Below are 57671 nucleotides of genomic sequence, written 5' to 3'. Positions count from 1 at the left end.
GATCAGCGTGACGGGCAATGGCCGGCCCGCGAGCGCGTCGAACATCTTCTTTTCGAGCGCGTTGTTCTCGGCCTCCTGCTGCCAGAAGGCCGCCTCGATGGAAATGAAGTACGAGAACACGAGGTTGTCGGGCGCCTCCAGGAACAACGCCGTGGCCGCAAGGTTGCCGCTGGTCGACAGGCCCGTGAGCATGCGTTTCTTCGGGTCCGCGCGGTACTTCGATTCGATGAACGGCACCAGGTCCTTCGTGAGGAAGGTGTGGTACGCGTTGGCGCCCGGAAAGTTGTAGTCCTCCTGCCGGCGCGCGGTGTAGCCGATGCCCACGAGGATGGCCTTGGTGCCGCGCTTGAGCAGCACGTTCTTGAGGTTGGTGAAGCGCGTGTCGGGCAGGCCGTTGGTCGCGTCGCCGTCGAAGGCGTAGATGATCGGCACGGCATCGCTGCTGCTGTCGTAGGCGGCCGGGATGAACACCTCGATCGGGTAGCGCACGCCATTGACGCTCGACGTCACGGTGTCCGACACCACCCGGCCATTGGCCGAAGGCGCCGGCTGCACGGGCGCCGTGCCCGTCGGCGGCAGGATCAGCGGCACACCGCCCCCGCCACCTCCTCCGCCCCCACCGCCGCCGCAGGCGGACAGGGCCGCAACCAGCACAAAGCCGCCCATCACCGCGCACGCGCGGCGAAGCCATTCCTGTCTCATTTTTTGGTTCCTCGTTCCCCGGTGCCAATCGCACCGCTCGGGATACTCGGGGTTGGGCACGAGGGCGTCAACGCCGCGATGCGCGTTCAGCCGCGGCGATTAATTCCTTTGTCTACGTGGCCGACAAATTAAAAAACTCAGAGGCGCATCCCGAGCCAGATGACGGACTCGGTCGACAGCGCGACCACGGGACTCAGGACCCGCGTCCAGAGGTGATTGGCCTGCACGTGCGATGCGGACTGGTCGTGGTGCAGCTGTTCTTCTTCCACGATCTGCGAGATGGTGCGCACGGCCGCCTCGTCCTTCCCCGCGAGTTCGCGCAACTGGGCCTTCAGATGCCCAAGCACTACGCGCTCGACAGCGACGGTGGTGGCCGAAATCGCATGACGACCGAGCAACCCGGTGATCAGGCCGAGCACCCAGCCACCCATGCCGCACAACCAGTAGCTGCGGCAGCGACGAACGCCCCGGCGCTTCAGTTCGGCCGCGAACAACGCCCGGTGCCCTTCTTCGTGGGACTTGAACTCCCGCAGTTCAGGCACCAGCGAAGGCGCGGTCCATCGCGCCATGAAGATTTGCGCCCTGTAGATGTTCACCGCTCCCTGCTCTCCGGCGTGGTCGACCTTCAGGATTCGCCCGCCCAGCGCAGAACCTTGGTCACTCGCTTCCTCTGTCTTCATTGCATGGCTCCCTTTTCTGTCCGCATTTTGACGAACAGCGCGAGCGCGCTCTTTGGGACGCCCCGTGACGAAGGACATTCAACTGTCCGTCAGTTCGCAGCAGCGACAGTCAACGCGCCACGCATCGCATGAACCGTCTTGTCGACGGCCTCGATGCGGCGGCTCAACTCGTCATTGACCAGGCGCAGCAACGCGCTGAGTTCACTGCGAGTCGGGTTGAGCTGCTCCGTGTCGCTCACTTCAAGCGGCACGATGAGTTTTTCGAGACACGCGTAGGCACAGAGCACTTCGCGCAGGCTGTCGGTGTCGTCGCACGCCTGAAGAGCGAAAGCTTCGGCAACGCCGAAGTCAGGGGATGCGGGAGATGGCGTGAGTGAGCAGGCAGAACCAGCCATGAATGGCCTCCGTTGAAAACGCAGAGGTGATTCGGGACGCCAATCCCGTGCACGCCTTTTTTGACGTGCGGCCGGGAGTGTATCGCCTGGGGAAACGCCGAACCTGCGCCCACCCGACCCCGACCGATTCGACTCGGGATAAACCCTCAAAACACCCTCTCTTCTGGCCCAGTATTTGCATTCACGCTCGGAAATGACAGAAAATTTTCATAACTGACATATATTTGTAAACCGATTTACATCACTCGCACCCTTCCCGGTGCGTCGCCCGCCCCATGAGCACCAACGTCGACACCCCAGGCACCACCGTGGCCCAGCGCATTGCGCAGGCGCTGCCGCGGCTGACGCGTTCGCACCGGCAGGTGGCCGACTTCGTGCTCGGGCATCCGCTGCAGGTCGCGACGCTGCCCATCGACGAGCTCGCCGCCGCGGCCGGCGTGTCGGTGGCCACGGCCAACCGCTTTGCGCGCGCGCTGGACTTCGACGGCTACGCCGCTTTCCGCGCCGAGCTCGTGCGCGGCTTCGAACCGCTGGTGGCGCCGGTCGAGCGGCTGCGCGGCAACCTGGAGCACCCGACCACGGTGGCCGAGGTGTTCGCCACCGCACTCGACGAGAGCCGCCGCAACATCGAAGCCACGCGCCAGTCGCTGGACTACGCCGCCTGCGAGGCCGCGGTGCAGCGCATCCTGAAGGCCCGCTCGATCTACATCGGCGGCTTCGGCGCCAGCGCCTGGCTCGCGGGGCTGCTGCAGCACGGGCTCGACGGTTCCTGCAGCGACGTGCGCATGCTCTCCAGCGTGAGCGGCGTCACGCATTCGGCGCGCACGCTGATGCACGCGGGGCCGCAGGACCTGTTCATCGGCCTGACCTTTCCGCGCTACCTCACCGACACAGTGGCGCTGGCGCAGATCGCGCGCGGCCAGGGCTGTGCGGTGCTCGCGCTGACCGACCGCCCCAGCTCGCCCATCGCGCCGCTGGCCGACGTGGTGCTCTATGGCCAGACCGAAACCAGCTACCGCCCCAACTGCGAGACCAGCGTGCTCGCGCTGATCGAGGCACTGACCAGCGCGGTCGCCCTGCGCGCGCCCGGCGCGGCGCAGTCGGCCGGCCGCATCCTGCAGGCGGTGCGCCCGTGGCTGCACGGCGGGCTGGGCCAGGGCCATGCACGCGGCGAAGTCTCCATGCCCTCCCTCCCCGCCGCCGTCGCTTCCGACGCCGGCAAGAAAAAGAAGAAAGCTTCCCGATGAAGAACGTCACGCCCGTCATCGCCATCCACGGCGGCGCCGGCACCATCAGCGCCTCGACGACCAACCCCGAGCAGGCGCAGGCCTACCACGACGCGCTGCAGGCCATCGTGCGCGCCGCGCAGGCCGCGCTGCGCAAAGGCATGTCCGCGCTCGACGCCACCTGCCTGGCGGTCGAGATGCTCGAAGACTGCCCCCTCTTCAACGCCGGCTACGGCGCGGTGTTCACGCACGAGGAAACGCACGAGCTCGACGCGGCCGTGATGGACGGCGCCACGCTCGCGGCCGGCGCCATTGCCGGCGTGAGCCACGTGCGCCGCCCGGTGCGCGCCGCGCGCGCCGTGCTCGAGGACGGCGCCCACGTGCTGCTGGCCGGCGCAGGAGCCGAAGCCTTCGCGCGCGACCGCGGCTTGGAGATGGTCGAGCCCTTCTTCTTCTCGACCGACGCGCGCCGCCAGCAGCTGTACCGCGTGCGCGACACGGGCCGCGTGGTCACCGACCACGAAGGCGCCGCCATGACCAAGCCGCCGCTGGACGAAGACAAGAAGTTCGGCACCGTCGGCGCCGTGGCGCTCGACATCCACGGCCACCTGGCCGCCGCCACCTCGACCGGCGGCATGACCAACAAGCGCGTGGGCCGCGTCGGCGACACACCGCTCATCGGCTCCGGCACCTACGCCGACGACCGCACCGCTGCCATCTCGTGCACCGGCAGCGGCGAAATGTTCATCCGCGTCGCAGCCGCCTACGACATCTGCGCGCGCATGGCCTACGGCGGCGCCACGCTCGAAGCGGCCACGCACGCCGTGGTGCACGAGTCGCTGCCCGCCATCGGCGGCACCGGCGGCCTGATCGCCGTCGACCGCCACGGCAACCTGAGCCTGGCCTTCAACACCGAAGGCATGTACCGCGGCCACGCGCGCGGCGACGAAACGCCAGTGACGGCCATCTTCGCCTGACGCACACGCCCTACTTTTCTCCCGCATCCGCCATGTCCTCCCCTGCCCTGAACCTGCCCGACGGCCGCGTGCTCGCCGTCGACGACCTCACCGTGCGTTTCTCGACCTCCGAGCGCACGGTCGATGCCGTCAAGAAGCTGTCCTTCCACGTCGACCACGGCGAAACGCTCGCGGTGGTGGGTGAATCGGGGTCGGGCAAGTCGGTCACCTCGCTCGCGCTGATGCGGCTGGTGGAGCACGGCGGTGGCCGCATTCTCGGCGGCAGCATGGCCTTCCGCCGGCGCAACGGCGAGGTGCTCGACCTGGCGCAGGCGCGCGACAGCACGATGCGTGGCATCCGCGGCGCCGACATCGCGATGATCTTCCAGGAGCCGATGACCTCGCTGAACCCGGTGTTCACCGCCGGCGACCAGATCGCCGAGGCCATCCGCATCCACCAGGGCAAGAGCAATGCGGCGGCGCGCGCCGAGGCGCTGCGCATGCTCGAACTCGTGCGCATTCCCGAAGCGCGCAACGTGCTCGACCGCTTTCCGCACCAGCTGTCGGGCGGCATGCGCCAGCGCGTGATGATCGCGATGGCGCTGTCGTGCAAGCCGCAGCTGCTGATTGCCGACGAGCCCACCACCGCGCTCGACGTGACGATCCAGGCGCAGATTCTTCAGCTCATCCGAGAGCTGCAGAAAGAGATGCGCATGGGCGTGCTCTTCATCACGCACGACATGGGCGTGGTGGCCGAAATTGCCGACCGCGTGCTCGTGATGTACCGCGGCGACAAGGTCGAAGCCGGCAGCTCCGACACCGTGTTCGCCTCGCCGCAGCATCCCTACACCCGGGCGCTGCTGTCGGCCGTGCCCAAGCTGGGCGCCATGCAGGGCACCGACCTGCCGGCCAAGTTCGAACTGCTGCGCACCGAAGACAGCACCGAGACCGTGCCCTGCACCGACACCACGCCGCAGACCACCGTGCGCGAAGACGCTGGCCCGATCCTGCGCGTGCGCGACCTCGTGACGCGCTTCGACGTGCGCAGCGGCATCTTCGGACGCGTGAAGCGCCGCGTGCATGCGGTGGAAAAGATCAGCTTCGACCTCTACCCCGGCGAGACGCTGGCGCTGGTCGGCGAATCGGGCTGCGGCAAGTCGACCACGGGCCGCTCGCTGCTGCGCCTGGTCGAGAGCCAGAGCGGCGCGATCGAGTTCGGCGGCAAGAACATCCGCGAGCTGCCCACGCGCGAGTTGCAGGCGCTTCGCCGCAACATCCAGTTCATCTTCCAGGACCCCTTCGCCTCGCTCGACCCGCGCGTGACGGTGGGCTTCTCGATCATGGAGCCGCTGCTCATCCACGGCATCGCCAAGGGCGCCGAGGCGCAGCAGCGCGTCGACTGGCTGCTGCAGAAGGTGGGCCTGCCGCCCGAGGTGGCACAGCGCTATCCGCACGAGTTCTCGGGTGGCCAGCGCCAGCGCATCGCGATTGCACGCGCGCTCGCGCTGAACCCGAAGGTGGTGGTGGCCGACGAGTCGGTGTCGGCGCTCGACGTGTCCATTCAGGCGCAGATCGTCAACCTCATGCTCGACCTGCAGCGCGAGCTGGGCGTGGCGTTCCTGTTCATCTCGCACGACATGGCCGTGGTCGAACGCATCAGCCACCGCGTGGCCGTGATGTACCTGGGCCAGATCGTCGAGATCGGCCCGCGCCGCGCGGTGTTCGAGGCGCCGCAGCACCCCTACACCCGCAAGCTGATGGCCGCGGTGCCGGTGGCCGATCCGTCGCGCCGCCACAAGCCGCGCGCGCTGCTCGAAGGCGAGATTCCCAGCCCGATCCGCGCCGTGGGCGACGAGCCCGAGGTGCCGCCGCTGGTGCAAGTGGCCCCGGGCCATTTCGTCGCACGGCATGCCATCGGCGGCGCCTTCTGATTCCGAACCGTTTTTTCACCCGCAGGCCCCCTGCATTTTTTCCACGAACCGACTGGAGTTCTTCCATGAAGCAATCTTCTTCCTCCCTGCGCTGGGCATCCGCATTGCTGGGCCTGGCCGCGCTCGCCGCCTCGGGCTCGGCACTGGCTGCCAAAGACGTGGTGCTGGCCATCGGCTACCAGCCGGAAACGCTGGACCCGTACAACACCAACACGACCATCACCACGGCCGTGACCAAGACCTTCTATGAAGGCCTGTTCCAGTTCGACAAGGACCTGAAGGTGCAGAACGTGCTCGCCGAGAGCTACGACGTGTCCAAGGACGGCCTGGTCTACACCATCAAGCTGCGCAGCGGCGTCAAGTTCCACGACGGCACGGACTTCAACGCCGAAGCCGTGAAGGTCACGCTCGACCGCGTGCTGAACCAGGACAACAAGCTGCTGCGCTACAACCAGTTCAACCGCGTGGGCAAGGTCGAGGCGGTGAACCCGACCACCGTGCGCATCACGCTGAAGGAGCCCTTCGGCCCCTTCATCAACTCGCTGGCCCACGCCTCGGCCGCCATGATCTCGCCCACCGCGCTGAAGAAGTGGGGCAACAAGGACATCGCCTTCCACCCCGTGGGCACCGGCCCCTTCGAGTTCGTCGAGTGGAAGCAGACCGACGCCGTGAAGGCCAAGAAGTTCGACGGCTACTGGAAGAAGGGCTTCCCGAAGGTCGACAACCTGCAATGGAAGCCGGTGCTCGAGAACAACACGCGCGCCGCAATGCTGCAGACTGGCGAAGCCGACTTTGCCTTCCCCATTCCCTACGAGCAGGCCGAGCTGCTGAAGAAGAGCGACAAGCTCGAAGTGGTGGCATCGCCCTCGATCATCACGCGCTTCCTGGCCTTCAACATGCTGCAAAAGCCGTATGACAACCCGAAGGTGCGCGAAGCCATCGGCTACGCCATCAACAAGGAAGCGCTGTCGAAGGTCGCCTTCGGCGGCTACGCCTTCCCCGCACAGGGCGTGATGCCCCAGGGCGTGAAGTTCGCCGAGAAGATGGCGCCCATTCCCTACGACGTGAAGAAGGCCAAGGCCCTGCTGGCCGAGGCCGGCTACCCGAACGGCTTCGAGTCGGTGCTGTGGAGCGCCTACAACAACACGACCAGCCAGAAGACGATCCAGTTCGTGCAGCAGCAGCTCGCACAGGTGGGCATCAAGCTGCAGGTGCAGGCGCTCGAAGTGGGCCAGCGCACCGAGCAGGTCGATGCCTGGCCCGATCCGAAGACGGCCAAGGTCCGCATGTACTACACGGGCTGGTCGTCGTCGACCGGTGAAGCCGACTGGGGCCTGCGTCCGCTGTTCGCTTCCGAGTCGTGGGCGCCCAAGCTCAACAACATGTCGTTCTACAAGAGCGACGTGGTCGACGCCGCGATCGCCAAGGCGCTCGTGACGGTGGACGACAAGGAAAAGGCCGCGCTGTACAAGACCGCGCAGGAAGAGATCCGCAAGGACCTGCCGCGCGTGCCGCTGGTCACCGAGCAGAACCTGTCGGCGCACGCCAAGCGCCTGTCGGGTGTGTTCGTGATGCCCGACGCGAACATCAACATCGATGCCATGTCGGTATCGAACTGATCGCGGCTCCTTCGTTTTCCTGACTGACTGTCCGGCGGGCGGTGGCACCGTGCCATCGCCCGTTCGCGACAACCGTATCCCATGCTGAATTACTTCCTCAAACGACTGTTGGGCCTGATCCCGACACTGCTCATCGTGGCAGTGCTGGTGTTCCTGTTCGTCCACATGCTCCCCGGCGACCCGGCGCGCCTTGCCGCCGGCCAGGATGCCGATGAGCAGACCGTGGCCATGGTGCGCGCGGAGCTCGGGCTGGACAAGCCGCTGCCGCAGCAGTTCGTGAGCTTCTTCACCCACATGGTGCAAGGCGACTTCGGTACCTCGATCCGCACGCGGCGGCCGGTGTCGACGGAGATTGCCGAGCGCTTCTTCCCGACGGTGATGCTGACCATCACCAGCATGGTGTGGGCGGTGATCTTCGGCATGGGGATCGGCATCGTGTCGGCGGTGTACCGCAACAAATGGCCCGACCGCATCGGCATGACGCTGGCGGTGTCGGGCATCTCGTTCCCCGCATTTGCATTGGGCATGCTGCTGATGCAGATCTTCTCGGTCCAGCTCGGCTGGCTGCCCACGGTGGGCGCCGCGACCTGGCAGCACTACATCCTGCCCTCGATCACGCTGGGCGCGGCCGTCGCGGCCGTGATGGCGCGCTTCACGCGCGCCTCGTTCGTCGAGGTGATCCAGGAAGACTTCGTGCGCACCGCGCGTGCCAAGGGCGTGCATGAAACCAGCGTGGTGTTCAAGCACACGCTGCGCAACGCGCTGATTCCGGTGGTCACGATGATGGGCCTGCAGTTCGGCTTCCTGCTGGGCGGCTCCATCCTTGTGGAGGCGGTGTTCAACTGGCCCGGCCTGGGCCGCCTGCTGGTCGATGCCGTGCAGATGCGCGACTACCCCGTGATCCAGACGCTGGTGCTGCTGTTCTCGCTCGAATTCATCCTGATCAACCTCGTGGTCGATGTGCTGTACGGCTACATCAACCCGACCATCCGCTACAAGTGAGCACGCAGCCATGACGCAAGCTACCGGCGTGTCTGCCGAATCCATCGTTCCCCTGTCCCCCGTTGCCGTTGCGCTGACCGCCGGCAAGGTCCGCACGCCCTGGGGCGAATGCTGGCGCCGTTTCAAGAAGCAGCCCGTGGGCATCGTCGCGGCGGTGTTCGTGCTGCTGCTGGTGGTGATCGCGGTGTTCGCACCGTGGATCGTGCCCTTCGATCCTGAGAACTTCTTCGACTACGACATGCTGAACAGCGGGCCCTCGGCCACGCACTGGTTCGGCGTCGATCCGCTGGGTCGCGACATCTTCAGCCGCATCCTGGCGGGCACGCGCATCTCGCTGGCGGCCGGCTTTTTGTCGGTGCTGGTGGGCGGCATCATCGGCACGGCCTTCGGCCTGCTGGCCGGCTACTACGAAGGTTGGTGGGACCGCATCGTGATGCGCATCTCGGACGTGCTGTTCGCCTTCCCCGGCATCCTGCTGGCGCTGGGCGTGGTAGCCATCCTGGGCAGCAGCATGACCAACGTGGTGGTGGCGGTGTCGGTGTTCAGCGTGCCGGCCTTTGCGCGCCTGGTGCGCGGCAACACGCTGGTGCTCAAGCAGCAGACCTACATCGAGGCCGAGCGCAGCATCGGCGCGTCCGACTGGACCATCATCGTGCGGCACATCCTGCCGGGCACGATCTCGTCGATCGTCGTGTACTTCTCGATGCGCGTGGGCACCTCGATCATCACGGCGGCCAGCCTGTCGTTCCTGGGCATGGGCGCGCAACCGCCGACGCCCGAGTGGGGCGCGATGCTCAACGAAGCCCGCGCCGACATGGTCACGTCGCCGCACGTGGCGCTGTTCCCCAGCCTGGCCATCTTCTTCACCGTGCTGGCCTTCAACCTGCTGGGCGATGCGCTGCGCGACGCGCTCGATCCGAAGATCGACCGCCAGTAAGTTCTTCTTTTTCTCTTCATGGCCTCGACGACTTCCCTGCCCTTCATCGGCACGCTGCCTGCGGGCCCGCGCGACGCCATCACCGACGTCGCGGGCGTCACGGTCGGCCACCGCACGCTGGCCGACGGCCCGGTGCAGACCGGCGTGACCGTGATCCGCCCGCACGCCGGCGACCCGTTCCGCGACAAGGTGCCGGCCGCGGCCGTGGTGCTCAACGGCTTCGGCAAGAGCGTGGGGCTGGTGCAACTGGCCGAGCTCGGCGTGCTGGAAACGCCGATCGCGCTGACCAACACCTTCTCGGTCGGCACCGTGGCCACGGCGCAGATCCGCCACTGCGCGGCGGCCAACCCCGAGACCGGCCGCGCGCTGCCCACGGTGAACCCGCTGGTCTTCGAGTGCAACGACGGTTTTCTCAACGACATCCAGCGGCTGGCCGTGACCGAGGCCGATTACCTGCAGGCGCTCGACGCCGCCGGGACCGATTTCGAACAGGGCTCGGTCGGCGCGGGACGCGGCATGTCGAGCTTCCAGCTCAAGGGCGGCATCGGCAGCGCGTCGCGCCGCGTGGCGATGGCCGACGGCACGACCCACACGGTGGGCACGCTGGTGCTGGCGAACTATGGCCGCCAGCCGCAGCTGGTACTGGCCGGGCACGCGGTGGGCGAACGGCTCGCGGCGCTGCAAGCAGCGAAGGAGGCGTCGGAGCCCGAGAAGGGCTCGATCATCATCGTCGTCGCCACCGACGCACCGCTCGACGCGCGCCAGCTGCGCCGCCTGGCATTGCGCGCGGGCGCGGGGCTGGCCCGCACCGGCTCGGTCTACGGCCACGGCAGCGGCGACCTCGTGCTGGCCTTCTCAACGGCCTACACGATCCCCGACCGCGCCGAGCGGCCCATGCCGGCCGTGGCGATGCTGCACGACACACGGCTCGACGGGCTGTTCCAGGCCGCGGCCGACAGCACCGAGCAGGCCATACTTCATGCGCTGTGGCGCGCCACGCCGGTCACGGGCCGCGACGGCAACCACCGCGCGGCGCTCGGCGAACTGCTGCCGGCGTCTTCCCTTTCACCTCTCGCCTGAAACACACGTCCATGAAAGTCCTGATCTCCACCGACATCGAAGGCGTTGCGGGCGTCTACCACCACGAGCAGGCACGCCAGGGCAACCCCGAGTACGAACGCGCCCGCGTGCTGATGGCGCAGGAGGCCAACGCCGCGATTGCCGGCGCCTTCGACGCCGGCGCGACCGAGGTGCTGGTGAACGACTCGCACGGCGGCTTTCGCAACATGCCGCCCGATGTGCTCGATGCACGCGCGCGCGTGGTGCAAGGCAAGCCGCGCTACCTGAGCATGGTGGCCGGCGTGGAAGAAGGCGTGGACGCGCTGTGCATGGTGGGCTACCACTCGCGCGCGCAGGGCCGGGGCATCCTGGCGCACACGATCAACAGTTTCGCCTTCGCGAGCATCTCGCTCGGCAACCAGGAACTGGGCGAAGCCGGGCTCTACGGCGCACTGGCCGGCGAGTACGGCGTGCCGGTCGTGATGGCCAGCGGCGACGACGTGTTCATCTCCGAGAACCAGGCGCTCTTTCCGCACGCAAGCTTCGTGCAGACCAAGAAGGCGACCGGCTTCAACAGTGGCGTGTCGCTCTCGCCGGAACAGTCGCGCCAGGCGATCCGTGCCGGCGTGATCGAAGGGCTGGCCGCGCGTGCCCATGCACGCCCGCTGGTCTTCCAGGGCCCGCAGGTGGTCACGCTGCGCACCCAGTCGCCGATGATGGCCGACCTGTTCTGCCAGTGGCCGAGCTTCGAGCGTGTCGATGGCGTGACGCTGCGCTTCAGCGCCGACTCGGTGGAGTCGGCCGTGCGCATGCTGAACTGCTGCTCGGCGATGTCGTCGATGTTGCGCTGACGTAGCGGCTTCTCAAGGCAATGCGAGGCTGAAGCGCACGTGACCGTCCTGCCCGGCGCTGTCGAGCCGGGCGTGCCCCCGGTGCAGCTCGGCAATCTGGTGCACGAGGTACAGGCCGAGGCCGGCGCCCGGTGAGCGCGCCGCCTGGCGGCCACGGAAGTATTTCTCGAACAGCCGCGGCACCTCGTCGTGCGGAATCGCGTCGCCGGGGTTGCTCACGCGGATGTTCAGGCCGCCCTCCCCATCCGGTCCCGCCGGCACCACATCGAGCACGATGGCCCGGCCCGCCGGCGTGTGGCGGTCGGCGTTGGCCAGCAGGTTGCGCAGCGCCACGCGCAGCAGGCCGGGGTCGCACACCAGCTGCGGCGGCAGGTGGCTGCCCTGCCACACGACGCGGCCATCGGGCCAGTCGGCCACCAGGTCCTCGAACAGCTCCAGCAGCTCGTCGCGCTCACAAGGGCGCGGTTGGAACGGCGTCTGGCCGGCTTCCATGCGATCGGAGGTCAGGTACTCGTCGACCAGCGCGGTCATGCGCTGCGCGGCAGCGCGCAGGTTCAGGCAGCGTGCCAGGGTCTTCTCGCGCGCGGCATCGAGGTTCTTGGCGATCTGCTGCGCGGTGGTGTGGATGATCGCCAGCGGCGTGCGGAACTCGTGCGACACCATCGCGACGAAGTCCACCTGCGACTGCTTGGCGCGGCGCTCGGTCTCCAGCGCGGCGCGCAGGTCGACCTCGAGGCGCTGGCGCTGCTCGATCTCGCCGCGCAGGTCGGCGGTGCGCTTGCGCACCTCGTCCTCCAGCCGGTCGTTCTGGCGACCGACCACGTGCACCAGGCGCGCCTGCGCGGCTTCCTTTTCGCGGCGCAGCTGGTCGTAGCGGCGGTTCAGCCGCATGCTCATGAGCAGCAGGTGCAGCAGCGTGCCCACGGCGGTCGCGTTGTCGGTCCAGGCGCCGGCCGGCAACCAGCCCTGGTTGCGCAGGAAGCTCACCATCACGCCCACGTAGTAGATGCCGAAGATGATGAGAAAAGCCCGCGCCTGTCCCTGGTCGCGCGGCAACAGCCACAGCGCGGCGCCGATCAGGTAGACGATGCACAGCATCGCCGTCCCCTGCACCGCCTGCATGGCCAGGCCATTGGCGCCGGCCAGCACCAGCGCCACCGCGATGGCACTCACGAGGCCCACCACGCGCACCGCCACGCGGGTGAAGCGCGGCCACTGCACGTCGGTTCCCAGCTGCATGCCGGCGAAGCGGATGCCGATGGCCACGCCGGCGCAGATCGACAGGCTCAGCAGCAGGTCGGACAGCCGCGCGGGCATGGCCAGCAGCTGCTGCGGCAGCCCGGCCGTCAGGAACTCGACCAGCAGCGCGTTCGCCACATAGACCAGGTACCAGGCGCTCAGGCGCTCGCGCGTCATCTGCCAGAACAGCGTGTGAAAGGCGAGCAGCATCAGGCCGAAGCCGAAGCCCAGGCCATAGAAGAGGTACTCGCGCCGCGCGGTGCCCGCGTAGACCTCGGGCGCCGCGAAGCCGATGGTGGTCGACATGGCGTTGCGCGACTGCAGGCGCAGCAGCAGCGGCGTGGGCTCGGTGCTCTCCAGCGTGAGCGGCAGCTGCACGTTGCGCGCGTCGACGGGCCAGTGCTCGCGGCCGATGTCTTCGCCGGACTGCACGGCCAGCTGCCAGCGGCCGGTGTCGTCCTGGCGGTACAGCCGCACATCGTCGAGCAGCGCGTTCCTGAACTGCGCCAGCCACCGCTGCTGCGGCGCGTCGGCCGGGCGCTGCACCTCGAGCCTGATCCACACGGCGTCGCGCGTGAAGCCCGCATTCACGGCCCCGGGCAAGGCCTTCCAGCCCGGGGCGGCGGCGGCTTCGTCAGCGCTGAGGCGCCCTTCGGGGTCTCGCAGCATCGACAACTGGCCGTGGCTGTCGACGCTCGCCAGCGGATTCAGCCGCAGCACGCCAGCGGCGGCCGAAGCAGAAAAGAGAAGGCCCAGCACGGCAAGACAACCGCACCGCCACAGGCACCGAGCAAGGCGTTTCATGGGCGCGGATTATCGAGGCCGCACCTAGAATCTGCGCGCACTTCGCCGCGCTTAGAAACGCTCAGATTCCCTCGGCCACCAGCCCCTACCCTGTTCCCATGCGTGATGTGATCCTGCTGGAAGATGAAGCCGTGCTGCGCGAAGAGTTGAGCGAGTTCCTGACCGGCAGCGGCTACCGGGTCGATGCCGAGGCGTCGCTCGAAGGCTTCCACCGCACCTACGACCCCGCCCGCCACGGCATCGCGCTGGTCGACCTCGGGCTGCCCGACGGCGACGGCCTGTCGCTGATCCGCGAGCTGCGCGAACGCGGCGAGCGCCTGGGCATCGTCGTGCTGACGGCGCGCGGCGGCGCCCGCGACCGCGTGACGGGGCTGGACATCGGCGCCGACTACTACCTGTCCAAGACCACCGACCTCGACGAACTGGCGGCCACGCTGGCGGCGCTGTCGCGGCGCCTGGGCGATTCGCCCGCCGCGCTGCCGGCCGACGCCTGGGTGCTGGAGCTGGGCCCGCGCCGGCTGTCGCCACCGGGCTTTGCGCCCATTGCGCTGTCGGAACAGGACCTCACGGTGCTGCACGAGCTGATGCGCAGCGCCGGCGAGATCGCCAGCCGCCAGCAGATCGTGCAGGCCCTGGGCGAGCACTACCTGAGCTACGACCAGCGCCGCCTCGACACGCAGATCCGCCGCCTGCGGCGCAAGGTCAGCGAGGCCACGGGGCTGGTGCTGCCGATCAACACGGCGCGCAACGCCGGCTACCGCTTCCACGCCAAGACGCTCATCCGGCGCTAGTCCACAGCAGATCGGGCGCCGCTGCGGCGCTCAGAAACGCTCAGTTTCATTTCGATACCCGCCGCTAATCTGCGGCACAGGCAGCGACTTGAGGCACGGATGAAGGCATGAGCGATCTCGCCAGGACAACTTCTTACGTGGTCCCCTACGTGGTCCACGTCAAAGGCCAGAACTTCACTTTGAAGGATGTCATGGTGGCCGCGGACATCTACCGGCTGCGGATCGAGGAGCAGATCGGCGATCCGCTGCGGGTGGTGAAGTGCTTCCAGGCCTGGTCGAAGGAGCGTCACCACGGCATCGAGCACCTGAACCGGACCGAAGCCCGGCTGGCCCGGGAATGGCTCAACGCGCAGCACCAGGCCGACAAGGCCGCCCGCCAGCTGCTGAGCTCGCCGCAGACCCTCGGCTTCGACTTCAAGCTGCGATAGCCGCCCTGCGCAGGCGCCCCCGGGTTCCTAGAATCCAGCGTCCGGCGACCCCGCGCCGGCCTTCGCGCCTTATCCGGAATAAGCAACCAACCGCCTCGTAACCCGCATGGATGCTGGTGAATAAGCTTATCCGCATAAGACGCGAACCAAAAAATAGTTTGTTTCCATAAGGCGGGCTTTCAGAATCCGGGGCTTCTTGCTGGGGCGCCCCGTTGTACGTGCGGCACCGCACTTCTTCAAGACACATACGCACGATGTACCAATACACAGAATTCGACCGCCAGTTCGTTCACCAACGCGCTGCCCAGTTCCGAGACCAGCTCGAGCGCTGGCAAAAGGGCCGCCTGCACGAGGACGAGTTCCGCCCCCTGCGCCTGCAAAACGGCTGGTACGTGCAGCGCTACGCGCCGATGCTGCGCGTGGCCGTGCCGTACGGCGAGCTGTCGAGCAAGCAGCTGCGCGTGCTGGCCCGCATCGCCCGCGAATACGACGAGCCCGAGGCCGAGGTCTACCGCAAGGCCATCGAGACCCAGGGCCTGCTCGGCAGCCACAAGCTGCCCACCCACTACGCCCACTTCACGACGCGCCAGAACGTCCAGTACAACTGGATTCCGCTGGCCAAGTCGGCCGACGTGATGGACCTGCTGGCTTCGGTCGACATGCACGGCATCCAGACCAGCGGCAACTGCATCCGCAACATCACGAGCGACGAGCGCGCCGGCATCGCCGTCGACGAGATCGCCGACCCGCGCCCGTTCGCGGAAATCATGCGCCAGTGGAGCACGCTGCACCCCGAGTTCGCCTTCCTGCCGCGCAAGTTCAAGATCGCCATCACCGGCGCCACCGAAGACCGCGCCGCCACCGGCTGGCACGACGTGGGCCTGCACGTGGTGAAGAACGAAGCGGGCGACATCGGTTTCCGCGTGCAGGTGGGTGGCGGCATGGGCCGCACGCCCATCATCGGCACCGTGCTGCGCGAGTTCCTGCCCTGGCAGCAGATCATGAATTACCTCGAAGCGGTGATCCGGGTCTACAACCGCTACGGCCGCCGCGACAACATCTACAAGGCGCGCATCAAGATCCTGGTGAAGGCCGAAGGCCAGCGCTACATCGACGACGTCGAGGCCGAGTACAAGCAGATCATCGAGCACGACGGCGCACCGCACACCATCACGCAGGAAGAGTACGACCGCGTGGCCGCCTCCTTCGTGCCGCCGACGCTGGCCACCCGCGTGCTGCAAAGCGCCGAGAAGACCGACGCCGAGCTGCGCGCCCACGCCGCCGACGACGTCATGTTCGCCCGCTGGCTGGCCCGCAACGTCGACGCCCATAAGAACCCCGCGCTGCGCGCCGTGACGCTGTCGTTCAAGCGCCTGAAGCAGGCGCCCGGCGACGCCTCGGGCGACCAGCTCGACACCATCGCCGAGCTGGCCGACCGCTTCTCGGCCGGTGAAGCCCGCGTGACGCACGACCAGAACGTGGTGCTGCCCTGGGTGCACGCCGAAGACCTGCACGCGCTGTGGCTCGCCGCCCGCGCCGCCGGTTTCGCCAGCGCCAACGTGCAGCTGCTGACCGACATGATCGCCTGCCCCGGCGGCGACTTCTGCGCGCTGGCCAACGCCCGCTCCATTCCCATCGCCGAAGCCATCACCGAGCGCTACCAGGACCTCGACGAGCTCGACGACCTGGGCGAGATCGACCTGCACATCAGCGGCTGCATCAACTCGTGCGGCCACCACCACAGCGGCCACATCGGCATCCTGGGCGTCGACAAGGACGGCAAGGAGTGGTACCAGGTCACCCTCGGCGGCTCCGACGGCTCCGCGCTCAGCGGCGCGCCGCAAGCCGGCAAGGTGGTCGGCCCCTCGTTCTCGGCGGCCGAAGTGCCGGGCGTGATCGAGGCCGTGCTCACCACGTACCGCGACACCCGCGCCAACGGCGAGACCTTCATCGACACCCTGCGCCGCGTGGGCCACGACCCGTTCAAGGCCGCAGCCAACGGTGCGCGATTCAAGGTGGAGGAAGCAGCATGAAAAAGACTCTGAACATCCTTTCGGCCGAAGAACACATCGACGACGGCGACCCGAAGGTCCTGCAACTGGCCAACGACGCCGACCCGCTCGCCATCGAGGTGTGCCTGGCCGACATCGAGCGCATCGACCTGAACTTTCCGAAGTTCACCGACGGCCGCGCCTACAGCCAGGCCTTCCTGCTGCGCCGCCGCCTGGGCTTCACGGGCGACATCCGCGCCACGGGCGATGTGCTGATCGACCAGCTGGTGCAGATGGAACGCACCGGCTTCTCCAGCGCCGTGCTCAAGGAAGGCGTGGACGCCTCCGACGCACAGCGCCAGTTCGACCGCTTCGCCACGTTCTACCAGGGCGATGCGGTGAAGACCGCGCCGCACTTCGTCGCCGGCGCCTGAGCAGACAAGAGAGCCCCATGAGCATCGCCACCGACATCGACTTCGCACGCATCAACACCGAACTCGGCCGCAACGCCGAGGGCCTGGTGGACTGGGCCGTCGGCCTGGGCCAGCCCGCGATCATCACCACCAACTTCCGCCCCTTCGAGGCCGTGATCCTGCACATGGTCACGCGCGCCAAGCGGGACGTGCCGGTGGTCTGGATGGACAACGGCTACAACACCGAGGCCACCTACCGTTTTGCCGACGAGGTGACGAAGCTCCTGGGCCTGGACTTGCACATCTACCTGCCGCGCCGCTCGCGCGCGCACCGCGAAGCGGTCGAAGGCCCCACGCCGGCGCTGGACGATCCGCGCCACGCGGCCTTCACTGAAGAAGTGAAGCTGGAGCCCTTTGCCCGCGCACTGCGCGAGACCGCGCCCAAGGTCTGGTTCACCGCGCTGCGGGCCACCGACACGGCCGTGCGCGCGCAGATGGACCCGGTCAGCGTCAACCCGGACGGCCTGATCAAGGTCGCGCCGCTGCTGCACTGGTCGTCCAAGGACCTGTACGAATACTGCGAAGCCAACGGCCTGCCCAACAACTTCGACTACGTGGACCCGACCAAGGGCGAGGACAACCGCGAATGCGGCTTGCACTTGTCGCACTGAACGATCGCTCTCCGCCTCCAGGACCCATCCGATGAACGCCCGTACCGAAGCCGACCTGCTGCAGCCGCCCATGCATTCACCCGCGAACCTGTCCAACACGCACCTCGACGCGCTGGAAGAAGAAACCATTTTCATCCTGCGCGAAGTGGCTGCCGCCTTCGAGCGCCCCACCCTGCTGTTCTCGGGCGGCAAGGACTCGCTGGTGCTGCTCAAGTGCGCTGAAAAAGCCTTCGGCGTCGGCCGCATTCCCTACCCGCTGCTGATGATCGACACCGGCCACAACTTCCCCGAAGTGACGGCCTACCGCGACCAGCGCGCGAAGGAACTGGGCGCCGAACTCATCGTGCGCAGCGTCGAAGACTCGATGAAGCGCGGCACCGTGCGCCTGGCCCATCCCGGCGAATCGCGCAACGCGCACCAGTCGGTGACGCTGCTCGAGGCGATCGAAGAATTCCGCTTCGACGCGCTGATCGGCGGCGCCCGCCGCGACGAAGAAAAGGCCCGCGCCAAGGAACGCATCTTTTCGCACCGCGACAGCTTCGGCCAGTGGCAGCCCAAGGACCAGCGCCCCGAGCTGTGGACGCTGTTCAACACGCGCCTGGCTCCCGGCGAGCACTTCCGCGTGTTCCCGATCTCGAACTGGACCGAACTCGACGTGTGGCAATACATCGAGCGCGAGAACGTCGGCCTGCCGTCGATCTACTACACGCACAAGCGCGAAGTGGTCGAACGCCGCGGCCTGCTGGTGCCCGTGACCGAACTCACGCCGCCGCGCGACGGCGAGACCGTGCAGGTGCGCGACGTGCGCTTTCGCACCGTGGGCGACATCACGACCACCTGCCCGGTCGAGAGCCTGGCCGCAGGCGCGGGCGATGTGGTGCTGGAGACGCTGTCGGTCGACGTCAGCGAGCGCGGCGCCACGCGCATGGACGACATGACGTCCGAAGCTTCGATGGAAAAACGCAAGAAAGACGGTTACTTCTGATGAGCGCAACGATCGCAACCCCCGCCACGTCCGACGTCCACGGCGACACCGGCACCGCCCTGCGCTTCATCACCTGCGGCTCGGTCGATGACGGCAAGAGCACGCTCATCGGCCGCCTGCTGGTCGACAGCAAGACCGTGCTGCAGGACCAGCTGGCCGGCGTGCAGCGCGGCGGCGAGACCGACCTGGCCCTGCTGACCGACGGCCTCTCGGCCGAGCGCGAGCAAGGCATCACGATCGACGTGGCCTACCGCTACTTCTCGACCGCCAAGCGCAAGTTCATCATCGGCGACGCGCCGGGCCACGAGCAGTACACGCGCAACATGGTCACGGCCGTCTCGGCCGCCGACGCGGCCGTGGTGCTGGTCGATGCCACCAAGCTGGCCTGGGCCGCCGAGGTCGAAGACGGCACCGTGGTCAAGCGCGAACTGCTGCCGCAGACGCGCCGCCACACGCTGCTGGCCCACCTGCTGCGCGTGCAGTCGATCGTGTTCGCGGTCAACAAGCTCGACGCCATCGACGACGCCGCCCTCGCCTTCGAGCGCATCTCGACCGCGCTGAACGCCTTTGCCGAAGCGGCCGGCGTGAAGGTCGCGGCCATCGTGCCGATCTCGGCCCTCAAGGGCTGGAACGTGGCCACGCGCCATGCCGACTGGGTCGGCTACGAAGGCCCGAGCCTGCTCGAGCTGCTCGAAGACCTGCCCGTGACCGCGCAGGACGAAGCCGTGCCCTTCGCCTTCCCGGTGCAGTGGGTCGAGAAGTTCTCGGCCTCGGCCGACACCTCGCAGGGCCGCCGCGTGTTCTGGGGCCGCGTCGCCTCGGGCCATGTGGAGCCCGGTCAGCGCGTCACGGTGCTGCCCAGCAACCAGACCGCCACCGTGGCGCAGGTGCTGAGCCACACGCGCCAGCCGAAGACCGTGCATGCGGGCCACAGCGCCGGCATCGTGCTCGACCGCGAGCTCGACGTGTCGCGCGGCGACTGGCTGCTGGCGCCCGAGGCTTTCGAGCCCGTGCGCGAGATCACCGCCACCGTGGCCTGGCTCGACGACGAGCCGCTGGTGGCGGGCCGCGTGTACTGGGCGCTGCAGGGCCACCGTTGGGTCAAGGCCAAGGTCGCGCGCATCGTCGATCGCGTGAACATCACCACCCTCGAATCCGAGCCGGCGACCCAGCTGGAAGCCAATTCCATCGGCGATGTGGTGCTCGCGCTGCAGCAGCCGCTGGCCGTCCTGCCCTTCGCCCAATCGCGTGCCCTGGGGTCGCTGGTGCTGGTCGATACGGCCTCTCATCGCACCTCCGCCGCCGTGCTCGTGCAGCCGCCCGCCGCAAAGGCCTAAAATCTAGGGTTTTCCAGCCCCTTCCCCTGACGCTAAAAGACAAATGACCCACGTCGTCTCCGAAGCCTGCATCCGTTGCAAATACACCGACTGCGTGGACGTTTGCCCCGTCGACTGTTTCCGCGAAGGTCCCAACATGCTGGTGATCGACCCGGATGAATGCATCGACTGCGCCGTCTGCATCCCCGAATGCCCGGTCAATGCGATCTACGCCGAGGAAGACCTGCCGGCCGACCAGATCGCCTTCATCAAGCTGAACGCCGAGCTGGCCCTGGCCGACGGCTGGAAGAGCATCACCAAGCGCAAGCCCGCTCTGCCCGAAGCTGAAGAGTGGAAGGACAAGACCGGCAAGATCTCGGAGCTCGTGCGCTGAGCCAGGCGCCCGCACCGATCGAGACCGACGCGCTGATCATCGGCGCCGGTCCGGTCGGCCTGTTCCAGGCCTTCCAGCTGGGCCTGCTCGAGATTTCCTGCCACATCGTCGATGCGCTGCCCGCCGCGGGCGGCCAGTGCGTGGCGTTGTACGGCCACAAGCCGATCTACGACATTCCCGGCACCCCGGTCACGAGCGGGCGCGATCTGGCGCAATCGCTGCTGCAGCAGGTGGCGCCATTCAAGCCGCAATTCCACTTCGGCGAGCAGGTTTCTACGCTGGCCCGCCAGGCCGATGACCGCCTGCTGCTGACCACCTCGGCCGGCACCGCCTTCCTCGCGAAGACCGTGTTCATCGCGGCCGGCGTCGGCGCCTTCGTGCCCAAGCGCATCGCCGTCGACGGCATCGGGCAGTTCGAGGGCTCGACGCTGTTCTATCACCCCGATTCGCTCGACCGCTTCGCCGGCCAGACGGTCGTGGTCAATGGCGGCGACGACATCGCGCTGGAAACCGCCATCGCCCTCACGGCCCTGGCCAAGCAGGTCACGCTGGTCCACCGGCGCGACGGCTTCCAGGCCGACGAAGCGAACGTGGCCGCCATGCGCGCCCTCGTGGCGGACGGCAAGCTGGCCTTCCAGGTCGGCCAGCCGAGCGCCTTCGACGGCAAGCAACTGCAGATCACCACGCCCGACGCCACCACGGTCGACCTGCCGCTCGATGCGTTGATCGCCTGCCTGGGCATTTCGCCGCGCCTGGGCCCCATCGCCGACTGGGGCCTCGAGCTGGAACGCAAGCAGGTGCCGGTCGACACCGAGAAGTACGAAACCCGCGAGCCCGGCGTGTTCGCGGTGGGCGACATCAACACCTACCCGGGCAAGAAGAAGCTCATCGTCTGCGGCTTCCACGAGGCCACGCTGGCGGCCTGGGGCGCGGCCGCGCGGGTGTTCCCCGGCAAGGCGATCCCGCTGCAGTACACGACCACCAGCACGCGCCTGCACGAGCTGCTGGGCGTTGCGGGCACTACTCCGCGCTGAGCAGCAGCGGTCGGCAGGCCTCGATGAAGCTGCCCACGGCGGCGACGTAGCGGTCGATATCCTGCGCCGACAACGGCAGCGAGAGCACCACGAATCCGCGCGGCGAGGTGTAGATCCCCTCACTCAGCAGGTGGAAGAACAGCAGCTGCCGCAAGCGCCCATCCACCGCCGCCAGATCGGCCACGCGCCGCACCTCGCCCCGCAAGAAATGCGCATTCATGAGCGAGCCCACGCCGGTGAACTGCATCGCGACACCCTCGCGTTCGCACAGCGCGTTGAGCCGTGACCGCATCGCCTCGCCGCGCTCGGCCAGCGCACCCGCCGCCTCGGGCGTGAACAGCTGCGTGAGGCCTGCGTAGCCGGCCGCCATCGTCATCACGTTGTTGTTGAAGGTGCCCGAGTGCGCGAGCGCCCCGGTGCGTGGGTCGAACTGCGCCATCACGTCCGCCCGTCCACCGAAGGCGCCGAAGGACATGCCGCCGCCGATGTACTTGCCCAGCGTCGTGAGGTCGGCTCGAATGCCCAGCCCGTTCGCCAGCCCGTGCGGCCCGAGCCGCGAGGTCATCACCTCGTCGAAGACCAGCAGTGCGCCGACCCGCGTGGCCCCGTCGCGCAATGCCTGAAGGAAATCGCGCCGTCCCGGAATGCAGCCGCTCGCGCCCTGCATCGGCTCGACCAGGATGGCGGCGATGTCCGCACCGTGTTCGTCGATCTGCGCACGCGCCGTGCCCGCGTCGTTGTAGGGCAGCACGAGGAAGTCGAAGGGCACGGTCGTCGGCGACGGCTGGTCGCCGAAACCGAGCACGCCGCCGTGGTAACCGCCCGAGAACACCACGATCTTGCGCCGCCCCGTGAAGCGCAGCGCGGCCGTGAGCGCCATCAGGTTCGCCTCGGTGCCCGAGTTGGTGAAGCGCAGCTGCTCGACCTGCGGGAAGCGCTCGCAGATCGTCTGTGCGAGCCGACCTTCGAGCAGGTTGTGCCCCGTGAGGTTGATGCCGCCCTGCATCGCCGCGATGACCGCCTCGCGGATCTCGGGCGCCGAGTGGCCGTAGACGCCGGCCGTGTACTCGGCGATGAAGTCGGTGTAGCGGTGGCCGTCCGCGTCCCAGAGCGACGCGCCCTCGCCCTTGGCGATGGTGAGCGGGAACGGCGCATAGAACAGCACCGAGCGGCTGTTGGCGCCGGGCATGTAGCGCGTCTGCGCCTCGAAGCGGCGCAGGCTTTCCGGGTTGCCGTCGGTGAAGCGTTGATGGGCCTGGGCCAGGGCCTGGTCGATGGCGGTCGTCATGGGAGACATCCTTTGGGAGTGGAACGTGCCGGGAGCGCCCGGCCCGTTTAATTGATCAATGCTCAATTAATAATATTTATACAATCAATTCACCCGCTGCACAATGGCCCCATCCATGAAGAAAAAAGCCCCCGAGCCTCGCCCCCGAACGGCCGGCCGCCCCGCCGGCGGTGCGGCGTTGTCGAAGCAGCGCATCGCCGAAGCCGCGCTGGCGCACATCGACGCGTTCGGCCTCGGCGCCTTCAGCATGCGAGAGATCGCGGCGCAACTCGGCGTGTACCCGGCCACGGTGCACTGGCATGTCAGCACGCGCGAGGCCCTGCTGGCCGAAGTCGCCGCCACGGTCATGGCGCAGGTCACGCCGCCCAAGGGCACGCTCGCCTGGCAGGACTGGATCGCCGAGCTGTTCCACCGCAGCCGCGCCGCGGTGCGGCAGCACCCGAATGTGGCGCAGCTCCTCGGGGCGCAGCTGGTGTCGAACGGCAGCCTGCCGACCGAGCTGGTCGAAGGCGTGCTGGCGGCGCTGACCGAGGCCGGCTTCGACGGCGAGCCGCTGCGCGAGGCCTACAACTGCGTGATCGCCGCGATGCTGGGCTTCCTGACGATGGAGTTCTCGCCCCTGCCCGCCGACAACACGCAGGCCTGGGCCGAAGAGCTGCGCGAGCGCGTCCACACGATCCGCCCGCTCGACCATCCCGTGCTCACGCGCCACCTGCCGCAGCTGGCCAACAAGGCCTTCATCCTGCGCTGGGACAACGGCACCACCGTGCCGCTCGACAGCAGTTTCGAGCGGCACATCCAGATCACGATCGACGGGTTGGAAGCTTTCGCGCGCAGGCTCAAGCCGGTGCAGTGAGCGCGATGCGCAGCAGCGCGTCTTTCAGCCACAGCACGCCCGCATCCGAATTCGAGCGGCGGTTCCAGCAGACGACCGAGCGGTAGCCCGGCAGCTCGAAGGGCAGCGGGTGCACCGCGAGGCGATCGCGAAAGCGCTCGGCCACGCGCAGCGGCAGCACGGCCACATGGTCGGTCTGCGCCAGCAGGTCGACGATCTGGCCGAAGCTGGTCATCGCCACGCGCATGCTGCGCGTGCGCCCTTGCCGCGCCAGCACCTGGTCGATGAGGTCGTCCAGCGCCGAGCTGCCGTAGCCCAGGAACACGTGCGGTGCTTCGCAGAACGCGTCGAGCGTGGCGGCCTCGCCCAGCGTCGGATGGCCGCGGCGCACCGCGACCACGTAGCGGTCCTCGTACAGCAGCGCCGATTCGCAATCGCTCGGCGGCTGCAGGCGCGGCAGCACGGCCACGTCGAAGTCGCCCTTGCGCAGGCGCTCGGTGAGCGTGAGGAAAGAACTGGTCTCCCAGTGCAGGCGGATGCGCGAGCCGCAGGCCGCGAGTTCGTTGGCGAGTGTCGGCAGCAGCAGGTGGCTGGCGTAGTCGCTGCCCGAGATGCGAAAGATGCGCTGCGACGCCGCCGGCTCGAAGCCCTCGCCGGGCTCCAGCATCGCCGACAGGTCGGCCAGCACGCGCTCGACCTGGCCGGCCAGCGCATGGGCGCGCGCGGTGGGCTCCACGCCGTGGGCCGTGCGCGTGAACAGCGGATCGCCGAAGGTGTCGCGCAGCCGGTTGAGCGAGGCACTCACCGCAGGCTGGCTCAGGAAGAGCCGGGTCGCCGCGCGCGACACGCTGCGCTCGCGCATCAGGGCATCGAAGGTCCGCAGCATGCCGACGTCGAGGCTACGGATATCACGTTGGGCCATATCTCATATTCAAAGCTTCGAATTGCCCGCGGGGCAGGCTGTCCGTATCGTCCAGCGCACAAGTACAACACGACTGGAGACACGATGAATCGGTTCAGACCCTCGCCGCCCGAAGCACATGCGGCGGACAAGAAGTGCACCACGCGCCGCCATGCACTCGGTGTGCTCGGTGCCGGCATCGCGGCCCTCGCCGCCGGCCCCGCCTTCGCGCAACCCGCGCCCTTTCCCAACCGCGTGGTGCGCATCGTGCCCTTCGGCTCGCCCGGCGGGCCGATGGACGCCATCGCCCGCGTCTATGCCGAGAAGCTCAAGGCGCGCTGGAACCAGCCGGTGATCGTCGAGGCGCGTCCCGGCGCCAGCGGCACCATCGCGGCCGACGCCGTCGCCAAGGCCGCGCCCGACGGCTACACGGTGCTGCTCACGCTGCCGCTCACGCACATCAACAACGTGGTGCTGCAGCCCAAGCTGCCCTACGACCCGGTGAAAGACTTCGAGCCGCTGTCGCAGCTGGCCACGGGCGGCCCGATGCTGATCGCCCGTGCATCGGCGCCCTTCTCCACCGTGCGCGAATTCGTGGCCTACGCCAAGGCGCATCCCGGCGTTTCGTACGGCACCTGGGGTAACGGCTCCAACGCGCACCTGTTCGGCGAACTGCTGGCGCGCCAGAACCACATCGACCTCGTGCACGTGCCCTACAAGGCCGAGGCCGCCGCGCACAACGACATGTTCGGCGAAGCGCTGGGCGTGGCCTGGGCCAACCCCGCGACCGCACGCGGCCTCGCACAGGCCGGGCGCATCAAGGTGCTGGGCATCACGGGCCGCCAGCGCGTGCGCTCGATGCCCAACGTGCCGACCTTCACCGAACAGGGCTTCGCAGGCTTCGACCTCGACAGCTGGATCGGCGTGTATGCGCCCGCGCGCACGCCGCAGCCCGTCCTCGACGAATGGTCGCTCGCGCTGCGCGAGATCACGAAGCTGCCCGACATCCAGGAGCGGCTGGCCGGCTACGGCTTCGAGCCGCTGGGCAGCACGCCCGCCGAATTCCGTGCCGGCTACAAGGCCGACTTTCCCCGCGTGGCGGACCTGATCAAGGCCGCAGGAGTCACCCCCGAATGAGCGCCGTCGCCCCCCCTTCCGCCACGTCCGAGTGGCAACCCATCGCCTTCGACACCGGTACCGCCTACGGCCGCAAGGCGCCGAGCCACAAACCCGAGCTGACCGAGGTTGGCGCCGGCACGCCCATGGGCGAGCTGCTGCGCCGCTACTGGCATCCCATCGGCCTGGCCGCCGACGCCACCGATACGCCGCGCCAGGTGCGCGTGCTGGGCGAAGACCTCATCCTGTTCCGCGACAAGAAAGGTCGCGCGGGCCTTGTGCACTGGCGCTGCGCGCACCGCGGAGCGTCGCTCTACTACGGGCGCGTGGAAGAAGAAGGCATCCGCTGCTGCTACCACGGCTGGATGTTCGACGTGCAGGGCCACTGCGTCGACCAGCCCTGCGAACCCGATGGCGGCGCGCGCAGCCGCGGCCGCGTGCGCCAGCCCTGGTACCCGGTGCAGGAGCAGTACGGCCTGGTCTGGGCCTACCTCGGCCCGGCCGAGAAGAAGCCGGTGCTGCCACGCTACGACTGCCTCGAAACCATGGACGACGGCGAGACCCTGGAAGCCGACGGCAACAGCATCGGCGGCGGCGGGCCGCAGGTCATTCCCTGCAACTGGCTGCAGCACTACGAGAACGTGGCCGACCCGTTCCACGTGCCCGTGCTGCACGGCAGCTTCAGCGGCACGCAGTTCGTGGCGCTCATGGGTCAGATGCCCGACGTGACCTTCGAGAGCACCGAGACCGGCGTGACGATCACCTCGATCCGCACGCGCGAAGACGGCAGCACCTTCCGCCGCGTGGCCGGCCCCGTGCTGCCGACGCTGCGCGTGGTGCCCAACCCGCGCGTGGCCGCCTACGGGCGCGTCGAGTCGATCGGCTGGGTGCTGCCGATCGACGACCACAGTTTTCGCATCTACACCGTCGGCCGGGTGAAAAACCCCGGCGACCTTGCCCGCGTGCGCTCGCGCCTGAACGGCAAGCTGTGGGAAGAGCTGAGCGAGGCCGAGCACCGCGCCTTTCCCGGCGACTACGAGGCGCAGGTGAGCCAGGGCGCCATCACCGCGCATTCGGAAGAGCACCTGGCCTCGTCCGACCGCGGCATCGTGATGCTGCGCCGGCTGCTGCAACGCCAGCTCGACGCGCTGCGCGAAGGCCGCGACCCGGCCGGCGTGAGCTTCGACCCCGCGGCGGCGCCCGTGCAGTTCGAAGCCGGCAACTTCCTCGTGCCCAAGGAATGAATGGCGTGTCGAGCGGTGCGGGCATCGCGGTGCGGGTGGCGCGCAAGACGGTCGAGGCCGAGGGCGTCGCCGGCTTCAGGCTGGTGCCCGTCGATGGCGAGCGCTTGCCGGCCTTCACGCCGGGCGCGCACATCGACGTCGCATTGCCAGGCGGGCTGGTGCGCCAGTATTCGCTGTGCAACGCATCGGCCCCTGACGACGAGGGGCACTACGAGATCGGCGTGCTGCGCGACGCCGCCTCGCGCGGCGGCTCGCGGGCGATGCACGACACCGTCCATGAAGGCTCGGTGTTGCAGATCGGCCTACCGCGCAACCTCTTCGCGCTCGACGAAAGCGCAACGCACAGCCTGCTGCTGGCCGGCGGCATCGGCGTAACGCCGCTGCTGTCGATGGCGCAGCGGCTGGCCACGCTGGGGGCCGACTTCGCGCTGCACTGCTGCAGCCGCTCGGCGGCGCGCGCGCCCTACCGGCGGCGGCTCGAAGACAGCGCGTTCGCGCACAAGGTGTTCTTCCACCACGACGACGGCCCGCCCGCGCAGCACCTCGACCTCGCCGCCACCCTCGGCCGTCCGGCGCCGGGCCGACACGTCTATGTCTGTGGCCCCTCGGGCTTCCTCGAGGCCGTGCGCACGACCGCACGCGCCCTGCACTGGACGGACGCGCAGGTGCACTTCGAATCGTTCTCCGGCGCCGCACCGCCGGCCGATGGACAAGGCAGCTTCGAGGTCGAACTGCACCGCTCGCGCCGCGTCGTCCATATTCCCGCGACGATGACGGTACTGGACGCGCTCGCCGCCGAGGGCATCGAGATCCCGGTCTCTTGCGCGCAGGGCGTCTGCGGCACCTGTCTCACGCGCGTGCTCGCAGGCGAGGTCGCGCACCACGACCTCTACCTGACACCCGCCGAGCAGGCGGCCAACGACTGCTTCCTGCCCTGCTGCTCGCGGGCGATTTCACCTAGGCTGGTGCTCGACCTCTAGCAGCTCGTAAAGCACCATCCGCGTCTGCCGCCCCCGCAGCTCGATCTGCTCCTCGATGCGCCGCGTGGCCAGACGCCCGCCCAGGCCTTCGAAGGTCGCCTCGGACATCAGCGTGCGCGTGCCCAGTTGCTTGTTGGTGCCCTCGATGCGGCTGGCCGCATTGATCACGTCGCCCAGCGCCGTGTACGACAGCCGGTCGCTCGAGCCGAGCACCCCGGCGATCACGACGCCGGTGTGCATGCCGATGCGCGTGCGAAAGGGCTGCAGCCCCTCGGCCTGCCAGCGGCGGTTGAGCTCGGTCATCTCGGCGTGCAGTTCGAGCGAGGCCGCGCAGGCGTGGTACTCCGCGTCGGGCAGGTCGGTGGGCGCGCCCCACAGCACCATGATGCCGTCGCCCATGAACTTGTCGATCACGCCGCCGTGGCGCGCGAACACGCGGGTCGCGAGGTTGAAGTAGTCGGTCAGCTGCCGCATCAGCACGTCGGCCGGCATCGATTCCGCGATGGCCGTGAATCCTTCCACATCGGTGAACATCGCGGTGATGCGGCGCGGCGAACCGTTGGGCTCTAGGGCATGGCCTTCGGCGATGAGCTGGCGGATCACGTCCACCGGCACGAACTTGCGAAAGGCCTGCAGGCTGCGCGCGGATTCGTCCAGCGCCTGGTTCAGGTGCTGGATCTCGAGCACGCGGCTCGACTCGCGCGGCAGGTCGTCGAGCTCCAGCCGCCCGATGCGCCGCGCCGTGCGCGAGAGGCTTTCGATCGGCGCGGTCACCAGCTTCGACAGGCGCAGCGAAATGAAGAGCGCGATCGCCAGGAACGCCAGCACCAGCAGCAGCGACCACAGCACATTGCGATGCAGCGCACCCAGCAGCGCCTCTTCGGGCTCCCAGCTCACCAGATGCCAGTCGGTGGCGGGAATGCGCGAGGTCTGCACCTGGTAATGCATGCCCTCGTGCACGAGGGCAAAGGCCATGTCCTCGGTCCAGCCGCGGCTGCCGTTGGCCAGCATGTGGGTGTGCAGCGCGCCGAGCACGCCCTCGTCGGGGTCTTCGAGCACGCGCACGGAATGCGGGTGGTCGCTGCGCGCGATCACGTGATGGTCGGCGCTCAACAGCGCGCTGTGGCCGTGGCCCGTGCCACCGAACAGGCGCACGAGGTTGGAGAGATGCCCCAGCGACACGCTGGCGACCGCCACGATCGTCTGCGTGACGCCCTCCTCGTCCTGCCGCCGGCTCGGCCGCGCGTGGCTCACGCCGAGCTCCTTCATCGAGGGCAGCACGAAGGGCGCGGTCCACACGGCGCGCTGCGCCTTCTCGGCCTGCGTGAACCAGTCCTGGTGCACCGGGTCGTCCTCGCTGCGGAATGCCTCGATGCGCGTTGTCTCATAGCGCCGCCGCGGGTCTTCGTCGCCGTCGCTGTCGGGCGGCGATTTGTACTCCCAGGTCTCGGTGGTGGTGCGCCCTTCGCGCAGCACCTGCCGCACCACCGACACGGGGTGGCGCATGGCCATCAAGAAATGGCCGTCGTCGCTGCCCACGCCGATGCTGTCGATTTCGGGTGTCTGTTCCAGCGCGGCCCAGAGCAGCTCGGCGGTCTGCTCGCCGTCGTGGCCCGCCGGATGCAGGTCGGGCGTGTGGGCGATGGCGCGCACCAGGCCCTCGGTCTTGGCCAGGAAGGCGAGGATGTTGTCCTCCACCCGGTCGTGGTTGACCTTGTGCGCCGACTCGCCCACCTTCGACACCAGCTTCTCCGCCCCCCAGTAGCCGAAGGCCACCAGCAGCAGCGACTGCAGCAGCGCGACCGCGCAGATGATGGTGCCGACGTCGACCCGGAAGCGCCGCAGCCGCGCGTGGGGTGCGGGCGATGAGGCCGGTGGTTCCGGGTGCTTGCGGTCGTCTGTCATGTGTGGGGAGCCTCCAGGGCATTCGAAGGCGCCCTCGTGGCGGAGATTCTCACCCGGGCCGTGGGCCCGCGGGCCGGCGCATCACGGGTCGGCCGACATCTGGACGATGACCGGCCCGCTTGCCGCTACGCCGCAGTCTTTGAGAAGTCAGGGGCCCGCTTCTCGGCGAACGCCGTGAAGGCTTCGCGCGCTTCGGGACTCTGGAGGCGCTCCACGAACTGCGCGCCTTCGAGGTCCATCTGGGCTGCAACGGCCGCGCCCTGCTTCATCAGGCCCTTCGTCAGCTTCAACGAGCCTGCGGCACGGCTGGCGAGCAGCTCGGCAACCTTCTGCGCCTCGCCGTGCAGGTCCGACACAGGCACGACCCGGTTCGCGATGCCCCAGGCCAAGGCCTGTGCAGCGGACACCGGCAGGCCCAGCGCAAACATCTCGTAGGCACGAACGTGGCCGATGCGGGCAGGCAGCAGCAGGCTCGACGCCGCTTCGGGAACCAGCGCCAGGTTGACGAACGGCGTGGACAGCAGCGCATCCTCAGCCAGCACGACGAAGTCGCAGTGCAACAGCAAGGTGGTCCCCACGCCGACTGCGCGTCCGTTGACCGCCGCAATCACCGGGCGCGTCGAACTCGCCAACGCACGCAGGAAGCGGGCGACATGACGCTCTTCGTTGCCGGCCTTCCCGGCAGCCACGGCAGCAAATTCGCCCAGGTCGTTGCCCGAGGTGAACATGCCACCTTCGCCTCGCATCACGATGGCCCGGACGGACGGGTCGCTCTCGGCGCCTGCGATGGCATCGGCCAGACGGCCATACATCGCATTGGTCAGTGCGTTCATCTTCTCCGGCCTGGCCAGCGTGAGGGTCAGGACACCCTGGGTGGATTCGACGGTCACGTATTCGGTCATAGGTTCTCCTGGTTGCCCTCTCGCACCGTGCGAGAGGGATGGCATTTAATTCGCATGCGAAGTATATGCTTCGTGTGCGAAATAAATACGGATAAGATGTAACCTGCCGCGCCTTCGCTCAGGCCACAGGAATCCGATGAAAGCTCAAAAAAAATACAGGCTGGTGTTTCTTCTGAACGTCGCCCAGCGGGCGGTGCAGCGCTGGAAGGAAACCCGCGGCGACGCCCTGCCCGCGCTGTCGGCAGCCCAGGCCGGCACGATGTTTTTCCTGTCGACCAACGATGGCGCACTGACGGGAGAAGTCGCGCAGGCACTGAACATCGGTGCCCCGGCCATGTCCGGCCTTGCCGCCCGGCTCGAAAAGGCCGGCTACCTGACCCGCGCGCAAGACCCGAACGACGGGCGCGCATTCCGCCTGTACCAGACCGAGGAAGGACGGCTTGCCGGACAGCGTGCAAAGGCCGGGCTCGGCGCGTTGAACGCACGGCTGACCCAGGGTTTCAGCGACGAAGAGATGGCAATCGTCGGCCGGTGGCTCGAATCGGTGGTCGAGAATTTTTCCGCCGAGGGCGCGGGAAAGCACGAGGAATAGGCCCTCGGCCCCGGCACGCCATCGGTGAGGCGGGTGCAAGGCCCGCTGTGGCCGAATTCTTCCGTGCGCAGGAACTTTTCGGTGCGTCCGCGACACACGCGCCTAAAATGACATTTCGCTAGGGGTGCTGCACCGGTTTCGACCGGTGTGGCTGAGAAAGTCCCTTTGAACCTGACTGAGGTAATCCTCGCGCAGGGAAGCTGGTCCGGTGGCCTCTCACGTTCTCTCGCGTGACGGCCACGCCACTGGAGCCTCGCCCACCTGCCAAACCTTTTGCACTGGAGCAAACGGATGGCACACAACGACAACGACAGTTCCGCTTCGCCCGGCAACGAAGCGCTCACGCCCCTGCCCGCCTCCCGGCGCGTCTTCGGCTGGCACGACCACGCCTCGCTGTGGTTCAGCCTCGGCGTCGGGCTGCTGGTGATGCAGATCGGCGCCTACCTGGTGCCGGCCGTGGGTACGCGCGACGCGGCGCTGGCCATCGTGCTGGGCTCGCTGCTCGGCGCCGGGCTGCTGGCCTGGACGGCGCGGCTGGGCTGCGAAACCGGGCTGGCCAGCGCCGGACTGATGCACGCCACCTACGGCAGCGCCTTCGCGCGGTTGCCGGTGCTGCTCAACATCGTGCAGCTGGTGGGCTGGACCACCTTCGAACTCGTGATCATGCGCGAGGGCACGCAGGCCATCGGGCAGCAGGCCTTCGGCCCCGCGCTGGGCACGGCCTGGGGCGGCGTACTGACCACGCTGCTGTGGGGTGCGGTGCTGCTGGCGCTGCTGGCCGGCTCGATGGTCAAGCTGGTGCGCCGCTTCGTGAGCCGCTTCGGCCTGCCGCTGGTGGTGCTGTCGCTGCTGTGGCTCAGCTGGCAGTTCGCCACGCAGCTGCACGCCAAGGGCCTGGACGCCTTCTGGGCGCGGCCGGGCAACGGCAGCATGGGCATGTTCAGCGCGCTCGACCTGGTGATTGCGATGCCGGTGTCGTGGCTGCCGCTGGTGGCCGACTACGCGCGCCACGGCAAGCGCAGCGCCGGGGGCGGCCTGGGCAGCGCGTTCAGCGGCACCTGGATCGGCTACGCGCTCGCCAACATCTGGTGCTACGCGCTGGGCGTGATGGTGGTGAGCGTGGCCGAGCCGGGCACCAGCCTCGTCACGGCGCTGCTGTTGGCGCAGGGCGGGCTGGTGGCGCTGGGGCTGATCCTCATCGACGAACTCGACAACGCCTATGGCGACGTGTACTCGGGCTCGGTCTCCACGCACAGCCTGCTGCCGCGCTGGAGCGTGAAGCGCTGGGGCCTGCTGCTGGCGGTGCTGTGCATCGGCCTGGCGCTGGTGCTGCCGATGCACACGCTCGAACCCTTCCTGCTGCTGCTGAGCTCGGTGTTCGTGCCGCTGTACGGCGTGATCCTCGGGCGGCTGGGCAGCGGAAGTGCCGTGTCGGCGAACGGCACGCGCACCATCGACTGGGGCGCGGCGCTGATCTGGCTCGCGGGCATCGCGGCCTACCACGCGCTGGCCAAGTGGGCGCCGCAGTTCGGCTCGGCGCTGCCGACGCTGGCGGCGACCTTCGTGCTGGCCTGGCTCAGCCGGCCGACAGCGGCAAGCGGTGGGTCGGCACTGGCGCAAAGCCGTGGTTGAGCGGACCGTGGCCCGCACCGACCTGCACATTCGCACCGGCGCTCATCGCGCCGAGGATGTACGTGCGTGCGCGCTCGACCGCCTCGGGCAGCGCCAGGCCCAGTGCCAGGTGCGCGGCGATGGCCGACGAGAGCGTGCAGCCGGTGCCGTGCAGGTTGCGGCTGGCGATGCGTTGCGACGCGAGTCGCTTGCGCGCGCCGTTGCGCTCCAGCAGCACGTCGACCACCTCGTCGCCCGGCAGGTGGCCGCCCTTGAGCAGCACGGCCTTGGCACCGAGCGCGAGCAGTTCGTCGGCCGCGCCGTCGAGCGCGTCGATGCCGCCGATGGCATGGCCGACCAGCAAGGCGGCTTCGTCGAGGTTGGGCGTGACCACCACGGCGCGCGGGAACAGCTCGCGCACCAGCACCTGCACGGTCTCGGCCGCGATCAGGCGGTCGCCGCTGGTGGCGATCATCACGGGGTCGAGCACCACGTTCTTCAGCTGGTAGCGGTCGATGGCCCAGGCCACGACCTCGACCACCTCGGGCGCGTGCAGCATGCCGAGCTTGACGGCGTCGACGCCGATGTCTTCCACCACGGCCTGGATCTGCGCTTTCAGGAAATCGGGCGGCACGCCGTGGATGCCCGAGACACCCACCGTGTTCTGCGCGGTGAGCGCGGTGATGGCCGTCATGCCGTAGCAGCCGAGGGCCGCAAAGGTCTTGAGGTCGGCCTGGATGCCGGCGCCGCCGCCGCTGTCCGAGCCGGCGATGGAGAGCACGCGTGCGTAGCGCTGGGTGGGGGCTTGGGTCATGTCGAAAATTATCGGCGAGCCGACGGAGGTGCCGCATGAGCACACCGCATCCCCTGCCTTTCGGCTCGGCGGCGATCCTCGGCGCGGGCCTGATGGGCCGCCTGATGGCGGTCACACTCGCGCAAGCTGGCTGCAAGATTGACCTGTACGAGGCCGGCAGCCCCGAGGCCGAAGGCGCGGCCGCGCGCGTGGCCGCGGCCATGCTCGCGCCGCTGGCCGAATCGGCCGTGGCGCCGGTGTCGGTCGTGCGCATGGGACAGCATGCTCTGTCGCGCTGGCCCGAGCTGTTGGCGCCGTTGGCGCAGCCCGTGTTCTTCCAGCGCGAAGGCACGCTGGTGCTGTGGCACCGCCAGGACGCCGCCGAGGCCACGCGGCTCGCGGGCGTGCTGGCGCGCACCGGTGCGCAGGTGCCCGAGCTGGCACCGATGCAGGCGCTCGACACCCCCGCCGCCATCGCCGCGCTGGAGCCCTCGCTGGGCACGCGCTTCGCCCGTGGCCTGTACCTGCCGGGCGAAGGCCAACTCGACAACCGCGCGCTGCTGGCGTCGCTGCGCGCCACGCTCGAAGCCGATGCGCGCGTGACGTTGCACTGGCAGTCGCCGCGTGCGCCCTCGGATTTTTCGCCCGGCACGGCGAGCCAGCCCGACTGGGTGATCGACTGCCGGGGCCTCGGCGCCAAGCCGCAATGGAACGCGCTGCGCGGCGTGCGCGGCGAGGTGATCCGCGTGCATGCGCCCGAGGTCACGCTGCAGCGCCCTACGCGCCTCGTGCATCCGCGCTACCCGCTGTACATCGCGCCCAAGCCCGATCACCTGTTCGTGATCGGCGCGACCGAGATCGAGTCGGACGACCTGTCGCCCGCCAGCGTGCGCTCCACGCTCGAACTGCTGAGCGCGGCCTACGCGGTGCACAGCGGTTTTGCCGAGGCGCGCATCGTCGAGATCGCGACGCAATGCCGGCCCACGCTGCCCGACAACCTTCCCGCCATTCGCCAGCCGCAGCCGCGCGTGCTGCAGATCAACGGCCTGTACCGCCACGGTTTCATGATCGCGCCTGCCCTGCTCGACGCGGCAATGGAACTGCTGACGCACGGCCGCTCCACGCTCGCACACAGCTTCGGCATGGACGTGCCCGACGCATGACGAGAACAACGACGACCCCGATGAACATCCTGATCAACGACAAGCCCTGCACGCTGCCCGAGGGCGCGCTGCTCGCCGACGCGCTGGCCGTGCTGCAGGCCGTGCCGCCTTTCGCGGTGGCGGTGAACCGCGAGTTCGTGCCGCGCTCGGCCTATGCCACGCACCCGCTGCACGCCGACGACCGCGTCGAGGTGATCCGCCCAGTGACCGGCGGCTGAACGACACCACAGAGACAAGACGATGGAGACGACAACCATGACCAATCCCGATCCCCTGGTCCTCTACGGCCAGACCTTCCACAGCCGCCTACTGCTGGGCACCGCGCGCTACCCCTCGCCCGACGTGCTCGAAGCCGCTGTGCAGCGCGCCCAACCCGCGATGCTGACCGCCTCGCTGCGCCGCCAGACCGCCAGCCAGGGCTCCGGCAACAGCGACCTCGGCAACGGCTTCTGGGAGCTGCTGCGCAAGCTGGCCGTGCCGGTGCTGCCCAACACCGCCGGCTGCCACAGCGTGCAGGAAGTGATCGCCACCGCGCAGATGGCGCGCGAGCTGTTCGACACGCCGTGGATCAAGCTCGAGCTCATCGGCGACGACTACACGCTGCAGCCCGACACGCTGAACCTCGTCGATGCGGCGTCGCAGCTGATCCGCGACGGCTTCCACGTGCTGCCGTACTGCACCGAAGACCTCGTGCTGTGCCAGCGCCTCGTCGATGTGGGCTGCCAAGCCGTGATGCCGTGGGCCGCGCCCATCGGCACCGGGCGCGGGCCGGTCAACCCGTATGCGCTGCGCCTGCTGCGCGAGCGGCTGAAGGTGCCGATGCTGGTCGACGCTGGCCTCGGCCTGCCCTCGCATGCGTGCCAGGTGATGGAGTGGGGCTACGACGGCGTGCTGCTCAACACCGCCGTTGCGCTCGCACAGGAACCCGTCGCCATGGCCGGCGCGTTCGCCGATGCGGTGCAGGCCGGCCGCGCCGCCTACCGCGCCGGCGCGATGGCCGCGCAGGACGCCGCGCAGCCCAGCACGCCCGTGCTCGGCACGCCCTTCTGGCACCACGCACCATGAACGCCATCGACACCACCAACGCCCGCGCCGTGGCGCAAGCCATCGTCGCGGCCCACGGCCTGCGCTTCGGCGCCGCCATGTCCACGCCCGTGAGCGGTGCACCGCGCTTTACGTCGGACGACGCTGTCTACCGTGGCGCGAAGCAGGCCTGCACCGCACTCGGCTTCATCGAGATCGACGCCGAATGCCTCGCCCATGCATGGCGCGCGCAGACCGAACGGCTCAGCCAGTTCGACGCGTCGGCATGGCCCGATGCGCCAGCCGATTTCGGCATGGGACCGTTTCCACCCACCGCGCGCGCCGACGCCTTTCCGCCCTGCCCCGAACGGCTCGGCCTCTACGCCGTGCTGCCCGACGCGGCATGGGTTGGCCGCATGGCGCGCGCCGGCGTGCCGACGGTGCAGTTGCGCTTCAAGTCGGACGACGCCGAGGCCGTCGCGCGCGAAGTGCAGGCCGCCGTCGATGCGGTGCGCGGCACGGGTGCGCTGCTCTTCATCAACGACCACTGGCAGGTCGCCATCGCGGCCGGCGCCTACGGCATCCACCTCGGACAGGAAGACCTCGACGCGCTGTCGCCCGATGAACTGCAGCAACTGCGCGCCTCGGGCCTGCGGCTGGGCGTGAGCACCCATGGCTACGCCGAGATGGTGCGCGCCGACGCGGTGAGCCCGAGCTACATCGCGATGGGCGCCATCTACCCGACCACGCTCAAGAGGATGGCGACCGCGCCGCAGGGCGTGGCGCGGCTCGCGGCCTACGCGCGGCTGCTGCGCGGCTACCCGCAGGTGGGCATCGGCGGCGTCGATGCCGTGCGGTTGCCCGAGGTGCTCGCCACCGGCGTCGGCTCGGTTGCCGTGGTGCGCGCACTGGTCGCCGCCGACGACCCCGAGGCCACGGCCGCGCAATGGATGACGGCAATGCACGCCGCCCCGGTTTCCCCTGAACGCACAGAATGAACGCTCGACTTTTCTCGCACTCCCCGCTTTCGCGCGCGCTTGCCGCAGCCCTTCTCACTTTCGGTGCCTGCGGCGCGCATGCGCAATCGACATCGCAAGCACTGCCCGAAGTCACCGTGAACGACGGCGCCGCCGCGCCGCAGGCCGAGATCAGCGGCTTCGGCGATGTGCCGCTGCGCGAGCTGCCGCTGTCGGCCACCATCATCGACAGTCAGCAGCTGCGCAGCAGCGGCGCACGCCGCCTCGCCGACCTGACGCAGTTCGACGCCTCGGTCACCGACGCCTACAACTCCGCCGGCTACTGGGACTACCTCACGGTGCGCGGCTTCGTGCTCGACAACCGCTTCAACTACCGTCGCGAAGGCCTGGCGATCAGCGCCGAGACGGCGATCCCTCTGGACAACAAGGAGCGCATCGAGATCCTGCGTGGCACCAGCGGCATCCAGGCCGGCACCAGCGCGCCGGGCGGGCTCGTCAACTACGTCGTCAAACGCCCGACCGAGCAGGAGCTGCGCACCATCCGCCTCGAAACCACGAGCCGCGGCAGCGTGCTCAGCGCGCTCGACTTCGGCGGGCGCTTCGGCGAGAACCGCCAGTTCGGCTACCGGCTCAACGTGGCCGGCGAAAAGCTCAAACCGCTCACGCACAACCTGGACGGCAGCCGCCGCCTCTTCTCGCTCGCGGCCGACTGGCGCATCACGCGCGACTCGGTGCTCGAGTTCGAGGTGGAGCAAAGCCACAAGCAGCAGCCGAGCCAGAACGGCTACAGCCTGCTGGGCAACACGCTGCCCCGACCGGTCGATCCGCGCATCAACCTCAACAACCAGCCGTGGTCGCAGCCCTCGGTGTTCAAGGCGCTGACCGGTACGGTGCGCTTCAGCCAGGCGCTGAATGCCGACTGGCGCTGGAGCGCGCAGATCGGCCAGCAGCGCCTGAAGACCGACGACCGGCTGGCCTACGCTTTCGGTTGCGGCGCCGAAGGCAACTACGACCGCTACTGTTCCGACGGCACCTTCGACGTGTACGACTTCCGCAGCGAGAACGAGCGCCGCACGCAGACCGCGGGCAGCCTGAACCTCAAGGGCAACGTGATGACAGGCAGCGTGCGGCACGAGCTGGGCTTCGGCCTGCTGCAAAGCCGCGTGCGCAACCGCTTCCAGGACCAGGCCTACAACTACGTCGGCACCGGCAACATCTGGGCCACCGCGATGACGCCGGCCGACCCGCGCCTGACCGACGCCAACACCAACCGCAACGAGCGCTCGACCGAGCTGTCGGTGCAGGACGCGATCCGCTGGAACGACCGCTTCACGACCTGGATCGGCGCGCGGCACACGCGGCTGTCGCGCGACAGCATCCGCACCGACGGCTCGCGCCCCACCGGCTACAGCGACAGCATCACCACGCCGTGGATCGCGGCCAGCTACACGATCCAGCCCGGGCTGCTCGCCTATGCGAGCTGGGGCAAGGGCGTCGAGTCGCAGGTCGTGCCCAACAAGAGCTCGCAGTACGCGAACGCCGGCGAGGCACTGCCCGCACTGCAATCGCGCCAATGGGAGCTCGGCCTGAAGGGCGGCGACGCGGCGTTCAACTGGCAACTCGCGTGGTTCGACATCTCGCGCCCGATGACCAACCTCGACCTGTGCGGCGCGTTCTGCACGGTGCGCAACGACGGCCGCGCGGTGCATCGCGGCCTCGAGGCCGGCGCGCAATGGACCGGCGGCCCGTGGCGCCTGGGCGGCAGCCTCGCGCTGATCGACGCCAAGCGGCGCGGCAGCACGACCGCACCCGAACTCAACGGACAGGCGCCCACCAACGTGCCCAAGCAGGTGCTGCGCGCACAGGCCGGCTACCGCTTCGCGTCGGTGCCGGGCCTTGAACTCGCGGGACAGCTGTCGTACGAAGGCCGCCGCAACGTGCTGCCCGACGGCTCGATCCGGCTGCCGTCGTGGACGCGTCTGGATGCAGTGCTGCGCTACGACACCAAGCTGGCCGGCATGGCCACGAGCTGGACGCTGGCCGTCGACAACCTGTTCGACCGCCGCTACTGGAAGGAATCGCCCTACCAGTTCAGCCACGTCTACCTGTTCCCGGGCGCGCCGCGCACGCTGCGCCTGGGCGTGAGCATCGCGATGTGACGACATGAGCGGGGCGCTTCGTCTTCGTCATCGCGGCGTCGTTGCCACGAATTCGTTGCGCGGGCGCCGCGTTGTTTTGGAAGCCCCAAAAATCACGCTATAATCTAAGGCTTGTTCCTCGATAGCTCAGTTGGTAGAGCGCCGGACTGTTAATCCGTAGGTCCCTGGTTCGAGCCCAGGTCGAGGAGCCATCACAAAGCCGCAACGCCTCTGGAAGGCCCGCTACTCACAAGGTAGCGGGCCTTTTCATTTGTGAGACGACCGTCGAACGAAGACGTGTGCCAAGCGATGGAAAGAAATCGCCCCACGCACTTCGATTGGCAAAAATTGAGGGTCGCCGTTCAGAACGGCGATTCCATTGAATATAATTGAAGGCTTGTTCCTCGATAGCTCAGTTGGTAGAGCGCCGGACTGTTAATCCGTAGGTCCCTGGTTCGAGCCCAGGTCGAGGAGCCACCATTTGCTGAAGGCCCGTTACTCACAAGGTAACGGGCCTTTTCGCTTTGCGGCCCCTTTTGCTTTGGCGCCACACATCGGCCGCCGCCTGTCCGCTCGCGGGCCTGTCCGACACGCGGGCCCCGCCCTGCGTGCAAAACTCCCTCTTTGTTAACGGCTTCTGCTGCCCTGCCCCGGGCAAACCCGTGCACGCGACGCGCCGCTCAGGCGTTGTTTGAGTTCAGTCATTCACAAATAACAACCATCAAGGGCATCACGATGAAACTCACAAGAATTCTTCTGGCCGCCGCCGTGGCCGCCGCCACCTTGCCCGCCGTGGCGCAGGTGTCCGTCAACATCAACGTGCCCGGCCTGATCCAGGTCGCGCCGCCCGCACCGCGCTACGAGCCCGCGCCCCGGCCGCGCAGCGGCCAGGTCTGGGTGCCCGGCCATTGGCAGTGGAACGACCGCGCCTACGCATGGCGCCCCGGCTACTACGTGGCAGCCCGCCCCGACTACGCCTACGCCCCGGGCGGCTGGGTGCGCGCCGATGGCGGCTGGCGCTGGCGCGAAGGCGACTGGCGCCGCGCCGAGCGCCGTGAGGAACGCCGCGAAGACCGCCACCACCGCCGCCATGACCACGACCGCTACGACCATGACGACGACCACCGCGGCGGCGGCCACTGCCCGCCCGGCCAGGCGAAAAAGGGACGCTGCTGATAGCAGCAGCTTGCGCGCCTGCTGACGCGCAAGTCGTCAGTTCACCGTCACCCTGAATCGCACGCTGCCCGTACCGCCGGGCGCGAGTTGCCCGGTGAACTTCCAGTCCAGCGACCCCGTTCCGCCCGGCGCTTGTGCGGCCGCGCACGCCACGACCGGCGCAGGCAAGGCATTGGCCGGCGTGCGCTTCGTGCAAGCGGTCAGCGTCGCCGGGGTCGCGCCTTCCTGCGAGGCGACGAAGCTGGTGTAGACCGGGGTGACGTCGCTCACCGTCAGGCCGCTGATCGGCGTTGCGCCGTTGTTGGTGTAGGTGATGCGGTATTCGAGCGTCTCGCCCGACTTGGCTTCGTTGTTGAGTCCGAAGTCGCCGTTCTTCGTCAGGTTGCGCACTTCCTTCTTGAGCTCCAGCGCCGTGCTCGACACGGTCGTGGTGTCGAGCACGAGGTAGCTCGCGCTCAACGCGGGTGATGCGTTCGTGAACACGAAGCTCGCCTGCACCGAGCGCTTGTCGTTGTAGCCGGCGAGCGCGCTGGCCGGAATGAACTCCTGCACCACCACGCACAGGTTCTGCCCTGTCGTCACAGGCCTGGGCACCGCCGGCGGATAGAGCACCGCGGCGCCGGCCTGCAAGGCACCGGTGCAGCCCGGGTCTTCGTAGATTTTTGCGCTCCAGCCGTCGATCGGCGGTGTGGCCGCCGCGCCGGCCACGCCGAAGCTCACCGTCCCGCCGGTCTGCGCCACGAAGGTGTGCGCGTGGCTCACGCTGCTGCCGGGCGAGCCGGTGCGGGCGCTGTCGGCGCCGAAGCGGTTGAGGGCCACGTCACCGAAGTTCAGCTCGCCGGCCCGGGCCTCTTTCCATGCAAAGGCGATGTGGTCCGGCGCCCCCGCGGCGGTGCGCGTGTAGGTGTAGGTCCGCCCGCCCACGGCCACGCCCGTGCCGGAAGGCAGCGGCGTGCTGCCGGCCGACGCCCCCGTGGACAGATGACCCGCCGGCGTGCTCTCTTCGACGCACAGCGGATCGCCGTTGGACGGCGACGAAGGCTGCGACGGCACCTCCAGGCGGTAGCGGCCCGAGCCGTCGGTCACGGCCGTGGACCACACGCGCGCGCCGCAGTTCGTGAGCCGCATCCGCACGCCCGCCAGCCCGGCCTCGCCGCCGTTGGCCACGCCGTCGTTCGGCACGCCCGCGCCGCTGCCGTTGTCGTTGAAGACGCGGCCGGTGATGGCATGTGCATCGCTGTTGACGAAGGTGCATCGGATGTCCGCGCCCACCACCATCCATTCGGCGGGAATCGTCAGCACGTTGCCTGCCAGCACCACCGGCGGTGCCTGTGCCGCCGCGGCCGCCGGCCTGGAACCCGACGCCCCGCGAATGGGCGACGGTGCAATGAGGTCCTTCAGGTCGTAACAACTGGCACTCACCGGATTCACGGGCCAGCCGGCGGGCGACGTTTCGGTAATGGTCGCCGGGACGCCGACCTTGCCGGTGATCGTCTGCGCGCCGGCCCCCTGCCCCGGCACGGTGACCGTGATGGTGTCGCGGGCCACGCTCAGGCCCGACAGCGCAAAGTCGAAGCGATGGGTGCCGGAACCGCTGATCACTTCCTTGGCGATGCGAAGTTTCGGGTCCCCCAGGCGGACGGCGACCGGCGGCGTCGTGTCATCACAGATCGCCTCGTTTGGCGTGGCTGTGCATGCCGGATCGCCGCCGCCACTCAGGTTGACGGTGTTCGTTCCCCCCTGCGGCCCCACGGCCGCGGCATCGACGTGCACGGGAATCCGGATCTGAAACAAGCCCGGCGCGACCCCCGCAGCCACGCTGCAACGGACGATCGCGGAGCCCGCCGCAGAGCAGCCGCTCAGGACACCCGTGGTCCCGATCGCGAGCAGCACGGGCGGCCCTGCCAGCGTGATGCCATGGGGCAACACGTCCTCAAGCACGAGCGGCGCAGTGGTCGGTCCGTTCTCCACCCAGACATCGACCTCATAGAACTGCCCCGGCATTCCCACGATCAATGAATTGGTGCTCGCGTATTTCAACGCCATGATGTGAGGCGCAGGGGCCACAGGTGTGGTCGCCGCACTCACGCATGCCCCCGCACCGTTGCAGGCAGGGTCCCCGCCGCCCACGGCCGTGGCCACGTTGGTCACGCTCGGCCTCGCGGTCGCCAAGGGCGTCACCGGGATGACGAACGACGCGGACGTTGCCATGCCCGCAGGCACCGTACACGTCACGGCCTGCCCGACCCTGCTGCACCCCGAAGGCAGCGTGCCGATCGTCAAGGAGGCAGGAATGGTGTCGGTGATGACGCTGTTCGCCGTGGTCGTGCCGCCGTTGGTGCTGCTCAGTTTCAGTGTGTAGCTGGCCTGCGCGGCAACGGCGAACTGCGCCACATCAGCGATCTTTTCGAGTTTCAGCGTCGCTTGGGGCACCACGCGCGTGGCCGGCGTGCTCGCATCGCACGCCTCTCCTGGCGCCGCCGTGCAGGCGACATCTCCGCCGCTGAGATTCACCATGTTCGTGCCGCCCGTTGCGCCCACGGCCGACGCGGCGACGTTCACAGGAATCCGTATTTCGAAAGTACCGGGCGCGATGCCCGCCGCCACGCTGCAGTTGGTCGTGTTCGATCCCGAGGTCGGGCAACCACTCAGCACGCCGGTGGTCGTTCCCGCCACCAATGTCGGGGCCCCGCGCAGGGTGACGCCCGGCGGCAAGGTGTCCATCACCGAGATCGGCACCGTGGTCGTGCCGTTGGCCACGGTAACGAGCACAGCGTAGAACTGGTTGGGCGCCCCCACCACCAGCGGGCTGGCGCTGACCGTCTTGGTCGAGGTGATGACGGGCGGAGACGCAGGGGCCACCGGCGTGGTCACCGTGCTCGTGCACGCCCCTGTGTCGTTGCAAGTGGGGTCTCCCCCCCTCGATGCCGTGGCCGTGTTGGTCACGCTGGGCACGGCAGAAGGCAGGGGCGTCACCGGAATGACGAAGGACACGGACGATGTGAGCCCTGCGGGCACCAGGCAACCGACGTTCTGGCCTATTCGGCTGCACCACGGGGGAAGGTCGCCGATGGTCAGCGAAGGCGGCACGTTGTCGGTCACCACCGTATCGGTAGTAGTCGCGACGCCACTCGTGTTCGTCAGCGTGAGCGTGTAGCTGGCAGGCTGGCCGACGACCCATGGGGCCGCGCTGGCTTCCTTCTTGAGCGTCAACCGGGGGTCTGGCACGACGAAGCACACCGCGTTGTCCGTCCCATTGGGCTGACCGTGGATTGGCTCGTTCGAGAGCGTGACGGAAGATACGGATGTTCTCGAAACGAAGGCCCATGCAGAAGCCCCAGAACCGAACGAGGTGGCGAGTTCCGCCCCCTCAAGATTGCCGTCTGCATCGATTTTTACCGGCGCAAAGGCCCTGAACTCTGTGGCCAATAGATCGGAGATAGGCGTCGTGACCTCCGCCGCAGTGAACGGATAGTGATTTCCGTTGACGGACACCGCCATCTTCTCGCACCAAACTTCGGAGCAGTTGAGCACGTAAGTGCGAACGCTCAGGTTCTTCACCGGCACAGAAAAGTTGAACGTGCATGCCTCCCGCATGTCGAACTTTCCCAGCCGGAGATAGGTACCCCATGCGTACTTGTCCTTCGCCTCGCATGTGCCCTCCGTGGTGACAGCGACGCCCCCGTAGGTCCCGCGCTCCCCTAGACAGAACTCTGCAGCCGTGGCCTGCGTGCCGATCAGGAGCGAGGTCAGTGCCAGAAAGACGACGCCGCGCAAGGCATGAAAGAAGTGCGCCACGCCTCTCGCACGCGTCCGCACGGGTAGGCAGCGAAGCGCCGTCGCGCAGCGCATCGAATCAGTTTTTTGCATTTTCATTGGCCATTCCTCCGCGACTTCATCGATCGGTCCGCTCGTCTTTCACGGGGGCTGCCGCGCCCGCCGACGCGGCACCCAGCGCCGTCTCGTCGAACTTGAAACGCAGCCGGATGTACGCGCCCTTGCTCGTGTAGTCGTTGGCCGCCAGGTCGCGGTCTTTCAGGCCCACGAAGTTGTAGCCCGCCGACACCCACAGGTCCTTCATGACCTGGTAGCCGACTTCGATGCCCAAGGTCTTCTGCAGGCCGCCGCCCTTGCCACGCAGCAGGCCGGCCTGCACGCCCAGGTCCCAGCTGTCGTTGAGGTCTTGCGTGTAGCGCGCCTGCAGCAGGTGCGCCCAGTAGGTGCTGCGCAGCAGGCCGTCGTCGGCGCGCGACCACTTGGCGGCGTAGCGCCCGTTGATGACGGTGCCGGGGCGCGGGTTGTAGTTGAGGTGGGCCGAGACGATGTCGGCGCTGGTGCGCCCGGGCAGCGCTGCGCTGCCGTTGCCCGCACCGAAGACGCTGGCGCCGTCGAGTGCGCCGGTCGAACTGCCGGTACCGGTGACGCGCTCGGAACGGCGCTCGTAGCGCATGAGCGCGTTCCAGCTGTCGGTGTCGACCGGGCGGTAGGCCAGGCCGATCTGGTGGCGCGCCAGGTGGTGCGCGTTGCCGGCGTTGGCGCCCTGCCCTTCGCTGGCGCTCATCACGCTGCGCGCCAGCAGGCTCCATGACGCATCGATCTTGAAGCCGAAGCCCGCGCTGAACAGGCGCGTGTCCGCGTCGTCGCCGTGGCGGCCTTCGAGGATGCCGCTGGCCTTGATGCGCGCGTCGGTGTATTCCACGCCGCCGGTGATGGCGGTGGAGTCGCCCGCCAGGCCGCTGGCCTGGCCGGTGCCGTTGTTGCCGCTGTTGCGTAGCCCGCCGATCTGGCGCGTGTGCTCGACGCCGCCGGTCAGGCGCCAGTGGTCATCGACCCTGAAGGTGTTGCGCACGCCCGTGGCGGCCTGCGCGGCGCGCCCGTCGAGGCTGTCGGCCAGGCGGTACTCGCTGTACACGCGCCCGCCCTCCATGTAGGCGCTCTCGATGCCCAGGATGCCCACGTTGTTCGACTGCCCCGCGTTCAGCTCGTACGGCCCGTAGAGGCTGGAGACCAGTTCGTAGCGGCCGTACAGGCGCGTCTTGTCGGTGACAGCGTAGTTGCCGCCCACGGCGAGCACGTGGCGGTCGGACTTGCGGATGTCCTGCTCGCCTTCGACGAACACGTTGGCTTGCGGCACGCCCGGCACCTGCGCCGACAGGCGGGCGCGCACGGTGGTCAGGTCGTCGTCGTTGGCGTTGGCCTGGGTGCCGGCGTTGGCCGCCGCACCGAGCGCGGTGACGTTGTTGGCAGCCACGCCGCTGCCCAGGTTGCCGCTGTAGGTGGAGACCTGGCCGTAGTCGAAGCCCGAGCCGCTGCCCAGGCCGGTGCCGTTGTGGCCGTGGCGCAGGCCGAACTCGCCCACCAGCTGCTCGCCGAACTTTCTCTGCACGCTGGCGGTGATGCCGCGGCGGGTGCCTTCGCGCAGGGCGTCCTGGCCGTAGAGCAGTTCGCCGCGCAGCGCGGTGGCGGCGTCGAGCCGGTACTCGGCGCGCGCCGAGGCTTCGGTGCGCCCGGCCGAGAAGCTCGCGCCGGGGTTGTCGAAGCCGGTGCTGGTCTTGCTCGCGAGCGCGGCCACGGCCAGGTCTTCACCCTGGTGGCGCAGCTCGACGCGGGCGCCGCTGCCCTTGCCGTTGCGGTCGGAGTCGGTCTGCACCCATTCGCCGGCGACAGTGGTGTGGTCGCCCAAGCGGGCCAGGGCGGTGACGGCACCGAGCTTGCGGCGGTTCTCGGGGTTTTCGTCGATGGCCGCGACCACACCGACCTGCAGGTTCTTGGCCACCTTGAGCTGCACGTCGGCACCGGCCACGGTGAACTTGGGGCCGCCCGCGTCGACCTCGTAGGTGACGCGGATCGACTGCGGGTTGAGGTTCGCATCGACCGACGCGATGGCGCGCGTGAACAGCAGGCGGCGCGTGAGCGGCTCGACGGTGTAGTCGACGAAGCGCGTCACGGTCGTGCGCTGCAGCACGAGGTCGGGCTGGTTGCGGTCGCGCACGACGATCTCGACCTGTTCGCTGTTCTCGACGAACTCGCCGCCCCTGGCGCCCAGGTAGTACGGGCCCGAGGTGCCGACGGCGCGGAACTCCTCGACCTGCTGGGTCTGCGCGGTGCGCGAGGCATACGTGGTGGTGCGCACCTCGCCGTCGTCGTAGACATGCTTGAGGCCGGTGAGCGAACGGCTGACCTGGCTCAGGCTGCGCACCTCGGTGCTGCTGGCGGTGCTGAAGTCGCCGTACAGCAGGTAGGAGCGGTTCTTGTCGATGCGCACGTAGAGCTTCTGCGTGCTCTGGGCGTCGAAGCCCTTCGCGGACGAGTCGCCGTACACGGGGTAGAACTCGTCGGGGCGGATGTCGCGGAACAGGCGGTCCTTGCGCGTCTTGTCGGAATCGTAGGCGGCAGTGAGCAGGTACTCGCCCTTGACGGCGCCCTTGAAGAAGAAGGCAGCGCGCGCGGCCGCGCGGCGCTTGTCGTTGCCCTCGTCGGCCAGGCCGGACAGCTCGGCCTCGAAGGCCGCGCCCGCGGGCATCGCGCCCAACGGCACCTGGCCGCGCTTCGTGAAGTCGAGCACGCCTTCGACGATGCCGACGCCGATCATGGGGCGCAGCTCGGGCAGCAGCGCCAGGCGTGCCTCGCTCGTGAAGCTCGCGGCCGTCACGCGCAGGCGGGCGTCACCGGGTTCGCCGGGTGGCAGCAGGCGGAAGTCGGCCACGCCGCCGTCCATGAAGACCTGGGTGCCGGGCTCGGCGGGGTTCAAGTCTTCGTCGAGCCAGCGGCCGCGGTCGGTCTCGAGCGTGAGCTGCGTGCGCGCGGTCACGGGCACGCCGGCCGCGTCGGTCAGGCGCACCTTCACGACGACGGGCGTGCGCAGGTCGGCCTGCGCAGAGGCGGGCACGTCGATGTGGATGGCGCCGAGCTTGTCGGGCGCGGTGACGCTGATCTGCTGCGCAGCGCCGCGCACGTTGCCGAACGGATCGACGGCTTCGAGCACGAGGCGGTTGACGCCGGGCCGCAGCACGATGCCGATGTATTCCCAGGCGCCGATCTTGCGGCTGGCCTGCTCGGTCTTCTTGCCGACGCGGCGCTCCTCGACGCCCTGGCCGTTGACGCTCAGGCGCAGCGCCAGGCCGGCTTCGCCCTTGACGCGCACGTTGAGCGAGGTCGAGGGCAAGGTGTCGCCATCGCGCAGGTCGATGAAGCCGAGGGCGTTGCTTTCGATGCGGGGCAGCAGGGCCTCGAGGTCGATGGGGCTGGGGACGGCCTGCGGCGGCGCCACCGCGGTGGTCGGCTGCGCAATACCGCGGGACAGGCGCATGCCGGAGAAAAGACTGCCCACGGGGGATGCGCCATCCGCCGCGGCACCGCCGGTCGCCGCGCCGAGCGTGCTGCCCTGGCTGCCCGACGCGCCGCCGATGAAGCTGCTGGGCGACGCCGGTGCGGTGGGCATCGCGATCAGCGGTGCCGAACTGGCCTGCGTGGTGCCGGTGCCGGTGCTGCCGCCCGCGCGCACCTCGCCGCTGGCAGGCAGCGCGCGCCGATCGCCCACGAGGACGATCCGGCCTTCGGGGTCCAGGCGCATGCGCACCTGGGCTTCGGCCTCGGTGTCGGGCACGGCGGCGATGGCCTCGCGCCGCGCGATGACCTCGCTCATCACCGTCGGCGCGTCGCAGTTGGCGACGACGAAGTTGGCCTTGTGGAATTCGCCCTTCTTGAGATCGACGAAGCGGCTTTCGGGGCGCCCGGCATTGCGGTTGTCGAGCGCTTCGAGCCGCGCGCCGGCGGGCAGCGTGGTGGCATCGAGCCGCAGCACATGGGTCACCGGTTTGAGGCCGTACAGGCTCCACTTGCCTTCGACGTCGGTGATGACGTGCGTGCCGTCTTCCATGTACAGGCGCACGCCGGGCACGCCGATTTCGTCGACGCCCTGCTGGCGGCCGTCGCGCCGGCAGTCCATGTAGACCTTGCCGAAGAGGAAGGCGTCGTCGGAGAACACGCCGCCGGTCACGCGCACGGTCCATTGGGCGAGGTTCGACTGCATCGGGCCGGAATTGGCGCGGGCCCGGTTGACGGCATCGCCGTTCGTCGGTGCGCCAACACCCACGCGCACGCGGTAGCGCACCGTGGCGGATTGGTCGATGCCAAGCGCGAGGCCGGGCTGGTTGAAGACCAGCCGGGGACCGGCCCCGCCCACGGGATCGGCCGTGGCCGCGCCGTTGAGACGCGCGCTGCCGGCCACGTAGGCGAAGCCCGGCGGCAACTGGTCGGAGAGGCTGAGGCCGGTGATGGGAAAGCCGGTCTTGTTGGTGACGACCAGCGCGTAGTCGAGGAAATCGCCGAACTCGACCTGGCGCTTGCTGCCTTCCTTGCGCAGCACGAGGCCGAGCACGTTGCCCGGGTCGAGCGGGATGTGGTTGTGCACCACGTCGCAGGCCGCGCCCGAGGGCTCGAAACCGGCCTTGAGCGAGAAGTGGTGCGTGGTGGGCTCCGCGCCCTGCGGCGACGCCGCATTCGGGACGATGGCGCCGCAGCGGTCGAAGGTGCCGGGCGTGGCGGGGATGAGCTGCGAAGGCGCCGCGTAGGCACTGCCCGCGGGCGGCGCCACACCCAGCGCATAGGTGCAGCTGCCGGTAACCGGCGGCGACAGGAAATAGAACTGGTAGCCGCCGTCGGCGCCGGTGGTCATCGACAGGCTGCCGTCGGCGTTGGCGCGGTAGACGCCGCTGTCGCCGCCGAACACCTCGGCCAGGGCCATCGGCCGGGCGGCGCCGTCGCTGCACGACTGGCGGGTGAAGGTGACGACGGCACCCGCCACCGGTTGGCGGGTGACGGCGTTGTAGACCACGCCCTGCGGGTCGGCCAGCATGGAGGACGCGCTGCTGGCGCTCGCGGTGACGAGCGCGGCCGACGACGCAGGAACGGTGTTCTGCTCGAAGGCGGCGGCCCAGGCCTTGTTGGTGAATGGCACGCGAGCACCGTTGCTCGAAGGCTTGCGGGTGACGCGCACGGTGAATTCGATGTCTTCGCTCTGGCCGGGTGCCAACGCGCGGCTGCCGTCGGTGAGGCCGAGTGCGGCCTGCATGGGCAGCTTGAAGGGGTCGGCGCTGGCGGCAGCCTCGCGGTCGCAGGCGGCGCGGCCGGTGAAGCCGGATGCGATCTGCAGCACGCCGTTGCGCACCTTCGGCGTGCCGACGAGTTCCCAGGCGGCGACGAGGCCGTCGGGCTTGTCCATGTCGAAAGTGCAGTCGAGGTTGTCGATCACGCGCACGTTCGGGGCCGGGGCCGCGCCGGTGTTGCCGACCTTGAAACGGTAGTCGAGTTCGTAGACGCCCTCTGCCACGCGGCGCGGCTGCGAGACGCTCTTCACGAGCGAGAGCACGGGCTGCTGCAGCTGCACCGGCGTGGGCGAGGTGTCGTTGCCGGGGTTGCCGTCGTCGTCGGCATCGGGGTTGCTGCCGTTGACGGAGTCGTCGAAGACGGTGGGCGGGCCACCGGCGGCGAGCGCGGCCTGTGCGCGCACGGTGTTGAGCAGCGCGCCCGCGCGACCCGACACGTGAAAGCGCACGTCGAAACGCACCGTGAACTGGCCGCCCACGGGCAGCACCGCACCGGGCGCGAGCAGGTCCTGCGCGGAGGCCGTGCCGTTGAATGCGGCGTTGACGGCCGCCACCGTGCCCGCCACGCCATTGTCCGAACCACCGACGATGGCCAGGGTTCCGGGCACCACGGCGTACTGGCGCGCGCCCGGCACCGCGGCGGTCGTGCGGGTGCCGAACTGCGCGGCGCCCTGCCCTTCGAGCACGTCGGCCAGCTGCACGCCGTGCAGCGCGGTCGTGCCGTAGTTGCGCACGTGGACATCGAAGGTGACGGTGGCCGTGCCGTCGGGTTGGCCGTCCGCGCCGCGCTGCATGCGCGGCGTGGAGGCTGCCTTGGCCACGCCGATGCGGCCCTGGCCTTGCGGCGGGGCCGCCGCGATCACCACCGTGTTCGACGGCGACGCGGCGGGCGCGACGCCGTCGTTGTAATGGCCATGCGCGGTGTTGCGGATGTCGCTGGTGTGATCGGCCTTGACCTGCACCGCGAACTGCATGGCGATGGAGGCGTTGCGCGCGAGCGCGGTGGGCACGCCGATGGCGACTTCGATCGCCGCGCCGTCTTCAGCGGAGCGGTAGCTGAAGTCGGGGTCGCCGGGCATGCGGAACAGGCGCACCGCGCCGGCCGCCGTACTCTGCAGGCTGCCAGGCAGGTAGCGCGTGCCCGTGGGCACGAGGTCGCGCAGCAGCAGCAGGCTGCGCGGGCTGCCATTGACCAGCACCTGCGTGCCGGTGGGCGCGGCCGCGCCGCCGGGCTGCGCGTCGCGCGCGCCGGTGTTGGTGCCCGAGATGCTGAAGTCGATGCGCGTGCTGCCGGGCACGATGGCGCCCGCATGGCTGGCCGACTTGACGAGCGCAAGCACGGCAACGCTGCCCACGTCGACCGTGTCGCGATTGCTCGCGCTCGCGCCCTGCAGGGCGGTGGTCGCGCTCAGCACCACGCAGGCGCTGCCGCTGGCCGCCGCGGGAATGGTGCCCTGCACCAGAAGTTCGGCCGTCTGGCCCGGCTCCAGCGCGAGCGCGCCGGCGGCACCGGGCAGCAGCACCAGATCGGAGGCGTCGACGACGCCGTTGTGGTTGGCGTCGCGCGCCACGCGCAACGCCGACAGGTCGAGCCCGTCGGCCGGGCAGCCCGCGCCGTCGTTGACGAGGCCCAGGGTGTAGCGCGAAGCCACGTTGCCGGTGTTGGTGAGCAGGTGGCTCAGCGTGACGACGGTGCCGGGCGGGCGGTTCACGCGCTGGTCCTGCGTGAGCGAGAGCGCCTCCACGGGCAGCACGCTGGCGGTCACGGCATTGGAGATGGCCGTCTCACTGTGCCCGAGGCCGGCCGGGACGTAGGTGCCCGTCGCGATGCTGCGGATCACGACGCCGCCGGGCGCGGGCGCCGCCTGCGCGATCGGTGCGAAGAGCATGGCGAGTGCCACTGCGGTGGCGAGTGCGAGGCCGAAGGCCGCCATCGCGCTGCGCGCGAGCGCCCCGCAGCCCCACCACCGAGGCATGCCGGCACGCGAAGAAGAAGAAAGAAGAAGTGGCACGCGGTGAACCTTCCCTGGCACCTCCCGCTGCGGGAGACACGTCAAACAGTCGAAGAACTCTTTCCTCTGCCGCCTCGAGGGCCGGCAAGGCACGGCTTGCATGCAGCGATGTGCGTGAAAGCGGCAGGGGAAACAGGCGAGGCACCGGGGCGAACTCGGGCCTCGCGGGAAACAGCCGACGGCCCTGGCGGAACCGTCGGCGGCGCCGATGTCAGATCAGGGGTTGATCTGCACGGCGAAGGTCAGCGTGACCTTTCCACCTGGGGCCACGGTGTTGGCCGCACTGCCGCAGCTGACCGCGGTGGCGGTCGATGCGAAGGCCGGCGCCGTACCGCCAATGCCCGGGGCTTCGCACTGCAATGCAGGCTGCTTCGCGCTCAGGACGGTGTACGCCGGCAGTGCGTCGTTGATGGCGATGTTGGTCACCGGCACGATGCCTTCGTTGGTGGCAACGACCTGGTAGACGATGCACTGGCCCGGCTTCAACTGCAGCGACGTTGCCGCGAACGCGGTGTCCGCCACGCCGTCACAGGTCGCATCGGCCGCCTGCGTCTTGAGGACGCGGATCTGACCGGTGATCACGGCCGTGATGTCGGTGGCCGAAGGGGTACCGCAGTTGGGGGCCGGGTCGGTGAAGGTGGCCGTCACCGTCGTGGTGTTGCTGACACCCGCGCTCACGCCGCCCGGCGCGAACACGCGCACCAGCAGCTTCTGCGCTGCACCGGCCGGCAGGCTTGCCAGCGGACCGTTCACCGGCGTGTCGCCAGCGTCGATCTGTCCGTCGCCGTTGACGTCGAGGTAGACCGTGGTGGTCCAGCCTTGCGCCGCATCCGCCGCGGGCACCGTGGCTGTCAGCGTGTACGCGCCGCAGCTCTGGGCGCCGATGTTGGTCAGCGTGTGGGCATACACCACGGTGCCGCCGGGCGCGACCTGGCCGTTGTTGTTCGGCGTGAGCGAGGCGCCCAGCTGCAGGGCCGTCGAGGTCACCGTCACTGCGTCGGTCTTGACGTCGGAAGCGATGCCGCCGGTCGAGGCCACCGCAGTGGATTGCACCTTGAAGTAGATCTTCACTGCAGTGACTGCGGCTTGCGAGGAAGGCGGCGTGACGCACGCTTCGACCGCCTGCTGCCCCCCGGCGATGACCGCGAGGTTCGAGATGGCCGGCGATGCACAGGTGCCGCCAAACGCCACGAACTTGACCGTCCAGCCTGCCGGCAGCGCGCCCGGGAAACCGGTCGTCTGGCTGGCGGCAAGGTTGTAGGTCGCGTCGATCACGTCATGGTTCTTCACCCACAGCGTGAAGACCGTGCCGGTGCCGGCGCCCGTGTCATGAACCTGCGTTGGCAACGGGCTGGGGCCCGCGCCGAGGTCGCCGTTGGCGACGCTGCCGGTGCCAGTACCAATCTTCGTGTTGGTCAGGTCGACCAGGGTCTCGATCACGCGCTCGAGGCGGTCTTCGGTCGCATCGATCTTCGTGTTGTCGTTCACGGAGCGACCGAGCACCGTGGCCACGTAGGCGCCGCCCACCGTGCCCGGCGGCAGTTGCACCTGCGTCACGATGTTGAGGCTCACGCCGGCTGGAATCGGGCCTGTGTCGGGCACGCCGTCGCCGTTCGTGTCCAGCAGCGGTGCGCCGCTGTCGGCCGCGAAGAACTGGAAGCTCGTGCCGGCCGGGAAGGTGCTGGCGGAGATCGACAGGTTCACGGCATCCGAGGCGCCGCCCGTGTTGAACACGGTTTGCGGGAAACGGACACTGCCGCCTGCGACGGCCAACTGCCTCGTGGTCAGATCTTGCCCGGCGGGGTTCGGTGTGCCGGGTGTCGCGTCGAGGGCCGTTGCAGCCGTGGACGGGTTGGAACCCACCACGATGCCGAAACGCGCCAGGACGGTGTACGCCGACGGGTTGGAGGTCGAACCGACCGTGCCGATCAACGCCGCGGTCACGCCGGCCGGCGCGGTCGCGGGGTTGTAGCGGGCCACGTTGGTGGTGGTCGACGTACCGACCGCCGCGGTGCTGTTCACCAGCACCACGAAGCTCAGCGTCTGCGTCACGTTCGGGCTCAGCGAAGCCACCACGGCATTCAGCGTGTTGCCGGTCACCTGGAAGTCGATGCCCGACGGATCACCGCCCGCACCGTCACCCAGCGCCGTACCCGACGCACCGCTCCACACGGCCGAACCGGTGACGTAGGTCAAACCTGCAGGCAACACGTCGGACAGCGCGAACTTGCCCGGTGCGCCGCCCGTGTTGTTGAACGTGAGGGTGTAGACCGAGTACTGGCAGTTCGCGTTCGACGCGAGACCCGCCGTCCAGCTCGTGGCCGTGCAGGCAGCGGAAGAGCTCGGCCCACTGGCCGGCGCGGTCGGCCAGACGCCGTTGCCCGGCGCTGCGACCGACGGAGTGCCGATGACCTTGGTGAGGTTGAACACCGCATCGGTGGCCAGCTTGACCTCGTCCTTGTCGGCCGCCGAGGTGTTCGGCGCGGTGTACAGCGCCGGGGTGCCCGGGGTGGCGGTGATCGTTGCGGCATCGAAATTGCCGGCGCCGGTGGCCGAGCCCGGGATCGTGTAGGCCACGACGAAACGGAACGCGCCGTTGTTGCCGGGCACGCTCTGCGCCGGGGTCACCGTGCAGACGTCCGTGCCAGTTGCCGAGCAGAGCGACGTCGTGCTGTCGGGCAGCCCGTTGCCGTCGGCGTCGGCAAAGACCTCGACGCGCGAGAACTTGCCTGCGTCGGCCTTGACCGTGAGAGCAAAGGTGTCGACGCCATTGCCGGTGTTGGTCAGCACGTGAGGCGCATAGACCGTGGCACCGGCCGCGCCGGACTTGGTGTTGACGATGGTCGTCGTGACCTGGTTGACGCTGTCGAGCGTGAACGAGCCCACCTGGAGAACGGTGGTCTGCACCAAGTTGGAAGTGGCGACCTGGGTCGTTCCGGCGGCGTCCGAATAGCTGGCGGACGCCTGGTTGCCGATGACTGTGTTGGCGGGCGGCGACGCGGCAAATGCAGCCGGGCTTCCGAAAAGGAAGCCCAGCGTCAACGCTGCGGCGCCTGCCCAGGGCGCGCACGGCTTGCAGCCGCTGGCGCGTTGGGTTGGCTGGGTGGGAATCACGTAGTTTTCTCCTCTGTTGTCGATGAACGGGAACACGAAAGAACCTGGCCGGTACGTTTCGATGGGCGAACGCGTACCTGCCGACTGGCACTCAGAAACAAGAGATCGATGGAAAAGGCGGGCGCCCTCGCCTCGCGCAGCGCGCGAGGGCCGGCGCGGCCTTTACTTGCCGCGCGGGGGCGGCGTGGCGGGCGTGGGAGGCACAGCCGTTGGCGGCGCGACGGTCTCGACCTTGGCGCGCGCGCTCACGGCGAGGCTGCCGTTGGCGGGCAACTGGCCCAGGCTCCAGCGCAGCATGCGGTACTCGCTGTAGGGAACGGGTTCGGTCTTGCCGCCGGGCAGTTTGCGAACGAGCGGCTCGGGCTCGAAGACGGCGGTCTTGGTGGCGGCTTTCACGAGGCTGGCACCTGGCTTCGCGCTGCGCGGCAGGTATTCCAGCCCCTCGGGGATCGGCAGATCCGCCACCAGCCCCTTGACCGGCTTGCCCGTGTTGTTGGTGTAGGTGGCCTTGTATTCGATGACGTCGCCCGGCTTGATGGTGGCCGCGTCCTGGAACTGTTCATTGCCGTCGGGCCCCTTGACCACCTTCGACTGGGCGAGGACGACGGTCACGGCCTGGGCCGCGACAGGTGCGCGCGGCGCCTCCAGCGAAGCGGTGGGTTGCGCGAACGCGACGGTCGCGGCGCCTGCGGCAAGCAGGGCCAGGCCCGCGCGGATCAGCGGGTGGACCGCCCCTGCGCGGCCTCGCGACGACGACAAGAACAAGTCCCATGTGGATGCTGTCATTCAAACCCCAATTAACAATATTTGAAATTCACGTCGCAAAATTTGCAATCAACCTCTTATTGCAAACAAATAATCAACATTGCTTGCAATTAAAGGCAATCGGTCGCTCATATTTTTGCGTACTGAATTCTTATGTCTCGGGGCTTTTATGGCAATCAAACAAAAGAACAGAGGATGCGCAAATGAGACATATTGAACAAACAAAATGCATCCACCATTTCGTTCGACCTGAAGCCCCCTCAATTGAAGCTTTTAAGCTTCTGGGAGAGTCAAAACAATTGAGATCGAGACAACAACAGCAGTCTCAGTGATACCTCTTATGCACCAAATAATATTCTCAATAAATTCGAACCCATAAAATCAATTTAAAACCACTCATTCGATACGGCACAAGAAATTATTCATCGATGAATTACAGAGAAATCCCGGCGGCGAGGAAAATATCGAACTCACAAAGAATCCGGTAAATATGAGCGCTTGCCCACCCTTTTCCCATCACTCATTTACGCCGTCTCGAATCAAAGGCTTTTGATTTCAATTCAGGTGTTCTGCAGATTGAATCCAGAGATTCCACGGCAATTCCTCGCTGCACCCGTAGGGCCATAATTGGCCAATCTGGCCAGAATCCCCTACACTCGCGGCCCATGGCTCTCCTCTCGCCCCGTCGATACCCTGCGCGCGCAGCCCTGCCCATGGCAGCGGCCGGTCGTCGTGTGGGCGCCGTCGTCGCGGCGGCCACGTCGGTCCTCCGACGCACGTCCGCACATTCCTGAGCCCGGCGGTCCGCTACCTTCTTCTTGATGCGCACACCTTGACCGCCGGGCACCACACCGCGCGGTAGCGACCCTGTCTGTCGGAAAGGCGGGTTGCGTTCATCTGGAGTGCTTCATGCTTTCAACCGTTCACGGGGAGCGCACGCTCACCGAACTCGATTACGTTCGTCTCAGCAAATTCGCGGACACGCCGCTTCCTCCGGCCCTGGTCGATCTGCTCGACACGGCCGACATCCTTCCGTCACGGGAAATGCCCTCGGACATCGTGACGATGTACACCCAGGTGGAAATCGAAGACCTGCCCGCCGGACAGCGGCAGAAGATCGTGATCTGCTATCCCGCCGATGCGAACCCGACCACGGGCTTCATCTCGGTGTTCTCGCCCGTCGGCATCGGCCTGCTCGGCCAGAAGACCGGCGCGGTCGCGCGCTGGAAGACGCCGGGCGGCGGCGAACACAGCGCACGCGTGATCGCCGTGCTGTTCCAGCCGGAAGCCAGCGGCGACTACACGACCTGAAAGTGCGCCGGTTCAGGCCGGAGGCCGGCGCCCCACCGGCCGGTCAGTGCTGCAGCACGCCGGCGACGCCGGGGCCCCTGCTCTTCGCACTGTCGATGGTCGCGCTGACGGAACTCGTGTTGACCGCCAGCGCCACCAGCACCGCCCCCACGAACGACGGATCGGCGCTGCCGCTGTAGCCCGACGCCCCGGCAATGGCCAGGGCCTGCGCCACCTGCTGCGTCGTCAGTTCGACGGCGGCTTCTCCCACGATATTCCTCTTCTTTGTGGCCATCTGAAAACTCCTGCGAATGGAGTTCGGACTGTAACCAAGCCCCGACAAGCGCCACAAATGTTCCTGACCGTGTGACTTTCGACACTGGCCCGCGCATCGGGCGGCCCGTATCGTCGCGCGGGCGCGGCGCCTGCCGATGAGCCGGACGCCACATTGTTTTCATTTGATGGACAGGGACATGCCTTTTTCCAAACTCTCTCTCGCCAGCGCACTCGCGGGCCTGCTCGCGCTTTCCGGTTGCCAGACCATGGACATGCAGATGGGCGCTCCGGCGGCCAAGACCACGGCCACGGGCAGCGCCGCCGGCGGTGCCACCTCGGGCGAGAGCAGCCAGCTCGAGCGCTGCGAATCGCCACTGGGTACCGTCTCGCTGATCGAGAACGTCAATGCCGGCTGGTACACCATCCTCACCGGTGAATACCGCCTGCCGCCCACGGCCAACCTGCTGCGCCTGCTGGTGCAGCAGTCGAACTGCTTCGTGGTGGTGGAGCGCGGCGCGGCCGGCATGAACGCCATGACGCGCGAGCGCGCGCTGATGCAATCGGGCGAAATGCGCGGCGGCAGCAACTTCGGTCGCGGCCAGATGGTGGCCTCCGACTACGGCCTGTCGCCCGAGATCGTGTTCAGCAACAACGACGCCGGCGGCATCGGCGGCGCGCTCGGCGGCCTCGTGGGCGGCGGCCGTGGCCGCGCCATCGCGGCTGTGGGCGCCAGCCTGCAGACCAAGGAAGCCAGCGCGCTGCTGACGCTCATCGACAACCGCTCGGGCGTGCAGGTGGCTGCCGCCGAAGGCAGCGCCTCCAAGACCGACTTCGCAGGCTTCGGCGGCCTCGGTGGCCGCAGCGGTGCCGGCGGCATCGGCGGCTACACCAACACCGCGCAGGGCAAGGTGATCGCGGCGGCCTTCATGGACGCCTTCAACCAGATGGTCCGTTCGCTGCGCAACTACAAGGCGCAGACGGTGCGCGGACAAGGCCTGGGCGGCGGCGGCCGGCTGGGCGTGGACGGCGGCGCCGCCCC

The 57671-nt window shown here is 68.5% G+C and carries 45 protein-coding genes, 2 tRNA genes and 1 riboswitch (1 of these 48 running past the window's edge); of the genes, 33 read left to right on the top strand and 14 right to left on the bottom strand.

Translation table 11 applies throughout. From position 1 onward, the window contains the following. The 3 genes from VBO01S_RS07180 to VBO01S_RS33190 all read right to left on the bottom strand — a co-directional run. Window positions 1-702: the 5' portion of an alpha/beta hydrolase gene (locus VBO01S_RS07180; RefSeq protein ID WP_082818027.1), read on the bottom strand. It extends 171 nt beyond the left edge of the window; 702 of the gene's 873 nt are visible here — the first part of the coding sequence; the start codon lies at window positions 700-702; its stop codon lies off the left edge, out of view. Window positions 703-839: 137 nt separating this feature from the next. Continuing rightward, window positions 840-1382 (bottom strand): demethoxyubiquinone hydroxylase family protein, encoded by a 543-nt coding sequence (locus VBO01S_RS07175; protein WP_062472527.1) that lies wholly within the window; start codon window positions 1380-1382, stop codon window positions 840-842. 89 nt (window positions 1383-1471) lie between these two features. Continuing rightward, window positions 1472-1777 (bottom strand): hypothetical protein, encoded by a 306-nt coding sequence (locus VBO01S_RS33190; protein ID WP_062472525.1) that lies wholly within the window; start codon window positions 1775-1777, stop codon window positions 1472-1474. 275 nt (window positions 1778-2052) lie between these two features. On the opposite strand from VBO01S_RS33190, the gene VBO01S_RS07165 reads away from it, so the two are divergent. From VBO01S_RS07165 to VBO01S_RS07130, 8 genes are all read left to right on the top strand, one after another. Beyond that, window positions 2053-3024 carry a MurR/RpiR family transcriptional regulator gene (locus VBO01S_RS07165; RefSeq protein WP_062472523.1) on the top strand — a complete coding sequence of 324 codons (972 nt, stop codon included), beginning with the start codon at window positions 2053-2055 and terminating at the stop codon, window positions 3022-3024. After that, window positions 3021-3980 (top strand): isoaspartyl peptidase/L-asparaginase family protein, encoded by a 960-nt coding sequence (locus VBO01S_RS07160; RefSeq protein WP_062472522.1) that lies wholly within the window; start codon window positions 3021-3023, stop codon window positions 3978-3980. The genes VBO01S_RS07165 and VBO01S_RS07160 overlap by 4 nt, the downstream gene beginning before the upstream one ends. A 32-nt stretch (window positions 3981-4012) precedes the next feature. Next, a complete protein-coding gene (locus VBO01S_RS07155; RefSeq protein WP_062472520.1) occupies window positions 4013-5890 on the top strand; it encodes a dipeptide ABC transporter ATP-binding protein in 1878 nt (625 codons plus the stop codon). Between the two features lie 65 nt (window positions 5891-5955). After that, window positions 5956-7509, top strand: coding sequence for a glutathione ABC transporter substrate-binding protein GsiB (gsiB, locus tag VBO01S_RS07150; RefSeq protein WP_062472518.1), 1554 nt, complete (start codon window positions 5956-5958; stop codon window positions 7507-7509). Window positions 7510-7590: 81 nt separating this feature from the next. Continuing rightward, on the top strand, window positions 7591-8511 hold the full coding sequence (gene gsiC / locus VBO01S_RS07145) for a glutathione ABC transporter permease GsiC (RefSeq protein ID WP_062472516.1): 921 nt from the start codon (window positions 7591-7593) through the stop codon (window positions 8509-8511). Window positions 8512-8521: 10 nt separating this feature from the next. Then, window positions 8522-9448, top strand: coding sequence for a glutathione ABC transporter permease GsiD (gsiD, locus tag VBO01S_RS07140; RefSeq protein WP_062472514.1), 927 nt, complete (start codon window positions 8522-8524; stop codon window positions 9446-9448). 18 nt (window positions 9449-9466) lie between these two features. Continuing rightward, the gene (locus tag VBO01S_RS07135; RefSeq protein WP_062472512.1) at window positions 9467-10528 is read left to right on the top strand and encodes a DmpA family aminopeptidase; all 1062 of its coding nucleotides are present in this window, start codon (window positions 9467-9469) and stop codon (window positions 10526-10528) included. An 11-nt stretch (window positions 10529-10539) separates the two neighbouring features. Continuing rightward, on the top strand, window positions 10540-11358 hold the full coding sequence (locus VBO01S_RS07130; RefSeq protein WP_062472510.1) for a M55 family metallopeptidase: 819 nt from the start codon (window positions 10540-10542) through the stop codon (window positions 11356-11358). 12 nt (window positions 11359-11370) lie between these two features. Here the strand turns inward: VBO01S_RS07130 and VBO01S_RS07125 are convergent, their stop codons facing one another. Further along, entirely contained in the window at window positions 11371-13401 is a 2031-nt protein-coding gene (locus VBO01S_RS07125; protein ID WP_062472507.1) for a sensor histidine kinase, read from the bottom strand. Between the two features lie 98 nt (window positions 13402-13499). On the opposite strand from VBO01S_RS07125, the gene VBO01S_RS07120 reads away from it, so the two are divergent. From VBO01S_RS07120 to VBO01S_RS07080, 9 genes are all read left to right on the top strand, one after another. Beyond that, window positions 13500-14192, top strand: coding sequence for a response regulator transcription factor (locus VBO01S_RS07120; protein ID WP_062472505.1), 693 nt, complete (start codon window positions 13500-13502; stop codon window positions 14190-14192). Between the two features lie 107 nt (window positions 14193-14299). After that, window positions 14300-14620, top strand: coding sequence for a hypothetical protein (locus VBO01S_RS07115; RefSeq protein ID WP_139705889.1), 321 nt, complete (start codon window positions 14300-14302; stop codon window positions 14618-14620). A 254-nt stretch (window positions 14621-14874) separates the two neighbouring features. Beyond that, entirely contained in the window at window positions 14875-16653 is a 1779-nt protein-coding gene (locus VBO01S_RS07110) for a nitrite/sulfite reductase (protein ID WP_062472501.1), read from the top strand. After that, the gene (locus tag VBO01S_RS07105; RefSeq protein WP_062472499.1) at window positions 16650-17045 is read left to right on the top strand and encodes a DUF934 domain-containing protein; all 396 of its coding nucleotides are present in this window, start codon (window positions 16650-16652) and stop codon (window positions 17043-17045) included. Before VBO01S_RS07110 ends, VBO01S_RS07105 begins: the two co-directional genes overlap by 4 nt. 17 nt (window positions 17046-17062) lie before the next feature. After that, window positions 17063-17695 carry a phosphoadenosine phosphosulfate reductase domain-containing protein gene (locus VBO01S_RS07100; protein WP_062472497.1) on the top strand — a complete coding sequence of 211 codons (633 nt, stop codon included), beginning with the start codon at window positions 17063-17065 and terminating at the stop codon, window positions 17693-17695. A 31-nt stretch (window positions 17696-17726) separates the two neighbouring features. Further along, entirely contained in the window at window positions 17727-18680 is a 954-nt protein-coding gene (gene cysD, locus VBO01S_RS07095; RefSeq protein ID WP_062472495.1) for a sulfate adenylyltransferase subunit CysD, read from the top strand. Continuing rightward, window positions 18680-20017 carry a sulfate adenylyltransferase subunit 1 gene (locus VBO01S_RS07090; RefSeq protein WP_062472493.1) on the top strand — a complete coding sequence of 446 codons (1338 nt, stop codon included), beginning with the start codon at window positions 18680-18682 and terminating at the stop codon, window positions 20015-20017. The genes cysD and VBO01S_RS07090 overlap by 1 nt, the downstream gene beginning before the upstream one ends. Before the next feature lie 43 nt (window positions 20018-20060). Beyond that, entirely contained in the window at window positions 20061-20390 is a 330-nt protein-coding gene (gene fdxA / locus VBO01S_RS07085; protein ID WP_062472491.1) for a ferredoxin FdxA, read from the top strand. Continuing rightward, window positions 20348-21424: an NAD(P)/FAD-dependent oxidoreductase gene (locus VBO01S_RS07080; protein ID WP_062472489.1), complete on the top strand. Its 1077-nt coding sequence runs from the start codon at window positions 20348-20350 to the stop codon at window positions 21422-21424. The genes fdxA and VBO01S_RS07080 overlap by 43 nt, the downstream gene beginning before the upstream one ends. On the opposite strand, the gene VBO01S_RS07075 is transcribed toward VBO01S_RS07080, so the two are convergent. Beyond that, complete coding sequence (locus tag VBO01S_RS07075) at window positions 21411-22712, bottom strand: aspartate aminotransferase family protein (protein WP_062472487.1); 1302 nt, start codon at window positions 22710-22712, stop codon at window positions 21411-21413. The two genes, VBO01S_RS07080 and VBO01S_RS07075, sit on opposite strands and share 14 nt — an antisense overlap. Window positions 22713-22827: 115 nt before the next feature. On the opposite strand from VBO01S_RS07075, the gene VBO01S_RS07070 reads away from it, so the two are divergent. Continuing rightward, window positions 22828-23568, top strand: a complete 741-nt coding sequence (locus VBO01S_RS07070; RefSeq protein ID WP_082818026.1) for a TetR/AcrR family transcriptional regulator — start codon at window positions 22828-22830, stop codon at window positions 23566-23568. Here the strand turns inward: VBO01S_RS07070 and VBO01S_RS07065 are convergent. Next, a complete protein-coding gene (locus VBO01S_RS07065) occupies window positions 23552-24469 on the bottom strand; it encodes a LysR family transcriptional regulator (protein WP_062472484.1) in 918 nt (305 codons plus the stop codon). The two genes, VBO01S_RS07070 and VBO01S_RS07065, sit on opposite strands and share 17 nt — an antisense overlap. 84 nt (window positions 24470-24553) lie before the next feature. Between VBO01S_RS07065 and VBO01S_RS07060 the strand changes: the two genes are divergently transcribed. The 3 genes from VBO01S_RS07060 to VBO01S_RS07050 are packed head-to-tail and all read left to right on the top strand — an operon-like array spanning window position 24554 to window position 27788. Beyond that, on the top strand, window positions 24554-25585 hold the full coding sequence (locus VBO01S_RS07060; protein ID WP_062472482.1) for a Bug family tripartite tricarboxylate transporter substrate binding protein: 1032 nt from the start codon (window positions 24554-24556) through the stop codon (window positions 25583-25585). Further along, window positions 25582-26808, top strand: coding sequence for an aromatic ring-hydroxylating dioxygenase subunit alpha (locus VBO01S_RS07055; protein ID WP_062472480.1), 1227 nt, complete (start codon window positions 25582-25584; stop codon window positions 26806-26808). The genes VBO01S_RS07060 and VBO01S_RS07055 overlap by 4 nt, the downstream gene beginning before the upstream one ends. A gap of 5 nt (window positions 26809-26813) precedes the next feature. After that, window positions 26814-27788, top strand: a complete 975-nt coding sequence (locus VBO01S_RS07050) for a PDR/VanB family oxidoreductase (protein WP_255221073.1) — start codon at window positions 26814-26816, stop codon at window positions 27786-27788. On the opposite strand, the gene VBO01S_RS33530 is transcribed toward VBO01S_RS07050, so the two are convergent. Together VBO01S_RS33530 and VBO01S_RS07040 are read right to left on the bottom strand one after the other, a co-directional pair. Further along, complete coding sequence (locus VBO01S_RS33530) at window positions 27762-28322, bottom strand: adenylate/guanylate cyclase domain-containing protein (RefSeq protein WP_442267801.1); 561 nt, start codon at window positions 28320-28322, stop codon at window positions 27762-27764. The two genes, VBO01S_RS07050 and VBO01S_RS33530, sit on opposite strands and share 27 nt — an antisense overlap. A gap of 1496 nt (window positions 28323-29818) precedes the next feature. Beyond that, window positions 29819-30595, bottom strand: a complete 777-nt coding sequence (locus tag VBO01S_RS07040) for an enoyl-CoA hydratase (protein WP_062472475.1) — start codon at window positions 30593-30595, stop codon at window positions 29819-29821. A gap of 136 nt (window positions 30596-30731) precedes the next feature. On the opposite strand from VBO01S_RS07040, the gene VBO01S_RS07035 reads away from it, so the two are divergent. Beyond that, entirely contained in the window at window positions 30732-31187 is a 456-nt protein-coding gene (locus VBO01S_RS07035) for a MarR family winged helix-turn-helix transcriptional regulator (RefSeq protein ID WP_062472473.1), read from the top strand. 110 nt (window positions 31188-31297) lie between these two features. Continuing rightward, window positions 31298-31402: riboswitch (TPP riboswitch) on the top strand. Window positions 31403-31478: 76 nt separating this feature from the next. Continuing rightward, a complete protein-coding gene (locus VBO01S_RS07030; RefSeq protein ID WP_062472471.1) occupies window positions 31479-32819 on the top strand; it encodes a purine-cytosine permease family protein in 1341 nt (446 codons plus the stop codon). Here the strand turns inward: VBO01S_RS07030 and thiD are convergent. After that, entirely contained in the window at window positions 32764-33612 is an 849-nt protein-coding gene (thiD, locus tag VBO01S_RS07025) for a bifunctional hydroxymethylpyrimidine kinase/phosphomethylpyrimidine kinase (protein ID WP_062472470.1), read from the bottom strand. The two genes, VBO01S_RS07030 and thiD, sit on opposite strands and share 56 nt — an antisense overlap. A 35-nt stretch (window positions 33613-33647) precedes the next feature. Between thiD and VBO01S_RS07020 the strand changes: the two genes are divergently transcribed. The 8 genes from VBO01S_RS07020 (at window position 33648) to VBO01S_RS06985 (ending at window position 40068) form a co-directional block, all read left to right on the top strand. Then, the gene (locus VBO01S_RS07020) at window positions 33648-34754 is read left to right on the top strand and encodes an FAD-dependent oxidoreductase (RefSeq protein ID WP_062472464.1); all 1107 of its coding nucleotides are present in this window, start codon (window positions 33648-33650) and stop codon (window positions 34752-34754) included. Window positions 34755-34774: 20 nt separating this feature from the next. Then, window positions 34775-34972 (top strand): sulfur carrier protein ThiS, encoded by a 198-nt coding sequence (thiS, locus tag VBO01S_RS07015; protein WP_062472460.1) that lies wholly within the window; start codon window positions 34775-34777, stop codon window positions 34970-34972. Between the two features lie 37 nt (window positions 34973-35009). Next, on the top strand, window positions 35010-35819 hold the full coding sequence (locus VBO01S_RS07010) for a thiazole synthase (protein ID WP_062472459.1): 810 nt from the start codon (window positions 35010-35012) through the stop codon (window positions 35817-35819). After that, complete coding sequence (gene thiE / locus VBO01S_RS07005; RefSeq protein ID WP_062472456.1) at window positions 35816-36775, top strand: thiamine phosphate synthase; 960 nt, start codon at window positions 35816-35818, stop codon at window positions 36773-36775. The genes VBO01S_RS07010 and thiE overlap by 4 nt, the downstream gene beginning before the upstream one ends. Further along, complete coding sequence (locus tag VBO01S_RS07000; RefSeq protein ID WP_062472453.1) at window positions 36772-38913, top strand: TonB-dependent siderophore receptor; 2142 nt, start codon at window positions 36772-36774, stop codon at window positions 38911-38913. The genes thiE and VBO01S_RS07000 overlap by 4 nt, the downstream gene beginning before the upstream one ends. 115 nt (window positions 38914-39028) lie before the next feature. Then, a tRNA-Asn gene (locus tag VBO01S_RS06995) sits at window positions 39029-39104 on the top strand. Between the two features lie 189 nt (window positions 39105-39293). Continuing rightward, a tRNA-Asn gene (locus VBO01S_RS06990) sits at window positions 39294-39369 on the top strand. Between the two features lie 258 nt (window positions 39370-39627). After that, window positions 39628-40068: a YXWGXW repeat-containing protein gene (locus tag VBO01S_RS06985; RefSeq protein ID WP_062472450.1), complete on the top strand. Its 441-nt coding sequence runs from the start codon at window positions 39628-39630 to the stop codon at window positions 40066-40068. Window positions 40069-40104: 36 nt separating this feature from the next. Here VBO01S_RS06985 and VBO01S_RS31690 read toward each other — a convergent pair whose 3' ends face one another. From VBO01S_RS31690 to VBO01S_RS06950, 4 genes are all read right to left on the bottom strand, one after another. Further along, the gene (locus VBO01S_RS31690; RefSeq protein WP_169805031.1) at window positions 40105-43866 is read right to left on the bottom strand and encodes a prealbumin-like fold domain-containing protein; all 3762 of its coding nucleotides are present in this window, start codon (window positions 43864-43866) and stop codon (window positions 40105-40107) included. Window positions 43867-43963: 97 nt separating this feature from the next. Then, a complete protein-coding gene (locus VBO01S_RS06960; protein WP_255221071.1) occupies window positions 43964-51187 on the bottom strand; it encodes a hypothetical protein in 7224 nt (2407 codons plus the stop codon). A 216-nt stretch (window positions 51188-51403) separates the two neighbouring features. Beyond that, window positions 51404-54301, bottom strand: a complete 2898-nt coding sequence (locus tag VBO01S_RS06955) for a beta strand repeat-containing protein (protein ID WP_062472573.1) — start codon at window positions 54299-54301, stop codon at window positions 51404-51406. 162 nt (window positions 54302-54463) lie between these two features. Continuing rightward, a complete protein-coding gene (locus tag VBO01S_RS06950; RefSeq protein WP_082818023.1) occupies window positions 54464-55087 on the bottom strand; it encodes a DUF11 domain-containing protein in 624 nt (207 codons plus the stop codon). Between the two features lie 888 nt (window positions 55088-55975). Between VBO01S_RS06950 and VBO01S_RS06945 the strand changes: the two genes are divergently transcribed. Continuing rightward, the gene (locus VBO01S_RS06945; RefSeq protein ID WP_062472433.1) at window positions 55976-56377 is read left to right on the top strand and encodes a GreA/GreB family elongation factor; all 402 of its coding nucleotides are present in this window, start codon (window positions 55976-55978) and stop codon (window positions 56375-56377) included. Window positions 56378-56420: 43 nt separating this feature from the next. Here the strand turns inward: VBO01S_RS06945 and VBO01S_RS06940 are convergent, their stop codons facing one another. Further along, on the bottom strand, window positions 56421-56651 hold the full coding sequence (locus VBO01S_RS06940) for a hypothetical protein (protein WP_062472430.1): 231 nt from the start codon (window positions 56649-56651) through the stop codon (window positions 56421-56423). Between the two features lie 178 nt (window positions 56652-56829). Between VBO01S_RS06940 and VBO01S_RS06935 the strand changes: the two genes are divergently transcribed. Continuing rightward, on the top strand, window positions 56830-57671 hold an 842-nt coding region (locus VBO01S_RS06935; protein WP_062472427.1), incomplete at its 3' end, for a CsgG/HfaB family protein.

The organism is Variovorax boronicumulans NBRC 103145, assembly GCF_001591345.1.
GTDB lineage: Bacteria > Pseudomonadota > Gammaproteobacteria > Burkholderiales > Burkholderiaceae_C > Variovorax > Variovorax boronicumulans.
The sequence above is the reverse complement of the archived record's forward strand: the minus strand, read 5'-3'. Positions and strand labels throughout refer to the sequence as shown.

What these genes read in the sequence shown, in the direction of transcription:
- VBO01S_RS07070 (WP_082818026.1), top strand. Translation starts at nt 22,828, where the DNA reads ATGAAGAAAAAAGCCCCCGAGCCTCGCCCCCGAACGGCCGGCCGCCCC.
- VBO01S_RS07030 (WP_062472471.1), top strand. Translation starts at nt 31,479, where the DNA reads ATGGCACACAACGACAACGACAGTTCCGCTTCGCCCGGCAACGAAGCG.
- VBO01S_RS07165 (WP_062472523.1), top strand. Translation starts at nt 2,053, where the DNA reads ATGAGCACCAACGTCGACACCCCAGGCACCACCGTGGCCCAGCGCATT.
- VBO01S_RS07020 (WP_062472464.1), top strand. Translation starts at nt 33,648, where the DNA reads ATGAGCACACCGCATCCCCTGCCTTTCGGCTCGGCGGCGATCCTCGGC.
- VBO01S_RS06940 (WP_062472430.1), bottom strand. Translation starts at nt 56,651, where the DNA reads ATGGCCACAAAGAAGAGGAATATCGTGGGAGAAGCCGCCGTCGAACTG.
- VBO01S_RS07155 (WP_062472520.1), top strand. Translation starts at nt 4,013, where the DNA reads ATGTCCTCCCCTGCCCTGAACCTGCCCGACGGCCGCGTGCTCGCCGTC.
- VBO01S_RS07060 (WP_062472482.1), top strand. Translation starts at nt 24,554, where the DNA reads ATGAATCGGTTCAGACCCTCGCCGCCCGAAGCACATGCGGCGGACAAG.
- VBO01S_RS07125 (WP_062472507.1), bottom strand. Translation starts at nt 13,401, where the DNA reads ATGAAACGCCTTGCTCGGTGCCTGTGGCGGTGCGGTTGTCTTGCCGTG.
- thiD (WP_062472470.1), bottom strand. Translation starts at nt 33,612, where the DNA reads ATGACCCAAGCCCCCACCCAGCGCTACGCACGCGTGCTCTCCATCGCC.
- VBO01S_RS07010 (WP_062472459.1), top strand. Translation starts at nt 35,010, where the DNA reads ATGACCAATCCCGATCCCCTGGTCCTCTACGGCCAGACCTTCCACAGC.
- VBO01S_RS07120 (WP_062472505.1), top strand. Translation starts at nt 13,500, where the DNA reads ATGCGTGATGTGATCCTGCTGGAAGATGAAGCCGTGCTGCGCGAAGAG.
- VBO01S_RS07065 (WP_062472484.1), bottom strand. Translation starts at nt 24,469, where the DNA reads ATGGCCCAACGTGATATCCGTAGCCTCGACGTCGGCATGCTGCGGACC.
- VBO01S_RS07175 (WP_062472527.1), bottom strand. Translation starts at nt 1,382, where the DNA reads ATGAAGACAGAGGAAGCGAGTGACCAAGGTTCTGCGCTGGGCGGGCGA.
- VBO01S_RS07105 (WP_062472499.1), top strand. Translation starts at nt 16,650, where the DNA reads ATGAAAAAGACTCTGAACATCCTTTCGGCCGAAGAACACATCGACGAC.
- VBO01S_RS07115 (WP_139705889.1), top strand. Translation starts at nt 14,300, where the DNA reads ATGAGCGATCTCGCCAGGACAACTTCTTACGTGGTCCCCTACGTGGTC.
- VBO01S_RS06985 (WP_062472450.1), top strand. Translation starts at nt 39,628, where the DNA reads ATGAAACTCACAAGAATTCTTCTGGCCGCCGCCGTGGCCGCCGCCACC.
- VBO01S_RS07035 (WP_062472473.1), top strand. Translation starts at nt 30,732, where the DNA reads ATGAAAGCTCAAAAAAAATACAGGCTGGTGTTTCTTCTGAACGTCGCC.
- thiS (WP_062472460.1), top strand. Translation starts at nt 34,775, where the DNA reads ATGAACATCCTGATCAACGACAAGCCCTGCACGCTGCCCGAGGGCGCG.
- VBO01S_RS07110 (WP_062472501.1), top strand. Translation starts at nt 14,875, where the DNA reads ATGTACCAATACACAGAATTCGACCGCCAGTTCGTTCACCAACGCGCT.
- VBO01S_RS07075 (WP_062472487.1), bottom strand. Translation starts at nt 22,712, where the DNA reads ATGACGACCGCCATCGACCAGGCCCTGGCCCAGGCCCATCAACGCTTC.
- gsiB (WP_062472518.1), top strand. Translation starts at nt 5,956, where the DNA reads ATGAAGCAATCTTCTTCCTCCCTGCGCTGGGCATCCGCATTGCTGGGC.
- gsiC (WP_062472516.1), top strand. Translation starts at nt 7,591, where the DNA reads ATGCTGAATTACTTCCTCAAACGACTGTTGGGCCTGATCCCGACACTG.
- VBO01S_RS06950 (WP_082818023.1), bottom strand. Translation starts at nt 55,087, where the DNA reads ATGACAGCATCCACATGGGACTTGTTCTTGTCGTCGTCGCGAGGCCGC.
- VBO01S_RS07000 (WP_062472453.1), top strand. Translation starts at nt 36,772, where the DNA reads ATGAACGCTCGACTTTTCTCGCACTCCCCGCTTTCGCGCGCGCTTGCC.
- VBO01S_RS33190 (WP_062472525.1), bottom strand. Translation starts at nt 1,777, where the DNA reads ATGGCTGGTTCTGCCTGCTCACTCACGCCATCTCCCGCATCCCCTGAC.
- VBO01S_RS07130 (WP_062472510.1), top strand. Translation starts at nt 10,540, where the DNA reads ATGAAAGTCCTGATCTCCACCGACATCGAAGGCGTTGCGGGCGTCTAC.
- VBO01S_RS07040 (WP_062472475.1), bottom strand. Translation starts at nt 30,595, where the DNA reads ATGACCGAATACGTGACCGTCGAATCCACCCAGGGTGTCCTGACCCTC.
- VBO01S_RS07090 (WP_062472493.1), top strand. Translation starts at nt 18,680, where the DNA reads ATGAGCGCAACGATCGCAACCCCCGCCACGTCCGACGTCCACGGCGAC.
- VBO01S_RS33530 (WP_442267801.1), bottom strand. Translation starts at nt 28,322, where the DNA reads ATGTTCACCGATGTGGAAGGATTCACGGCCATCGCGGAATCGATGCCG.
- VBO01S_RS06945 (WP_062472433.1), top strand. Translation starts at nt 55,976, where the DNA reads ATGCTTTCAACCGTTCACGGGGAGCGCACGCTCACCGAACTCGATTAC.
- VBO01S_RS07135 (WP_062472512.1), top strand. Translation starts at nt 9,467, where the DNA reads ATGGCCTCGACGACTTCCCTGCCCTTCATCGGCACGCTGCCTGCGGGC.
- VBO01S_RS07055 (WP_062472480.1), top strand. Translation starts at nt 25,582, where the DNA reads ATGAGCGCCGTCGCCCCCCCTTCCGCCACGTCCGAGTGGCAACCCATC.
- VBO01S_RS07100 (WP_062472497.1), top strand. Translation starts at nt 17,063, where the DNA reads ATGAGCATCGCCACCGACATCGACTTCGCACGCATCAACACCGAACTC.
- thiE (WP_062472456.1), top strand. Translation starts at nt 35,816, where the DNA reads ATGAACGCCATCGACACCACCAACGCCCGCGCCGTGGCGCAAGCCATC.
- gsiD (WP_062472514.1), top strand. Translation starts at nt 8,522, where the DNA reads ATGACGCAAGCTACCGGCGTGTCTGCCGAATCCATCGTTCCCCTGTCC.
- VBO01S_RS07160 (WP_062472522.1), top strand. Translation starts at nt 3,021, where the DNA reads ATGAAGAACGTCACGCCCGTCATCGCCATCCACGGCGGCGCCGGCACC.
- fdxA (WP_062472491.1), top strand. Translation starts at nt 20,061, where the DNA reads ATGACCCACGTCGTCTCCGAAGCCTGCATCCGTTGCAAATACACCGAC.
- cysD (WP_062472495.1), top strand. Translation starts at nt 17,727, where the DNA reads ATGAACGCCCGTACCGAAGCCGACCTGCTGCAGCCGCCCATGCATTCA.